General features: G+C 59.0%; 53 protein-coding genes (1 of these 53 cut by a window edge). 25 read left to right on the top strand and 28 right to left on the bottom strand.

Annotated elements, in window-relative coordinates; translation table 11 throughout:
- Positions 1-651, bottom strand: partial view of a glycine oxidase ThiO gene (gene thiO, locus ACRER8_RS05185; protein WP_431745279.1) — the 5' portion only. It extends 447 nt beyond the left edge of the window; the window shows 651 of its 1,098 coding nt (coding positions 1-651); it begins with the start codon at positions 649-651; the stop codon falls past the left edge of the window.
- A gap of 191 nt (positions 652-842) precedes the next feature.
- Here thiO and ACRER8_RS05180 point away from each other — a divergent pair, with 191 nt between their 5' ends.
- Genes ACRER8_RS05180 through ACRER8_RS05155 form a run of 6 tightly spaced genes read left to right on the top strand, consistent with a single transcriptional unit; the run spans position 843 to position 8,114 of the window.
- Positions 843-1,376, top strand: coding sequence for a GspH/FimT family pseudopilin (locus ACRER8_RS05180; protein WP_431745278.1), 534 nt, complete (start codon positions 843-845; stop codon positions 1,374-1,376).
- On the top strand, positions 1,370-1,921 hold the full coding sequence (gene pilV / locus ACRER8_RS05175) for a type IV pilus modification protein PilV (RefSeq protein WP_431745277.1): 552 nt from the start codon (positions 1,370-1,372) through the stop codon (positions 1,919-1,921). The genes ACRER8_RS05180 and pilV (ACRER8_RS05175) overlap by 7 nt, the downstream gene beginning before the upstream one ends.
- The gene (locus ACRER8_RS05170; protein ID WP_431745276.1) at positions 1,918-2,715 is read left to right on the top strand and encodes a PilW family protein; all 798 of its coding nucleotides are present in this window, start codon (positions 1,918-1,920) and stop codon (positions 2,713-2,715) included. The genes pilV (ACRER8_RS05175) and ACRER8_RS05170 overlap by 4 nt, the downstream gene beginning before the upstream one ends.
- Positions 2,712-3,263, top strand: coding sequence for a pilus assembly PilX family protein (locus tag ACRER8_RS05165; protein ID WP_431745275.1), 552 nt, complete (start codon positions 2,712-2,714; stop codon positions 3,261-3,263). The genes ACRER8_RS05170 and ACRER8_RS05165 overlap by 4 nt, the downstream gene beginning before the upstream one ends.
- Before the next feature lie 26 nt (positions 3,264-3,289).
- Positions 3,290-7,696, top strand: coding sequence for a pilus assembly protein (locus tag ACRER8_RS05160; RefSeq protein ID WP_431745274.1), 4,407 nt, complete (start codon positions 3,290-3,292; stop codon positions 7,694-7,696).
- A gap of 22 nt (positions 7,697-7,718) precedes the next feature.
- Positions 7,719-8,114, top strand: a complete 396-nt coding sequence (locus ACRER8_RS05155) for a type IV pilin protein (RefSeq protein ID WP_431745273.1) — start codon at positions 7,719-7,721, stop codon at positions 8,112-8,114.
- Positions 8,115-8,119: 5 nt separating this feature from the next.
- Here ACRER8_RS05155 and ACRER8_RS05150 read toward each other — a convergent pair whose 3' ends face one another.
- Genes ACRER8_RS05150 through pilV (ACRER8_RS05135) form a run of 4 tightly spaced genes read right to left on the bottom strand, consistent with a single transcriptional unit; the run spans position 8,120 to position 10,200 of the window.
- Positions 8,120-8,536 (bottom strand): type IV pilin protein, encoded by a 417-nt coding sequence (locus ACRER8_RS05150; protein ID WP_431745272.1) that lies wholly within the window; start codon positions 8,534-8,536, stop codon positions 8,120-8,122.
- An 11-nt stretch (positions 8,537-8,547) separates the two neighbouring features.
- The gene (locus ACRER8_RS05145) at positions 8,548-9,036 is read right to left on the bottom strand and encodes a pilus assembly PilX family protein (RefSeq protein ID WP_431745271.1); all 489 of its coding nucleotides are present in this window, start codon (positions 9,034-9,036) and stop codon (positions 8,548-8,550) included.
- 10 nt (positions 9,037-9,046) lie between these two features.
- Positions 9,047-9,709, bottom strand: a complete 663-nt coding sequence (locus ACRER8_RS05140) for a PilW family protein (protein WP_431745325.1) — start codon at positions 9,707-9,709, stop codon at positions 9,047-9,049.
- Positions 9,710-9,744: 35 nt separating this feature from the next.
- A complete protein-coding gene (pilV, locus tag ACRER8_RS05135; RefSeq protein ID WP_431745270.1) occupies positions 9,745-10,200 on the bottom strand; it encodes a type IV pilus modification protein PilV in 456 nt (151 codons plus the stop codon).
- 169 nt (positions 10,201-10,369) lie between these two features.
- Between pilV (ACRER8_RS05135) and ACRER8_RS05130 the strand changes: the two genes are divergently transcribed.
- A complete protein-coding gene (locus tag ACRER8_RS05130; protein WP_431745269.1) occupies positions 10,370-10,873 on the top strand; it encodes a GspH/FimT family pseudopilin in 504 nt (167 codons plus the stop codon).
- 19 nt (positions 10,874-10,892) lie between these two features.
- Here the strand turns inward: ACRER8_RS05130 and ispH are convergent, their stop codons facing one another.
- From ispH to murJ, 6 genes are all read right to left on the bottom strand, one after another.
- Positions 10,893-11,840, bottom strand: coding sequence for a 4-hydroxy-3-methylbut-2-enyl diphosphate reductase (gene ispH, locus ACRER8_RS05125; protein ID WP_431745268.1), 948 nt, complete (start codon positions 11,838-11,840; stop codon positions 10,893-10,895).
- Between the two features lie 82 nt (positions 11,841-11,922).
- Positions 11,923-12,375, bottom strand: coding sequence for an FKBP-type peptidyl-prolyl cis-trans isomerase (locus ACRER8_RS05120; protein WP_431745267.1), 453 nt, complete (start codon positions 12,373-12,375; stop codon positions 11,923-11,925).
- On the bottom strand, positions 12,368-12,883 hold the full coding sequence (lspA, locus tag ACRER8_RS05115; RefSeq protein WP_431745266.1) for a signal peptidase II: 516 nt from the start codon (positions 12,881-12,883) through the stop codon (positions 12,368-12,370). Before lspA ends, ACRER8_RS05120 begins: the two co-directional genes overlap by 8 nt.
- Positions 12,876-15,707: an isoleucine--tRNA ligase gene (gene ileS / locus ACRER8_RS05110; protein ID WP_431745265.1), complete on the bottom strand. Its 2,832-nt coding sequence runs from the start codon at positions 15,705-15,707 to the stop codon at positions 12,876-12,878. The genes lspA and ileS overlap by 8 nt, the downstream gene beginning before the upstream one ends.
- A gap of 13 nt (positions 15,708-15,720) precedes the next feature.
- A complete protein-coding gene (gene ribF, locus ACRER8_RS05105) occupies positions 15,721-16,656 on the bottom strand; it encodes a bifunctional riboflavin kinase/FAD synthetase (protein ID WP_431745264.1) in 936 nt (311 codons plus the stop codon).
- A 118-nt stretch (positions 16,657-16,774) separates the two neighbouring features.
- The gene (murJ, locus tag ACRER8_RS05100) at positions 16,775-18,319 is read right to left on the bottom strand and encodes a murein biosynthesis integral membrane protein MurJ (protein WP_431745263.1); all 1,545 of its coding nucleotides are present in this window, start codon (positions 18,317-18,319) and stop codon (positions 16,775-16,777) included.
- A gap of 250 nt (positions 18,320-18,569) precedes the next feature.
- On the opposite strand from murJ, the gene rpsT reads away from it, so the two are divergent.
- Complete coding sequence (gene rpsT / locus ACRER8_RS05095; RefSeq protein ID WP_007924739.1) at positions 18,570-18,848, top strand: 30S ribosomal protein S20; 279 nt, start codon at positions 18,570-18,572, stop codon at positions 18,846-18,848.
- 256 nt (positions 18,849-19,104) lie between these two features.
- Here rpsT and ACRER8_RS05090 read toward each other — a convergent pair whose 3' ends face one another.
- The 5 genes from ACRER8_RS05090 to rplU form a co-directional block, all read right to left on the bottom strand.
- Positions 19,105-19,581 carry a CreA family protein gene (locus ACRER8_RS05090; RefSeq protein WP_431745262.1) on the bottom strand — a complete coding sequence of 159 codons (477 nt, stop codon included), beginning with the start codon at positions 19,579-19,581 and terminating at the stop codon, positions 19,105-19,107.
- Between the two features lie 28 nt (positions 19,582-19,609).
- Positions 19,610-20,728 (bottom strand): glutamate 5-kinase, encoded by a 1,119-nt coding sequence (gene proB, locus ACRER8_RS05085; RefSeq protein ID WP_431745261.1) that lies wholly within the window; start codon positions 20,726-20,728, stop codon positions 19,610-19,612.
- 84 nt (positions 20,729-20,812) lie between these two features.
- Positions 20,813-22,036, bottom strand: coding sequence for an Obg family GTPase CgtA (cgtA, locus tag ACRER8_RS05080; protein WP_431745260.1), 1,224 nt, complete (start codon positions 22,034-22,036; stop codon positions 20,813-20,815).
- A gap of 351 nt (positions 22,037-22,387) precedes the next feature.
- Entirely contained in the window at positions 22,388-22,660 is a 273-nt protein-coding gene (gene rpmA, locus ACRER8_RS05075; RefSeq protein ID WP_062378791.1) for a 50S ribosomal protein L27, read from the bottom strand.
- 36 nt (positions 22,661-22,696) lie between these two features.
- Positions 22,697-23,011, bottom strand: a complete 315-nt coding sequence (gene rplU / locus ACRER8_RS05070; RefSeq protein ID WP_110946962.1) for a 50S ribosomal protein L21 — start codon at positions 23,009-23,011, stop codon at positions 22,697-22,699.
- Between the two features lie 241 nt (positions 23,012-23,252).
- Between rplU and ACRER8_RS05065 the strand changes: the two genes are divergently transcribed.
- Both ACRER8_RS05065 and ACRER8_RS05060 read left to right on the top strand, forming a co-directional pair.
- On the top strand, positions 23,253-24,221 hold the full coding sequence (locus ACRER8_RS05065) for a polyprenyl synthetase family protein (protein ID WP_431745259.1): 969 nt from the start codon (positions 23,253-23,255) through the stop codon (positions 24,219-24,221).
- 321 nt (positions 24,222-24,542) lie between these two features.
- Positions 24,543-24,785, top strand: coding sequence for a PA4570 family protein (locus tag ACRER8_RS05060; RefSeq protein ID WP_166598370.1), 243 nt, complete (start codon positions 24,543-24,545; stop codon positions 24,783-24,785).
- 93 nt (positions 24,786-24,878) lie between these two features.
- Here the strand turns inward: ACRER8_RS05060 and ACRER8_RS05055 are convergent, their stop codons facing one another.
- The 4 genes from ACRER8_RS05055 to ACRER8_RS05040 all read right to left on the bottom strand — a co-directional run bounded on the left by ACRER8_RS05055 (position 24,879) and on the right by ACRER8_RS05040 (position 29,356).
- Positions 24,879-25,496 carry an FKBP-type peptidyl-prolyl cis-trans isomerase gene (locus ACRER8_RS05055; RefSeq protein ID WP_431745258.1) on the bottom strand — a complete coding sequence of 206 codons (618 nt, stop codon included), beginning with the start codon at positions 25,494-25,496 and terminating at the stop codon, positions 24,879-24,881.
- A gap of 237 nt (positions 25,497-25,733) precedes the next feature.
- Positions 25,734-26,222 (bottom strand): TIGR00645 family protein, encoded by a 489-nt coding sequence (locus ACRER8_RS05050; protein WP_037015447.1) that lies wholly within the window; start codon positions 26,220-26,222, stop codon positions 25,734-25,736.
- Positions 26,223-26,405: 183 nt separating this feature from the next.
- Entirely contained in the window at positions 26,406-26,738 is a 333-nt protein-coding gene (locus tag ACRER8_RS05045; RefSeq protein WP_431745324.1) for a hypothetical protein, read from the bottom strand.
- 185 nt (positions 26,739-26,923) lie between these two features.
- Positions 26,924-29,356, bottom strand: a complete 2,433-nt coding sequence (locus ACRER8_RS05040; RefSeq protein ID WP_431745257.1) for a Lon protease family protein — start codon at positions 29,354-29,356, stop codon at positions 26,924-26,926.
- Positions 29,357-29,638: 282 nt separating this feature from the next.
- Between ACRER8_RS05040 and ACRER8_RS05035 the strand changes: the two genes are divergently transcribed.
- Both ACRER8_RS05035 and ACRER8_RS05030 read left to right on the top strand, forming a co-directional pair.
- Positions 29,639-30,127: a DUF3015 domain-containing protein gene (locus ACRER8_RS05035; RefSeq protein WP_110946501.1), complete on the top strand. Its 489-nt coding sequence runs from the start codon at positions 29,639-29,641 to the stop codon at positions 30,125-30,127.
- A 91-nt stretch (positions 30,128-30,218) separates the two neighbouring features.
- Complete coding sequence (locus ACRER8_RS05030) at positions 30,219-32,078, top strand: DUF4105 domain-containing protein (RefSeq protein WP_431745256.1); 1,860 nt, start codon at positions 30,219-30,221, stop codon at positions 32,076-32,078.
- A 156-nt stretch (positions 32,079-32,234) separates the two neighbouring features.
- On the opposite strand, the gene ACRER8_RS05025 is transcribed toward ACRER8_RS05030, so the two are convergent.
- Complete coding sequence (locus ACRER8_RS05025; RefSeq protein ID WP_431745255.1) at positions 32,235-32,432, bottom strand: heavy-metal-associated domain-containing protein; 198 nt, start codon at positions 32,430-32,432, stop codon at positions 32,235-32,237.
- A gap of 169 nt (positions 32,433-32,601) precedes the next feature.
- Between ACRER8_RS05025 and ACRER8_RS05020 the strand changes: the two genes are divergently transcribed.
- The 4 genes from ACRER8_RS05020 (at position 32,602) to cueR (ending at position 36,280) form a co-directional block, all read left to right on the top strand.
- On the top strand, positions 32,602-32,982 hold the full coding sequence (locus ACRER8_RS05020) for a hypothetical protein (RefSeq protein WP_431745254.1): 381 nt from the start codon (positions 32,602-32,604) through the stop codon (positions 32,980-32,982).
- A gap of 354 nt (positions 32,983-33,336) precedes the next feature.
- On the top strand, positions 33,337-33,579 hold the full coding sequence (locus tag ACRER8_RS05015) for a hypothetical protein (RefSeq protein ID WP_431745253.1): 243 nt from the start codon (positions 33,337-33,339) through the stop codon (positions 33,577-33,579).
- Between the two features lie 104 nt (positions 33,580-33,683).
- Positions 33,684-35,882 carry a heavy metal translocating P-type ATPase gene (locus tag ACRER8_RS05010; protein WP_431745252.1) on the top strand — a complete coding sequence of 733 codons (2,199 nt, stop codon included), beginning with the start codon at positions 33,684-33,686 and terminating at the stop codon, positions 35,880-35,882.
- On the top strand, positions 35,879-36,280 hold the full coding sequence (gene cueR, locus ACRER8_RS05005; protein ID WP_431745251.1) for a Cu(I)-responsive transcriptional regulator: 402 nt from the start codon (positions 35,879-35,881) through the stop codon (positions 36,278-36,280). The genes ACRER8_RS05010 and cueR overlap by 4 nt, the downstream gene beginning before the upstream one ends.
- 254 nt (positions 36,281-36,534) lie before the next feature.
- Here cueR and ACRER8_RS05000 read toward each other — a convergent pair whose 3' ends face one another.
- Complete coding sequence (locus ACRER8_RS05000) at positions 36,535-36,879, bottom strand: hypothetical protein (protein WP_431745250.1); 345 nt, start codon at positions 36,877-36,879, stop codon at positions 36,535-36,537.
- A gap of 367 nt (positions 36,880-37,246) precedes the next feature.
- Positions 37,247-38,395: a halovibrin HvnA gene (locus ACRER8_RS04995; RefSeq protein WP_431745249.1), complete on the bottom strand. Its 1,149-nt coding sequence runs from the start codon at positions 38,393-38,395 to the stop codon at positions 37,247-37,249.
- A 267-nt stretch (positions 38,396-38,662) separates the two neighbouring features.
- Here ACRER8_RS04995 and ACRER8_RS04990 point away from each other — a divergent pair, with 267 nt between their 5' ends.
- Both ACRER8_RS04990 and ACRER8_RS04985 read left to right on the top strand, forming a co-directional pair.
- Complete coding sequence (locus tag ACRER8_RS04990; RefSeq protein WP_431745248.1) at positions 38,663-39,106, top strand: DUF2599 domain-containing protein; 444 nt, start codon at positions 38,663-38,665, stop codon at positions 39,104-39,106.
- A 71-nt stretch (positions 39,107-39,177) separates the two neighbouring features.
- The gene (locus ACRER8_RS04985) at positions 39,178-40,023 is read left to right on the top strand and encodes a hypothetical protein (RefSeq protein WP_431745247.1); all 846 of its coding nucleotides are present in this window, start codon (positions 39,178-39,180) and stop codon (positions 40,021-40,023) included.
- Positions 40,024-40,068: 45 nt separating this feature from the next.
- Here the strand turns inward: ACRER8_RS04985 and ACRER8_RS04980 are convergent, their stop codons facing one another.
- The 3 genes from ACRER8_RS04980 to ACRER8_RS04970 all read right to left on the bottom strand — a co-directional run bounded on the left by ACRER8_RS04980 (position 40,069) and on the right by ACRER8_RS04970 (position 43,767).
- Positions 40,069-40,962 (bottom strand): PA4780 family RIO1-like protein kinase, encoded by an 894-nt coding sequence (locus ACRER8_RS04980; protein ID WP_431745246.1) that lies wholly within the window; start codon positions 40,960-40,962, stop codon positions 40,069-40,071.
- 402 nt (positions 40,963-41,364) lie between these two features.
- Positions 41,365-42,204, bottom strand: a complete 840-nt coding sequence (locus ACRER8_RS04975) for an AraC family transcriptional regulator (RefSeq protein ID WP_431745245.1) — start codon at positions 42,202-42,204, stop codon at positions 41,365-41,367.
- 285 nt (positions 42,205-42,489) lie between these two features.
- Complete coding sequence (locus tag ACRER8_RS04970) at positions 42,490-43,767, bottom strand: acetyl-CoA C-acetyltransferase (RefSeq protein WP_431745244.1); 1,278 nt, start codon at positions 43,765-43,767, stop codon at positions 42,490-42,492.
- 104 nt (positions 43,768-43,871) lie between these two features.
- Between ACRER8_RS04970 and ACRER8_RS04965 the strand changes: the two genes are divergently transcribed.
- The 6 genes from ACRER8_RS04965 (at position 43,872) to ACRER8_RS04940 (ending at position 48,700) form a co-directional block, all read left to right on the top strand.
- Complete coding sequence (locus tag ACRER8_RS04965; RefSeq protein ID WP_431745243.1) at positions 43,872-45,227, top strand: 3-oxoacyl-ACP reductase; 1,356 nt, start codon at positions 43,872-43,874, stop codon at positions 45,225-45,227.
- Positions 45,228-45,328: 101 nt separating this feature from the next.
- Positions 45,329-46,186 (top strand): MaoC/PaaZ C-terminal domain-containing protein, encoded by an 858-nt coding sequence (locus ACRER8_RS04960; protein ID WP_431745242.1) that lies wholly within the window; start codon positions 45,329-45,331, stop codon positions 46,184-46,186.
- 213 nt (positions 46,187-46,399) lie between these two features.
- On the top strand, positions 46,400-46,705 hold the full coding sequence (locus tag ACRER8_RS04955) for a nucleotide pyrophosphohydrolase (RefSeq protein WP_431745241.1): 306 nt from the start codon (positions 46,400-46,402) through the stop codon (positions 46,703-46,705).
- Positions 46,702-47,451 carry a methyltransferase domain-containing protein gene (locus ACRER8_RS04950; protein WP_431745240.1) on the top strand — a complete coding sequence of 250 codons (750 nt, stop codon included), beginning with the start codon at positions 46,702-46,704 and terminating at the stop codon, positions 47,449-47,451. The genes ACRER8_RS04955 and ACRER8_RS04950 overlap by 4 nt, the downstream gene beginning before the upstream one ends.
- 20 nt (positions 47,452-47,471) lie before the next feature.
- A complete protein-coding gene (locus ACRER8_RS04945) occupies positions 47,472-48,101 on the top strand; it encodes a DUF4136 domain-containing protein (RefSeq protein WP_431745239.1) in 630 nt (209 codons plus the stop codon).
- Between the two features lie 32 nt (positions 48,102-48,133).
- A complete protein-coding gene (locus ACRER8_RS04940) occupies positions 48,134-48,700 on the top strand; it encodes a DUF4136 domain-containing protein (protein ID WP_431745238.1) in 567 nt (188 codons plus the stop codon).
- Position 48,701: 1 nt separating this feature from the next.
- On the opposite strand, the gene pbpC is transcribed toward ACRER8_RS04940, so the two are convergent.
- Entirely contained in the window at positions 48,702-51,056 is a 2,355-nt protein-coding gene (gene pbpC, locus ACRER8_RS04935; RefSeq protein WP_431745237.1) for a peptidoglycan glycosyltransferase PbpC, read from the bottom strand.
- Between the two features lie 98 nt (positions 51,057-51,154).
- On the opposite strand from pbpC, the gene ACRER8_RS04930 reads away from it, so the two are divergent.
- Positions 51,155-51,448 carry a hypothetical protein gene (locus ACRER8_RS04930; RefSeq protein ID WP_431745236.1) on the top strand — a complete coding sequence of 98 codons (294 nt, stop codon included), beginning with the start codon at positions 51,155-51,157 and terminating at the stop codon, positions 51,446-51,448.
- 879 nt (positions 51,449-52,327) lie between these two features.
- On the opposite strand, the gene ACRER8_RS04925 is transcribed toward ACRER8_RS04930, so the two are convergent.
- On the bottom strand, positions 52,328-57,250 hold the full coding sequence (locus ACRER8_RS04925) for an alpha-2-macroglobulin family protein (protein WP_431745235.1): 4,923 nt from the start codon (positions 57,248-57,250) through the stop codon (positions 52,328-52,330).
- Between the last annotated feature and the right edge of the window lie 150 nt (positions 57,251-57,400).

Below are 57,400 nucleotides of genomic sequence, written 5' to 3'. Positions count from 1 at the left end.
TTCCAGTCCCAGTTTGCCAAGCAGATCGCCACTCCAGGCCCCCGCAGCCAACACCACGCTGTCCCCGAGAATATCGCCAGCCGAAGTGGTCACGCCGATGACCCGATGCTCATCACGCACGAAATCAGTGACTTCACACTGCTCATGAATCGTGACATTCGGCATCGCCAGCAAGGCGGCCTTCAGCGACTTCACCAGTCGCGGGTTCCGCACGTTGGCGATATCAGCCATATGCACCGCGCGCGAATACCCACTGCCCATCACAGGCACCGCGTCATACACATCCGAGATATCCACCGAGCGCAATGGCCGGTCCAGCCGCGCCGCCCACTCTAGCGCTTGCTTCTCGTCATCCAGATCCAGCCAGTACAAACCGGTCTTGTGCACTTGCGGATCGATACCCGTGGCGTCGAGCAGGCGCTCCGCCAACTGTGGATAAAAGTCCTGCGACCAATGCGCCAGCGCCGTCACAGCCGGGCTGTAGCGCCATGGATAAAGTGGCGAAACGATGCCTCCGCCCGCCCACGAAGCCTCCTGCCCGACGCCTGAGCGCTCAAGCAACACCACGCTCTGGACCTTTGCCGCAAGATTGAAGGCGGTCAACAGACCGATGACGCCACCACCGATGATTACCACGTGTTGCCTGGACATGCAGATCCCGATCATCAATAGAAAAATCAACGCCGGTTCGCGTTCCGCAGGTTGCAGATAAACCGACTCCACAAAGGCTCGAAAACCTCGCCATGCCACTGGTCCGGCGAATATCCCCGAACATCCACTACATAGCGACTTCGAACCTGAGTAGTATCACCATATTTCAAACGAAAAATGGAATTTCCTCGATGGATTTCAGCTCTGGCATTACGCGCCCGCATTCGCGTCGCAGCTGGCAAAGTCCGCCTGGGGGCAATAGCGGCGGGTTTACCTTGATCGAATTGATGGTGGTCGTAGTGATCATGGGAATTTTTGCGGCGATCGCTATGCCGAGCTTTTCCAGCCTGATTCATCGAAACAGTGTCAGGGCCGCTGCGAACGAATTCTACGATTTGCTCCAGTACGCGCGAGCCGAGGCAGTGACCCGTGGCACCGTCGTGAACATCAAGGCCGACGACGGTACCACCGACATTGTCGTGGCCCTTGGTGCAAACGGCACCGGTACCCAGCTCAGACAAGTCGGTTCCGACGGCTTGCAGGCCGGCGTCGCGATCAACTCCACGGTCAACAACGTGAACTTCACAGCCACAGGCACTGCGTCAGCAAGCGCTTGCTTCGAGATCCTCTACCCGACCGACACGTCCATCGCCGCACAGTATGTTTCGTTGCTCAGCAGTGGCCGCGTAACTGCGCCCGCCACAGCCAAGCCGAGTGGATGCTGATGAATATTTCTGTGCGATATCGAAGCGCTGGATTCAGCATGATTGAAGTGCTGGTGAGCCTGCTGATCATAGTCATCGGCGTACTCGGTATGGTCGCGCTGCAAAGCAAAGCCATTCCGTATACCCAGGACTCGGTGCAACGGAACACGGCCATCATGCTGGCGGATGACTTGGTGGAGATAATCCGTACGGCAGGCAGCTGCACAGCGTCCAACAGTTGCCTCAAACCACCGGGTACGGCCTTTCCGGACACCCCGTCCAGTTGCGTTCCGACGCCCGCTGCCCTTGCTCAGCAACTGGGTTGCTGGAAAGCTCAGGCTGCCAAGGCGCTGCCGGGCGGAGCCGACCTTCTGACTGGTTCGTTTTACATTTGCCGCAGCGTCAAACCGGGCGATGTGGGAACTGCGGCCTGTGGTACACAAAGCACCCTTGGTACCGAAATAGAGATACAGATTGCCTGGTCCGTCAAAAACAACGCGGATTGCATGGACGCCAACGCCAAAGACTCGATATGCACTTACCGAATCAGGACACGCCTGCCATGAGAGCCGCTGCCATGAAGTACCGGTCTGCGACCAGACAACGCGGCCTTTCCCTGATAGAACTCATGGTCGCGATGGTCATCGGCAGCTTCCTGATTCTGGGCGTTACTCAGATTTTCATCAGCAATCAGAAAAGCTACCTGTTCCAGCAAGGGCAAGTAGGCAACCAGGAAAATGGCCGTTTCGCGCTGGCGATCCTCACCCAGGAGTTGACCAAGGCGGGATATCGCAGCGATCCCTCTACCGTGTTTGCCAATGGGTCTGGTCAAAACTGTACATTCCCAAGCGGCACATCGGTTATCGCGGTGTCCTCGACGGCATTGTGCATCCGTTATCAGGCGAGCAATCGATCCGACGTCACCTGCCAGGGTGCAGCGTTGTCCGAAACCTCCAAGGCAAGCATCACTACGCCCTACGATCACACGAAGACGAATCCGATTCTTGTCGAGAAAATCGCTTACGACGCGGACTCAAAGTCGATTACCTGCACCTCCGGCGGCACGACTCAAGCGCTGGTGACCGGCGTTGCAGGACTGCGCTTCGAATACGGCGCAGGTTCGGGTGCGCTCAAGACGGTGTCGACTTATAGCACCAGCACCAACCCGGCCGACGTCATTGGCGCGGTGCGTTTTGCGGTTCTCATGCAGAGCCCGGCGACGGCGTCCATTCGTGACACGACGGCAAAGTCACCTGCGCTCGATGAATGGAACACCCGCTACGGCGCCAACGTGGCTGACAGCAAACAGATTTATCAGCTGGTACAGGGAACGGTGATGATCAGGAACCAAATGCAATGATCTCCTTGTCGAGGCAGACACATCGAAGCCAGGCAGGAGCCACGCTTATGGTGGCAATCATGATGCTATTGGTCATCACCTTGCTTGCACTGTCGAGCATGCGCGGCGTGTCACTTGAATCACGCATCACCGGCAATCTCAGGCTGCAAAAAACCCTCAGCAACGCGGCGGAAGGTGGGCTGCGCATTGCTGAGAACAGTATCAGTACCAGCCAGGCCCCTACCGTGCTGAAAGTCTGCACTCCTGCGGTATGCATGCCCTGGCTGAAGTCCGAGGTACCTGTAACGGCTGACGTGGACACCAAAGTCCTGTTCACATCTGCTTACGCGACCAACGTTGCCAACGCCACCACCAACTACGATGTGAAGGTTCAATGGTACGTGGTCGATCTGGGGAATCTAATCGGTTCCAGCCAGAACAATTGCGCTCTGACAGGCTGCGGGCCGCACTACTACGAGATCAACGCCTGCGCTTCCACCGTTGCTTGCACCAGCGACACCGCCACTCAACGCGTCATATTGCGCAGCGTCATTGCTCGGTATTACTAATGAACATACGCCAGTACTGGACAGCCATGAACATGTCCAATGCAGTCACTGTAGTTGCAACGCTGATCTCCACGTTTACGCTTTCGATGCCCCAGGCCCAGGCAGCGGTCAGTCAGGTTCCGGCGCAAATCCCGCTGTTCGTCAGCGATTCGGTGCCTCCGTTGAACATGCTGGTCGTGGGCCGGGATCACAAACTGTTCTTCCCTGCCTATAACGATGCGTCCGATCTGGACGGCGATGGTTCGATCGATATCCGCTACAAGACATCGCCTGCCTTCAAGTACCTGGGCTATTTCGATTCCGACAGCTGTTACACGTATGGCAGCGGATACTTTTCAGTCAGCAGCACCACAACTGACAAGAAATGTGGCGGCAGCTGGAGCGGCGATTATCTCAATTACCTGACGACGTCCCGAGCCGATGCGTTGCGCAAGGTGTTGTACGGCGGCTACCGAAGCACTGACACCACCAGCCAGACCATCCTTGAACGTGCCTACATTCCGCAGGATGCACACACATGGGGCAAGGAGTACACCAGCCAGGCGGTTGATGGCTATAACTTGTTGGATTACACGCCATACGCCAGCCCTAGCACGGGCAACCGTGCACTTTTTGCCAATACCAGTCCGAGCGCGACCGGTGCACCGCTGCTTCGTGTACTGCCGAACATCGCAAACGTGCGCATCTTCGGCTGGGTCTCCCGTGAAACGACGCAGGGCGGAACCGAAGCCACTGACACTTCCTTCAAGAAAGTTGATGTCGTACCGAAAGACTTCAACGTTCGTGTCGAAGTATGTAAAACCGGTGCGGAATCCAACTGCAAGCTTTACCCCAACGGAAAATACAAGCCAACCGGGATCCTTCACGACTACGGTGAAGGCAATCAGATGTACTTCGGCCTGATGACCGGCACCTACCAGAACAACCTCCAGGGCGGCGTAGTCCGCAAAGCCATCAGCAGTTTCGCTGGAGAAGTCGAGACCTCTACTGGAATCTTTGGCACTAAATCAGGCAACACCTATACCAAGGGCGGGATCATCGGCACGCTTGATGGTTTGAAACTGGGCACGACCGCGGGCTGTACCAGCGCCGCACTTACCGGCAACACGATCACCAACTCGACCTGTCAGAACTGGGGCAATCCGCTGGCCGAGATGATGTTTGAAACGATGCGCTATTTCAGCGGCGCTAAAGCAAGCCCTACCAGCTCCTACGCATCCGGTTCTGGCGATTCGGCACTGGGGCTCAGCGGGCTGACTTCGTGGTCAGACCCCTACTCCAGCACGCCGAACGCTGAGGCATCTCCGCCATCATTCCCAAGCTGTTCAAAACCTTTTGAAACGTTATTCAGCGACGTCAACCCGACCTACGATACCGAAGTGCCAAATGGGGCATTTTCCCCAAACAACACACCTGACGTTCCAAAGGTCCTCGAAGATTTTCGGCCGCAAACGCTGGGCCAGACGATCTGGAACACCGATGTAGGGAACGGAAACAAGAACATCAATATCGGGCAGACGTCAGGCACGACAGGGGTCAATGACGGCGCACCGACTGCAAAAGTGGCCTCCAGCCTTGGAAATATCCGTGGTCTTCCCGAAGAGCCCACCAAGGAAGGCACCTATAACTCCGCAGCGGTGGCTTACTACGCCAATACCCATCCGATCACGTCCCTAGGCAGTCAAAAGGTCCAGACGTTCTCCATTGCGCTGTCCTCTACCTTGCCCCGCATTCAGATGCCGGTTGGTACCGGCACCGTGACGCTGCTGCCGTTTGGCAAGGTCACCAGCGGCGTCACCGAGCAGATCACCGGCTTTTACATCGACTCGCTTTACAACATGCCCGGCCAGCCGACAGACACGTCAGTCAACGGCGGCCGCGCCCAAGCGGTATTCCGCGTTGTATTCGACGACTGCGGCCAAGGCTGCGACTACGACATGGATGCCATCGTGCTCTATACCGTGTCGGTGATCGGCACCGGCGCCACGGCCACGCTGAATGTGAGGCTGGAAACAGTCTATTCACAAGCCGGCAACGAATCGCACATGGGTTACACCATTTCCGGGACGGACCGTGACGGTATCTATCTGGAAGTGACCGGTGGCGGTAACGGTAGCCAGCATTACGTGCTGGACACGCCAGGCACCCAAGCTCCCGGATCCTGCAGCTCGGGTTGTACGGGCGCCAACACACTTCTGCCGGGGATGAAATCAGGCAGCATAGTGGTCAACGGCGCCACCTACAAAAATCGTGTCTTCACCCCTTCCTCCGCGCGATCCGTCACCAACCTGCGCGATCCCCTTTGGTATGCGGCAAAGTGGGGCGGCTTCGGTGACAAGGACAACACGGCGACCAGCATGCCCGTTGCGGGCCAGTGGGACTCCAACGTATCCGGCACGCCGAACAACTACTTCCTGGTCAGCAGTGCTTCGACGCTAAAGGCCCAACTCAATACCGCCTTCAGCCAGATCATGCAGAAGAATACGTCTGTGGCGCCGGCAGCGGCCGTTCCTCCGTCGCCTACCGCCTCCAACTCCACGACGACGTATACCGACAGCTTCAACGTGACCCTCTGGAGCGGGGATCTGATAAAGACTACGGCAAGCTACAACACCACAACTGGAGTGACCTCCAGCACGCAAGACTGGAGCGCCGCGACGCTGATTCCTGCAGCGAACAAGCGAATCATCAAAATGGCTACCTCTGCGGGCAATGCACTGCAAGATTTTACGTATACGAATCTGGCAAATCGGCCGTACAACAACACCACCTTGCAAAGCACCATGACATCCGAGCAGGCAGACTTCGTCAGGGGCGTGAGAACCCTGGAGGGGGCTACCAGTGGCACATCGTTCCGCAGACGCGCCTCGCTGTTGGGTGACATCGTCAACTCACAACCCGCGGTGGTCGGGTCCACCACATTTATCCCGTCCATTGCAGACACGCTCAACGGCACCGCTGGCGACTACGCGAAGTTTCAGAGCCAGGTCAGCGGACGCCTGCCGCAGGTCTACGTCGGCGCCAACGATGGCATGCTGCACGCCTTCGATGCCGCGACCGGTATCGAGAAGTTCGCGTTCGTCCCCTCCGCTGTCATCCCCAGCCTGAGCACGTTGAGCAGCCCGACTTACAATACGGACTCGTCACAGCACCGCTTCTATGTCGATGGCTCGCCGGTGGTGTCGGATGTTTACTTCAACAAAGCATGGCATACCGTGTTGGTAGGGACTCTCGGTGCTGGCGGACGCGAAATCTTCGCACTGGACGTCACTGACCCGGGCAATATCAAACTGCTCTGGGAGTTCACCTCGGCAAACGACACGGCTTTGGGTTCTACGCTCTCTACGCCGGTGATCGCGAAGCTGCACTCCGGTGAATGGGGAGTCATCGTCGGCAACGGCTACAACGGCGATGGTTCGACCGCGACTCTCTTCGTACTGAACGTCGAAACCGGCGCCCAAATCGCAAAACTGACCGTTCCGGAGAGCAAGCCCAGCAAGCTGGACAACGGGCTTTCTTCTCCAGTGGTGCTGGATGCGAACTCTGACGGCATCGCCGACTATGTGTACGCAGGCGATTTGCTGGGCAATCTCTGGCGCTTTGATCTCATCGGCACCACAGGCTCGCTGACAGCCAATGCAACGGCTAGTAACTATAAGGTGTCTTTCAGCAATACACCGCTGTTCACGGCAATCGCACCTGCAACCGGTACAACGGCAGCGGCCGCCCAATCCATCACCGCCCCGCCTGTTGTTTATCCGCACCCTACTGGGACAGGCACTCTGGTCCTCATCGGCACTGGGCGCTACTTCGCCTCGGCTGACAAAACAACGAAGGACCTTCAATCCCTCTACGGCATCTGGGATCCCTCCACGGCGGGCCAGGTGTCCCCATCCAACAAAGGCCCTGCCCGAACGGACCTGCAATCCCAGACCATGAGTGCCATCAACGAAACCGTCGGCGGTGCGACGGGGCTACGAGCGGTCACCACCAACGCAGTGGATTGGACCAGCAAATTTGGCTGGTACCTGGACTTGAAGATCGGTAATGCCCTCACAGGCGAGCGAATGGTCGACGTGATGGACATCACCGGGAGTGTGTTGACCGTCGCAACCCGAACGCCTATCACCGACGTCTGTGACGCGGGTATTCAAGGCAAGCGCCTTGGGCTGGACCCAACCACTGGCGGAGCGACCAGCTTTGCCGTGTTTGACTTCACCCGCAACGGAATCATCAACTCGGAGGACATGACAAAGAGCGGCGGGATTATCAGCGGCTTCGACTCCAGCGCAGGTGGCGTGAGCGTCGTTTCCGGGAATGGGCCAAACGGGCTGTCCACGTTGTACAACAGCGACGCCAGCACACCTACCAACATGTACACCGGCCTTAGATACAACGGCCGCCAAACCTGGCGCGTGATTCCTTCACCTTGAGAGATCGACGGAAATGCATTACATGAAAAAACACCAGCGCGGCTTCACCTTGATCGAGCTGATGATCACCGTCGTTATCGTCGCGATTCTGGCTGCGATCGCATATCCGTCCTACACCCGATACGTGCAACGTGGGTATCGTTCTGAGGGGATCGCGTTATTGAACGATGCCACCGCACGCATCGAGCGTTATTACGCCCAGAACAATAGCTATGACATAGGGACAGATCTCAGCAAAATCGGACTCGCCGCAGCTTCGGCTACTGGCAAATATTCGCTGTCGGTTACCAGCTCGGCAACGTCATACGCCTTTTCTGTGGCGCCCCAAGGGAGCCAAGCGAACGATACGTGCGGGACATTAACGATCGACCAGGCTGGCAACAAAAAATCGACCGCTGGCACTGACTGCTTCAGGTAACGACCTCATCGCCCCCAACACCGCTGCACACTGGCATCGCCCGATATCCCCGCATTGTCGCGCCTGCCAGTGTGCTCCAGCACGAACTCGCCACACCTGTCCCCGCTCATCAATGTGCCGCCAATCGCCATGGCTTTGAGTACAAACCTCTGCTCCGAACGTTCGCTTTCAACCACATAAAACCCGTTTCCCCTGGAGACTTCATGCGCCCGAGCAGGTGGCCCGGCAGCATCCGAATATTGCCCTGTCCGAGAATAAAACCGCTCGAGCTTGTGCGCCTCTTCGACCAGTAATGCCGCGATTTCCGAGCGGCGGGTCTTGCGGGTGTGCTCGGTGTAGGTCGGGTAAGCGACCGCAGCGAGGACTGCGACGACGGCGACCGCTACCAGTAATTCGATCAGGGTGAATCCTCGTTCCGCCATCCGCACTACCCTCATTGCCGTTGCCGCCACATGATCCGGCGCTCCTCGGTGTGAATGCTCTCCAGTACCGTACGCGACGTACCGTGGATGCCGACGGCGGTAACCCGATACAACCTTTGTGGCTGCAGGTTTCCGCCCGCGCCGGCGGGGTCTTCGGCCTCGCCGAGATGTTGAATACCAAAGAATCCGCCGCTGCCTGTCATCCAGCGCACGCCGGATGCGCCACCCGCGCCACCGCCAGACAGCGTCAGCGCTTCCGCGGGCGGCAGGCACGTCAGCGGCGTGAAACATTCGGCCTGTGAAAACCCAGGGGTGAGGATCCTTGCTTCTGCCGTTCGCAATACGGCTTCGGCCAACTGAAAAGAGGCATCACGCAGTGCCAGGCCGCCCGCTACTTTTTCCTGAAGCGTGGCGTTCTGCATGGATGAGGTCGCCAGCAGCGTCAGGAGCATGAGGAACACCAGGCTGACAATCAGCACCGCTCCGCGCTGAGTCTTCATCTGCCGCTCCTTAACCGACACGATTACGAAGGGTGGCGACGACGTTGAAGGACTGCTCTTGCGTGCGGTCTGCCGGATCGAACAGGGTCAACGTCAGGCGCACGCTTCTAATCAGCTTCGGCTCGGGTCGGGCGGTGTAGCGCGCGACACCCGACGCATCCGCTGAATCGGCAACGCCGAATAGCAAACTGAATTCTCGGACGTTGCTCAGCAACGGCTGGCCATCGAGCGTCAGCTCACCTCGTTGCTCATTGAATCGATAGACAAGGCGCTGAACAGGCAACGCAAATTCGCCGGCGTCCAGTCGTGGTGCACGACCTCGGGACCAGGCCGTGGCCGATGACGCGCAATCGGTGTGCACGACCCAGTCATGCCAGGACCTGTCCGTGCCAACCGGCGCGGTGACCAGGGTCAGGGATTTCAGTCCGGAATCCCATTGCACCGGCGCCAGGAAAGCACTGGAAAACCCTCCCCCGAGACTGGCGTCACGGACGCTGCCCAGGCAACCAAACATACCCACAAGGCGAATTTCCTGGACCATCTTGGCGAGTACGAAGCGCGCATCTTCCTGCAGGCTGGCGGACGATGTCTGACTCAACCAGGTGCTTTTGGACGTGATGAAAATCTGCGTCAGCGCCAGGGACATCACCAGGCCGAGAACCAGCGCCAGCATGATTTCGACGAGCCCAAAGCCTCGGTTCACGATAATCACGGTTGCGTGCCTCGTTCAGCCCTTGTCAGGCTGCTCAGGGTCATTGTCTGCCTCGACGCCGCTTCGCCCTGTGCCCGTGCATCGTTCCAGTCCAGCGTGACAGTCACCTTGGCTCCGATTACCGCGACGGACGCCTGCACATCGTCGCCCATCACTCGCCGCAACTGATCGGCAAAATCGAAAAGGTCCTGATCACGGGGAATCTCAGGATTGCCGGAGGTAGGCGCCTGATTCAGAGAAGCCATAGCGTAGTTCGCGTCCGGGTTGGCGCGAATGCGCTCCAGCAGGTCATGGGCGATGAAGCTGACCTGAGTGCTGCGCAGGGCGCTGTCGGTGTGTTTCAAAGCATTGAGTTGCAACATCGCGACGCCCAGGACGCCGACGGAGAACACCAATACAGCCACCAGCACCTCGATCAATGTCACCCCTGTCTGCGCTGATCCCATGCTCATCGGACACCCCTGCTGACCCCGTTCAGAGAACATTGAAGCTGATGAACCGCAGCCTGCCCGACGGGTGTGTAACCGCAGCTTGCGGACATATCGGCTGACAATCGACGACCTTGTCGGCGTGGCTGAATGGGCGTTTGCTAGGGCGCGCTGTAGTCAGGGAGATACAAAAGTGAGGCAGACGGGACTGACACTGGTAGAACTGCTGGCCGGGCTGGTGTTGATCGGCATTGTTGCGACGTTGGGGGTACCTGCCTTCGCGGCGCTGGTGGATTCGCAGCGCCGTCAGGACACCGCCCAACAATTGGCCAGCGGCCTGCGTCTGGCGCGTGTCGAGGCAATTCTGCGCAGCCAGCCAGTGATCATGCAGGCGCAGGAAGGCAATTGGAGTGACGGCTGGCGCGTGTTCGTCGATACCAACCGCAACCAGTTTCGAGATGACGACGAAACAATATTGGCCGAACGCAGCGGGCATCGCAGCGTGAAGGTGGTCGGCAATGGTCGGGTGGCAATGCGCATCGGCTTCGATAACACCGGGAGGTTGCTCAATAACGCGAACGGCACACTGGCGGTTTGCCTGAAAGACTCACCCGCCAGCCACTACCAGATAGCGATCGCCGTGACGGGTCGAGTGACCCTTCGCAGCAAAGGCTTCACTACCGAGCCATGCTCATGACGCAGGTACTCGAAGCGGTTTACAGGATCGACTTGACGCGTAATTCCTTGGGCATCGAGAAAGTAATGTTTTCTTCACGGCCGGCCAGCTCGTCAGCCCCGGTTGCACCCCAGGCCTGCAACTGCTCGATGACGCCACGCACCAGCACCTCGGGAGCCGATGCGCCCGCGGTAATGCCTATGCGCTCAACACCGTCAAACCAACTGCGTTGCATGTCTTCGGCACCGTCGATCAGGTACGCCGGAGTCGCCATGCGCTCGGCCAGCTCGCGCAAGCGGTTGGAATTGGAGCTGTTCGGGCTGCCGACCACCAGCACCACATCGCACTCATCGGCCAGTTGCTTGACCGCATCCTGACGGTTTTGCGTGGCGTAGCAGATGTCGTCCTTGCGCGGCCCACCGATCGCCGGAAAACGCGAGCGCAGGGCATCGATCACGCGGCTGGTGTCATCCATCGATAGGGTGGTCTGGGTCACGAATGCCAGTTTTTCGGGGTTCTGCACCTGCAGATTGGCAACGTCCTGTTCATCCTCGACCAGATAGATAGCGCCGCCATTGCTGGCGTCGTACTGACCCATCGTACCTTCAACCTCCGGGTGCCCTTCGTGACCGATGAGGATGCACTCACGACCATCGCGGCTGTAGCGTGCGACCTCGATATGAACCTTGGTCACCAGCGGGCAGGTCGCGTCGAATACCTTCAAGCCCCGGCCTGCAGCCTCGGTACGCACCGCCTGAGAAACGCCATGTGCACTGAAGATGACAATGACGTCGTCCGGCACCTGATCCAGCTCTTCGACAAAGATCGCGCCACGGCTGCGCAGGTCTTCGACGACGAATTTGTTATGAACCACTTCATGGCGCACGTAGATCGGCGGGCCAAACACTTCCAGCGCTCGATTGACGATTTCGATCGCACGGTCCACTCCGGCGCAGAAGCCACGTGGGTTGGCGAGTTTGATTTGCATGATGTGCCTCGTGTCTACGCGCAATGAAACATAAAAACGAAAAGGCCCCGAGCAGTGCCGGGGCCGATCAGACGCCAGACAATCAGAGCGCCTTCACCTCGAAGATTTCCACTTCGAAGGTCAACGTCTTACCGGACAGCGGGTGATTGAAGTCAACGGTCACCTGATCGTCATCGAACGCCTTCACTACGCCCGGCAGCTCAGTATTGGCCGCATCATTGAAGATCACCAGCAAGCCTTCGGCCAGCTCCATGTTCTGGAACTGCGAACGCGGCATGATCTGCACGTTTTGCGGATTGGGCTGACCAAAGGCGTTTTCCGGCGGCACTTCGATTCTGCGCTTGTCGCCAGCCTTGAAGCCGAAAATCAGCGCCTCGAAACCCGGCAACAGACTGCCGTCGCCGACCTTGAACGTGGCCGGAGCTTTGTCGAAGGTGCTGTCGACGGTATCGCCGTTTTCCAGGTACAGAGCGAAATGCAGGGTAACTTCCGTGTTCTGACCGATGCGTGTTTCTTGAGTGGCGTGTTCAGTCATGAACGGGCTCTCCGGTTTTCTTGCTCTTGAACATGTCCAGAGCAAGCATGATCGCGCCTACAGTGATCGCACTGTCGGCAAAATTGAAGGCTGGGAAACGCCAGCGATAGTCCCAATGGACCAGCACGAAGTCGATGACGTGGCCAATCGCGATACGGTCGTACAGGTTACCCAGCGCGCCGCCCAGCACGAGTGCCAAGGCAATCGCCAGCCAGGTCTCGTTACGTCCCAAGCGCTTGAGCCAGACCACCAGCACCGCGCTGACCACGACGGCGATCAGTGCGAACAGCCAGCGCTGCCAGCCGGAGCTGTCAGCCAGAAAACTGAACGCAGCGCCGGTGTTGTAGGCCAATGTCCAGCTGAAGTAGCTGGGTATGACTACGATTTCCTGATAAAGGCTCAGATTGGTTTCGAAGTAAAGCTTGCTGGCCTGATCGATGATCACAACCAGCACACTCAACCACAGCCAGCTTAGACGGCCCATGCGGCCAGCCGACGCATTAGGCATAGTGACGAACCTCGCCCACACCGCTGATGTTGTCGACACAACGACCGCAGATTTCCGGATGCTCGGCGTGCACGCCGACGTCTTCGCGGAAGTGCCAGCAACGTGCGCACTTGGTGTAACCGGACTTGACCACTTTCAGCTTCAGGCCCGCCACTTCGGTGACCACGGCATCGGCCGGGGCATTGGCGAATGGCGCCATGCTGGCCTTGGAGGTGATCAGCACGAAACGCAGTTCGTCGCCCAGCTTGTTCAGATCGCCAGTCAGGTCATCTTCGGCGTAGAGGGTTACTTCGGCCTGCAGGTTACCGCCGATGGCTTTCGCCGCACGCTGGTTTTCCAGTTCCTTGTTGACCGCAGTCTTGACCGCCATGATCCGCTCCCAGTAGGCGCGGTCCAGCTCGATGCCTTCCGGCAGCTCGCTCAGGCCTTCATACCAGGTGTTGAGCATGACCGAGTCGTTTCGCTCGCCCGGCATGTACTGCCACAGCTCGTCGGCGGTGAACGCCAGGATCGGGGCAATCCAGCGAACCAGCGCTTCGGAGATGTGGAACAGCGCGGTCTGGCAGGAACGACGGGCTTTGCTGTTGGCACCCGTGGTGTACTGCCGGTCCTTGATGATGTCCAGATAAAAACCGCCCAACTCCTGCACGCAGAAATTGTGCACTTTCGAATAGACATTCCAGAACCGATATTCGCCGTAGTGCTCTTCCAGCTCGCGTTGCAGCAGCAGGGCGCGATCGACGGCCCAACGGTCCAGTGCCAGCATTTCTTCGGCAGGCAGGATGTCGGTCGCCGGGTTGAACCCGCTCAGGTTGGAAAGCAGGAAGCGCGCGGTGTTGCGAATGCGACGGTAAGCGTCGGCGCTGCGCTGCAGGATGGTTTCCGAAACGGCCATTTCGCCTGAGTAGTCGGTAGCCGAAACCCACAAACGCATGATGTCGGCGCCCAGAGTATCGTTGACCTTCTGCGGCGCGATGACGTTACCCAGCGACTTCGACATCTTGCGGCCGTTCTCGTCCACGGTGAAACCGTGAGTCAACAGCTCGCGGTACGGCGCGTGATTGTCGATGGCGCAACCGGTCAGCAGCGACGAGTGGAACCAGCCGCGGTGCTGGTCGGAACCTTCCAGGTACAGGTCGGCGCGCGGACCGCTTTCGTGGCCCATTGGGTGCGAACCGCGCAGGACATGCCAGTGCGTGGTGCCCGAATCGAACCAGACGTCCAGAGTGTCGGAGATCTTGTCGTACTGCGGCGCTTCATCGCCCAGCAGTTCGGCAGCATCCATCTTGAACCAGGCTTCGATGCCTTCGTTCTCGACGCGCTTGGCGACTTCTTCCATCAGCTCGACAGTGCGTGGATGCAGCTCGCCACTCTCCTTGTTCAAGAAGAACGGGATCGGCACGCCCCAGTTACGCTGACGGGAGATGCACCAGTCAGGACGGTTGGCGATCATCGAATGCAGACGCGCCTGGCCCCAGGCTGGTACGAACTTGGTATCTTCGATGGCCTTGACGGCACGGTTGCGCAGGGTATCGCCCGACACCGGCTCTTTGTCCATGCCGACGAACCACTGCGCCGTAGCGCGGTAGATCAGCGGGGTTTTGTGGCGCCAGCAGTGCATGTAGCTGTGTGAGATGGTTTCGGTGTGTAGCAGCGCACCGACTTCCTGCAGCTTGTCGACGATGGCTGGATTGGCCTTCCAGATGAACTGGCCGCCAAAGAATTCCAGCGACTGCGCGTAAACGCCGTTGCTCTGAACCGGGGTCAGGATATCGTCGTTGACCATGCCATACGCCTTGCAGGTCACGAAGTCGTCCACGCCATAGGCCGGAGCCGAGTGAACCACACCGGTGCCAGCGCCCAGTTCGACGTACTCGGCCAGATAAACCGGCGACAGGCGCTCATAGAAGGGATGGCGGAAGTTGATCAGCTCCAGAGCGGTACCTGGAGCGGTGGCCAGTACCGAACCTTCAAGATTCCAGCGTTTGAGACAGGCTTCGACCAGCTCTTCGGCCAGCACCAGCAGCTTGTCGCCAACGTCGACCAGCGCATAGTTGAATTCAGGGTGAACGTTGAGCGCCTGGTTGGCCGGGATGGTCCACGGGGTAGTGGTCCAGATCACGATGGCGGCAGGTTTGCTCAGGCTCGACAGGCCAAAAGCAGCGGCGAGTTTGTCTGCGTCGGCAACCGGGAAGGCAACGTCGATGGTCGACGACTTCTTGTCTTGGTATTCGACTTCCGCTTCAGCCAGGGCCGAGCCGCAATCGAAGCACCAGTTCACAGGCTTGAGGCCCTTGAACACGAAACCGTTCTTGACCATTTCCGCCAGCGCACGGATTTCCCCGGCTTCGTTGACGAAGTCCATGGTGCGATACGGGTTGGCCCAATCGCCCAGCACGCCCAGGCGAATGAACTCGGCCTTCTGGCCTTCGATCTGCTCGGCGGCATACGCACGGCACAGTTCGCGGGTCTTGTCCGCAGGCAGGTTTTTGCCATGGGTGACTTCGACCTTGTGCTCGATTGGCAGACCGTGGCAGTCCCAGCCCGGAACATAAGGCGCGTCGAAGCCCGACAGGGTCTTCGAGCGGACGATCATGTCCTTGAGAATCTTGTTGACCGCATGACCGATGTGGATGTTGCCGTTGGCGTACGGAGGACCGTCGTGCAGAACGAACTTCGGACGATCCTTGCCAATTTCGCGCAGCTTCTGGTACAGGCCAATGCTGTCCCAGCGCTGCAGAGTTTGCGGCTCGCGCTGGGGCAGGCCGGCCTTCATCGGGAAGGCGGTGTCCGGAAGATTAAGCGTGGCTTTATAGTCGGTCATTTCAGGCTCTAAATTAGCGGTTGACCATGCCCCAATGGGCACGGGCGGCAGCGACATCCGCATCGATCGCCGTCTTAAGCGCCTCAAGCGAGGCGAAACGCTGCTCATCACGCAGCTTTTGGTGGAAGACCACCGTCAGGCGCCGGCCATAGATATCACCGGCAAAGTCCAGAAGATGTATTTCAAGGTGGGGACGTCCATCCCCTGCCACCGTCGGTCGCACGCCAATGTTGGCGACACCCGGCCAGACCTTGCCGTCGATTTCGGCACTGACCAGATACACCCCGGTCAACGGCACGCGACGGCGTTTGAGCTGCACGTTGGCAGTGGGCGTACCCAGCTGACGCGCAAGCTTCTGGCCATGCAGGACACGGCCGGAAATCTCGAAGGGCCGGCCCAGCAGTTGCTCGGCCAGGGCAAAATCACCGGCGGCCAAGGCGTTACGCACCTGGGTGCTGCTGACGCGTACGCCGTCGATTTCCACGGTTTGCGCGGCTTCAACGGTGAAGCCTTTTTCGGCGCCGACCTTTTGCAGGAAATCGAAATCCCCTATCCGGTCACAGCCAAAACGGAAGTCGTCACCGACCTCCAGATGTTTCACATGCAGGCCGTCGATCAAAACGGTGTCGACGAACTCTGCCGCGCTCAGCTTGCTCAAGCGCTGATTGAACGCCAGGCAGAGCACCATATCGACGCCCTCGGCAGCCAGCAGATCGAGCTTGTCGCGCAGACGTGCCAGGCGCGCAGGCGCGGTTTCCGGCGCAAAGAACTCCCGCGGCTGCGGTTCGAAAATCACGACGCAACTGGGCAGGTCCAATTCGACGGCACGCTCGCGCAGTCGCGCCAGGATAGCCTGGTGACCACGATGAACGCCGTCGAAATTGCCAATGGTGGCGACGCAGCCCCGATGCTGGGGGCGCAGATTGTGAAGGCCTCGAACCAGCTGCATAACGCGCTTCTTGCTCATAAAGTGGCCGATTATAACCACACACCGCCCTCAACGACAGGCGACACATTCAGCCAGACAGCAACAATCGGCATTAACCGGCAAAAACCGACGATTGATCCTACATGATCGCCTTGCGGGCGAAATCTTTCAGACGAAAGCCCAACAGCAACAACATGCCGAAATACGCCACCACACCCGCAGCCACCAGTCCACCCAACCGGATGAAACGCTCGAGCATCTGCCCGTCGGACCAGGATGGCATCACGTACATGAGGCCCAGCAGCACGGCGGACATCACCGAAACCGCCACCACCAGCTTGACCAGAAATACCGGCCAGCCCGGTTGCGGCTGGTAGAGATCCTGGCGGCGCAACTGCCAGAACAGCAGCAAGGCATTCAGACAGGCGCCCATGCTGATCGCCAGTGCCAGCCCCGCATGGGCCAGATGCACACCGTAAACGAAAAGCACGTTGAACAGCTGAGTCACTATGAGGGTGAAGATGGCGATTTTCACCGGGGTGCGAATATTTTGTTGGGCATAGAAGCCCGGCGCCAGCACCTTGATCACGATGATGCCCAACAAGCCCACGGCATAGCCGATCAACGCGCGCTGGGTCATCGCGGCATCGACAGCATCGAACTTGCCGTACTGAAACAGTGAAACGGTCAATGGCTCAGCCAGCAGCCCCAGAGCCAGCGTGCAGGGCAGGACCAGCACGAAACATAGACGCAGCCCCCAATCGAGAATCCGCGAATACTCGTGGCGATCCCTGCTGGCGTAGGTCTTGGACAGAATCGGCAGCAGAATCGTCCCCAATGCCACGCCCAACACGCCCGAAGGCAACTCCATCAGACGGTCGGCGTAGTACATCCAGGACACCGAACCGGCCACAAGAAAGGAGGCAAAAATCGTGTTGATGATCAGCGAAATCTGACTTACCGAGACGCCGAGCATCGCCGGCAGCATCTGTTTCATCACGCGCCAGACGCCGGTATCCCGCAGATTCAGCCGAGGCAAGACCAGCATGCCGATCTTCTTTAGATGCGGCAGTTGATACAGCAATTGCAGCAAACCACCCGCCAGCACCGCCCAACCCAACGCCATGACCGGCGGATGGAAATATGGGGTGAGGAACAGCGCGAAGAAGATCATCGCGAGGTTAAGCAGCGTCGGCACGAACGCCGGCACCGAAAAACGGTTCCAGGTATTGAGGATCGCCCCGGCCAGCGAAGACAGCGAGATCAGCAATATATAAGGAAAGGTCACGCGCAGCAGATCGGACGTCAGCTGGAATTTTTCCGGCGTGTCGGCAAAGCCCGGCGCCGTGGCCCAGATCACCCAAGGCGCAAAGAGGATGCCCAGCACCGTTACCAACGCCAGCGCCAGGGTCAGAAGACCTGTGACATAAGCGACAAAGGTGCGGGTAGCCTCCTCTCCCTGCTGGCTTTTATATTCGGCAAGAATCGGCACGAAAGCCTGAGAGAACGCGCCCTCGGCAAAAATTCGCCGCAGTAGATTCGGCAATTTGAAGGCAATGAAGAAGGCATCTGTCGCCATCCCTGCCCCGAATGCCCGGGCGATGATGGTGTCTCGGATAAAACCCAGAACCCGCGAAAGCATTGTGATAGAGCTGACGGCGGCAAGCGATTTGAGGAGATTCATCTAAAGGTTATGCGCCCGACCAAAGGAAGCGCCAAAGCGCGTTCCATTTATGCGATACTCCGCGCCGCAAAACAGCACTGAGCCAAAACCCGCGAGTTTACAGGTCGTACGCCGGAAAGAAATATCCTCGGCATCACACGCCGACCACTCAGCGGAACGCATCAACTGCCCTTGACAAGCATCAAACTCATCGGCATGATTCGCGGCCTATTTTGTTAGCTATTTCCCAAGTCTTTCGAGGAGCTCGACGGTGGCCAACTCACCTTCCGCCAAAAAACGTGCAAAACAGGCTGAGAAGCGTCGCAGCCACAACGCCAGCCTGCGTTCCATGGTTCGTACCTACATCAAGAACGTAGTCAAAGCCATCGACGCAAAAGACGCTGAAAAAGCGCAAGCTGCTTATGTTCTGGCTGTGCCAGTTATCGACCGTATGGCCGATAAAGGCATCATCCACAAGAACAAAGCTGCTCGCCATAAAGGTCGCCTGAATGGCCACATCAAGGCTCTGAACCTTGCTGCTGCTGCCTAAGCGATCCGCTTGTTAAAAAACCGACCTCAGGGTCGGTTTTTTATTGCCTGGAATTTACCATCGCCCAAACCTGCAGGAGCCGGCTTGCTGGCGAATGCGAAGTAACAGACAACTCATCCGAGGCTGACCCGACGCGCTCGCCAGCAAGCCGGCTCCTTCAGGCTTGCGGCGCTTGAGAGTTTTGCGTACACACGCTCCGCTGTAGCGGTCAGGCCTCCCGGCGGCAGCGATCCTACGGACGCTACCATCCCAGGAATTACGGACCGGGAGCAGGCGCTGGCGCCCACGGCAGGATTGGAATCGCCGTCACCGCATTCTGCGGACTGCCTTCGATGATCCGGTCGCTGTAGACCAGGTACACCAGCGTGTTCCGCTTCTTGTCGAGGAAGCGCACAACCTGCATGGTCTTGAACACCAGCGACGTGCGCTCCTTGAACACCTCGTCGCCATCCTTGAGCTCCTCCTTGAAATGGATCGGCCCAACCTGGCGACAAGCGATAGATGCCTCAGCGCGATCTTCCGCCAGCCCCAGCCCACCCTTCACGCCGCCAGTCTTGGCACGAGACAGATAGCAGGTCACACCATCAACCTTTGGATCGTCGAACGCCTCGACCACGATCCGGTCGTTAGGGCCGACGAACTTGAACACCGTCGACACCTGCCCGATCTCTTCCGCTGATGCCAGCAAGGGCAGCACCAGCAGCGCACCCAGTATTCCCCTCACGACTCGCATTGCAGCTTCCTTATCAAGAGAGTCCGATTCAAACCAGAATCAGGTTGTCACGATGAACCAGCTCTGGCTCAGCCATATAACCCAACTCCTTGACGATGGCGTCGGATGGCTGACCAATGATCTTCTGCGCTTCGAGCGCGCTGTAATTACTGAGGCCACGGGCGATCTCGCGGCCATTCGCGGCGACACACACCACCATTTCGCCGCGACGAAAGCTGCCCTGAACCAGCTTCACACCTACCGGCAACAGGCTTTTGTTGCTATCGGTGAGCGCCTTGACCGCGCCATCGTCCAGCACCAGCGTGCCGCGAGTCTGCAGGTGGCCAGCCAACCACTGCTTGCGAGCCGCCAGCATGCCGCGCTCCGGCGACAGCAGCGTACCCAGCTGTTCACCGGCCTTGAGACGCGCCAGCACGCGCTCGATGCGACCACCGACGATCACCGTGTGCGCGCCCGAACGCGCAGCCAGACGCGCCGCACGCAGCTTGGTCTGCATACCGCCACGCCCCAGCGCGCCGCCCGTACCACCAGCAACAGCATCCAGCGCGGGGTCGTCGGCGCGAGCTTCGTAGATCAACTGAGCTTCAGGGTTGTTGCGCGGATCAGCATCGAACATGCCGTCGCGGTCAGTGAGGATGACCAGCAGATCGGCCTCGACCAGATTCGCCACCAGTGCAGCCAGCGTGTCGTTGTCGCCAAAACGAATCTCGTCGGTGACGACGGTATCGTTTTCGTTGATCACCGGCACGACACCCAACTCCACCAGCGTACGCAGCGTACTTCGGGCATTCAGGTAACGCTTGCGGTCGGACAGGTCGTCATGGGTCAGCAGAATCTGTGCGGTGTGGCGGTCGTGCTCGGCAAAGCTGGATTCCCAGGCCTGCACTAGGCCCATTTGACCTATCGCCGCAGCCGCTTGAAGCTCATGCATGGCACTCGGTCGTGCAGTCCAGCCCAGGCGACTCATTCCGGCAGCCACTGCGCCGGACGAAACCAGGACCAGTTCGACGCCTGCCTCATGCAGCGCCACCATCTGCCCGACCCAAACACCCATCGCGTTGCGGTCAAGACCCTTGCCGTCCGCTGTCAGCAGCGCACTTCCGATCTTCACAACCCAACGCTGGGCACCTGTCACCTTGCTCCGCATGATCTTTCAACCTTAAGCCAGAGAGTACGAATTCGACATACTAAAACGCCGCTATTAAGCGGCGTTGTAGTTTACTTCACTGAGTCACTCACGGACGTAAATGATTTCCGGACCGTCTTCATCGTCCACATCTTCTTCATCCCAATCGTCGTCGCCGATGTCATGCACACTCTTCACGCCGCTACGGCGCAGAGCACGCTGATCATCCAGTGCCTGCAACTGGGCACGCGCCTCGTCTTCGATACGCTGATCCAGCTCGGCCAGCTCTTCGGCATAAGCCGGGTCATTGGCCAGACGATCGGCGCGATCTTCGAGATAACGCATGATGTCGTGACTCAGGCGATCGGTGCCTTCTTTGGCAATGGCCGAGATCACGTAAACAGGCCCCGTCCAGCCAAGCCGATCGATGATCTCCTGCTTGCGCTCTTCATGCTCTTCTTCGAGGATCTGATCGCACTTGTTAAGCACCAGCCAACGATCACGATCCGCCAGCGCAGGGCTGAACTTGATCAGTTCATTGACGATGACTTCCGCGGCATCCGGCGCGCTGCTTTCATCCAGCGGCGCCATGTCGACGAGATGCAGCAACAGCCGGGTACGCGCCAGGTGCTTGAGGAAGCGGATACCAAGACCGGCGCCGTCCGATGCACCCTCGATCAGACCCGGGATGTCGGCGATGACGAAACTCTTCCAGCGATCGACGCTAACCACACCCAGGTTCGGTACCAGCGTGGTGAACGGGTAGTCGGCGACCTTCGGCTTGGCGGCCGAAACGGAACGGATGAACGTGCTTTTGCCAGCATTCGGCAAACCGAGCAGACCCACGTCAGCCAGCACTTTGAGTTCCAGCTTCAGATCACGCTGTTCGCCTGGTTTGCCAGGCGTGGTTTGACGTGGCGCGCGGTTGGTGCTGGATTTGAAACGGGTATTGCCCAGACCGTGCCAACCGCCCTGCACCACCAGCAGGCGCTGACCGGCTTTGGTCAGGTCGCCGATGATTTCCTGGGTACTGGCGTCGATCACAGTGGTACCGACCGGAACGCGCAGAACCAGATCTTCACCCTTACGACCGGTGCAATCGGTGCTGCCGCCATTGGAGCCACGCTCGGCGTCAAAGTGACGGGTGTAGCGGTAGTCGACCAGCGTGTTGAGGTTTTCGTCAGCGATCATGTAGATCGAGCCGCCGTCACCACCATCACCGCCGTTGGGACCACCGTTTTCGATGAATTTTTCGCGACGGAAACTCATGCAACCGTTGCCGCCGTCACCGGCCTTCACTCGAATGGATACTTCATCAACAAATTTCATAACGCACGCCTCCCGTCACAAAGACGAGCAAACAACATAAATTCATAAGGCTCTTGCAAAGATGAGCGTTGCGATACCGATCAAAAACCAGCGACTTCACACCACAACGGCCCACACAAACAGCTTTGCAAGAGACTCACCAAAACCAAACCTTTTACAAACGAAAAAGCCCTGTCGTCGACAGGGCTTTTCAGCTCAGACACCTTGAAAGCTACTGCGCTCGACAATACTGCGTTAAAAACAGGATCGGAATGAGGGCCAAAGTTGAACGCAACCCCGGCCATTCCTCGCCTGTTTTTGCCTTGTCTTGCCTTCGCTCGTAACGCTTTCAAAAAGCCTAAGACTGCAAGATCACGCCGCGACTTCTGCTTTCGGCACGATGCTTACATAGCGACGACCGAAGGCGCCTTTAACCTGGAACTTGATCACGCCTTCGACTTTAGCGAACAGGGTGTGATCCTTGCCCATGCCAACGCCGTAGCCAGCGTGGAATTGGGTACCGCGCTGACGCACGATGATGTTGCCCGGAACGATTACCTGGCCGCCGTACATCTTGACGCCAAGGCGTTTGGCTTCTGAGTCGCGACCGTTACGGGTACTACCACCAGCTTTTTTGTGTGCCATGAGTTCAATACTCCTATTAGGGTATCAGGCTGAAATTCAGGCCTGGATACCGGTGATTTTGATCTCGGTGAACCACTGGCGGTGGCCCATACGCTTCATGTGGTGCTTACGACGACGGAACTTGATGATGCGGACTTTATCGTGACGACCCTGGGAGATCACTTCAGCCACAACGGTAGCGCCTGCAACAACTGGAGCGCCGATATTGACGTCGTCGCCGTTGGCAACGAGCAATACGCGGTCAAAAGTAACGGATTCGCCAGTGGCGACTTCCAGTTTTTCGATTTTCAGGTATTCACCTGGGGCGACTTTGTACTGCTTGCCACCGGTAACGATTACTGCGTACGACATGGTATTTCTCCGAAAATCCTGCTCACCCAGCGCTTTATAAGAAGAGTGTCGGCTGGCATGGCTGCATGAAGCTGGAAAGGCTCGACATGCAATTGCGTAAGGCAGGTGCTGCCCAGGAAAGTTAGGGTGCGCGATTGTACGCAAGCCGCGAGCGCCTTGCAAGCGGCCGTACGTCACGCCTTGACAGGGTGGGGCCTGCAACCTAGCATGCCGCGCAACCCTTCTGGAGCACGTCTCGCTGATGCAACCCCAAGCCTTCTACCGCGCTGTGGCGGACGACTTTACAGCCGTCGACCACATTATCAAGAAGCAGCTGACATCGCGCGTGCCGCTGGTCTCGAAAATCGGCGACTACATTACCTCCGCTGGCGGCAAACGCCTGCGCCCACTGCTGGTGCTCCTGTGCGGCAAGGCACTGGGCAGCGGCGGTGATGATCTGCGCCTGCTGGCGGCCACCATCGAATTCCTGCACACCGCGACCCTGCTGCACGACGACGTCGTCGATATGTCCGGCATGCGTCGTGGGCGTTCGACCGCAAACGCCATGTGGGGCAACGCGCCAAGCGTTCTGGTCGGTGACTTCCTTTATTCGCGCTCTTTCGAAATGATGGTCGAGCTGGGTTCGATGCCGGTGATGCAGATTCTCTCCAAGGCGACTCGCGTCATCGCCGAGGGTGAAGTGCTTCAGCTATCGAAGGTCCGTGACGCCAGCACCACCGAAGAAACGTACATGGAAGTGATTCGCGGCAAGACAGCCATGCTGTTCGAAGCCTCGACCCACAGCGCTGCGGCCCTCGCCAACGCAAACCATGACCAGAGCGAAGCCCTGCGCACATTCGGCGATCACCTGGGCATCGCATTCCAGCTGGTCGACGATCTGCTCGACTATCGCGGCGATGCCGAGACCATGGGCAAGAACATCGGTGACGACCTTGCCGAAGGCAAGCCGACCCTGCCGCTGATCTACACCATGCGCGAAGGCACGCCAGAACAGGCCGCTTTGGTGCGCAAGGCTATCCAGAAAGGTGGCCTGGAAGATCTCGAAAGCATCCGTGAAGCGGTCGAGAACTCTGGCTCGCTGGATTACACAGCCAAGCTGGCCCGTGACTATGCGGCCCGTGCCATCGCCTGCCTGGACGTGCTGCCGGCCAGCGAGTACCGCGATGCACTGATCGAGTTGAGCGAGTTTGCGGTAGCCCGTACGCACTGATCAGCATCCCGCTCACCGAAAAGCCCGTTCATGTGACGGGCTTTTTTGTGACTGGCGTTTGACCCGGACCTCCGGTCCCCCGAGATCAACCGTAGGAGCAGGCTTGCTGGCGAAGGCGGCGCGTCAGACACGCAACTTTCTGCTGACACGACGCCTTCGCCAGCAAGCTGGCTCCTACAGGGTTTGCGGTACTTGGCGATTCAGAAAGATCCGTATGACCCAGATCAACCTCACCACCAAAATGCGAATTAATCTCAAATAGATCCTTGCTATTCCACAGATAAGAATTATTCTCATTGAAATCTTTCAAGGAGAACGAACATGACGTATCTGATCGACGCCTGGCTGGATCGACCACACCCTTACCTGCGAATCCTGCACCGCGAAACCGGCGAGGTCTGCGCCGTGTTGGAAGAAGACGCTCTGGACGAGTTGCGGGATCAGGGGGATCTGGACGTGAACAGCCTCAGTTCATGCGAACCGGGGATTCAAAAGGAGATGGTGCGCAGCCTGTTTCTGTTCTGCTATGCCCGAGCCTTGCGCCCGGCGTGTGAGCTTCACTAATGCGGTCATTGAAAACAACGTTGCCGAGTGAACAGCGACAGTCCACCCGGCAACGATCTGCTTGGAGCTTAAAACTTACCGCTTATAGCTGCATCACAGAACGTCGAGCAGCTCGACGTCGAACACCAGAACGCTGTGCGGCGGGATGCTACCCACGCCTTGAGCGCCGTAGGCCAGTTCGCTAGGAACGTACAGGCGCCATTTACTGCCGGCCTTCATCAGTTGCAGGGCTTCAGTCCAGCCAGCGATCACGCCACCGACCGGGAATTCAGCAGGCTCACCACGATCGTAGGAGCTGTCGAATACAGTGCCGTCGATCAGCATGCCGTGGTAGTGAGTACGCACGTTGCTTTCGCGGGTTGGCTGAGCGCCTTCGCCTGCGGTGATGACCTCGAATTGCAGACCCGATTCCAGCGTGGTCACGCCTTCACGCTTGGCGTTCTTGGCCAGATATTCCTTGCCAGCGCCAGCAGCAGCTTCTGCTTTGGCAGCTGCTTCGGCTTGCATGATGTCGCGGATGACTTTGAAGCTGGCCGCCATTTCTTCCTGGCTGACGCGGCTCGGCGTGCCGCCGAAAGCGTCGGTCAGACCGGCCAGAATGGCGTCCAGGCTGATACCCGGCGGAGGATTGTCACGCAATTGGTCGCCCAACTGACGGCCAATGCCGTAGCTGACGCGCGTTTCGTCGGTGGACAGATTGACTTCGGACATGATGCTGCTCCGCTTATAGAGCGTCCTGGGACGCCCTGAACCAAAAGGCCGAGCAGCCTAGCACATCTGCCCCCACCACCCTAGGCAGGCAACCCGTCCTGCTCAAACGGGCGTGCGCATCAGCGCGGTCATTGGTGTATCTGTCCCCTATTGCACGTCGCTTACTGTTGGAACCTGCTTGCTGGCTCCTACAAGGATTCCGTTAAACGCAGCAGAATCCTCGCAACAACAGCCGGATCAATGCTTGGTCAGCTTATCCAGATACCCCATCGCAAACGCCGACACCACGAAGGTCATGTGGATGATCACGTACCACATCAGGTATTGGGGTTCGATGTTCTTGGCGTCCATGAACACCCGCAGCAGGTGAATGGAAGAGATGGCGACGATGGACGCGGCGACTTTCATCTTCAACGACGAAGAATCCATCTTGCCAAGCCAGTTGAGCTTTTCCTTGTCTTCGTCTATGTCCAGCTGCGAAACGAAGTTCTCGTAGCCCGAGATCATCACCATGACCAGCAGTCCACCGACCAGCGCCATGTCAATCAGCGATAGCAGCACCAGAATCAAGTCGGACTCGGCCAGCGAAAACACATTGGGGATGACGTGAAATATTTCCTGGAAGAACTTAAGCGCCAGCGCCAGCAATCCCAGAGACAAACCAAAGTAGATCGGCGCCAGCAACCAGCGCGACGCGTACATGGCATTTTCGATAAAACGTTCCATTGAAACTCACAGATAATTGAAAGCCCGCGAGTATAGGGTCAAGACGGATGGGCACAAGCCATTACGACAAAACCTGAAACAATTGACTGACGCGGAGCACGGCTGAGTGCTATCGACGAATTCCGCGCGACAACCCTGAGCAACGGGAAAACCACGCGGCGCTCGTCGATGCGTTACAGCGTGTCAGTTGACCGGGGAGGTTCGCTGACCGTGACACGCGTCAGCATTGATCCTTCGCAACTCACCTTGCAGATGAAGGCTCCAGATCGGTATTTCTTCCGCTGTCTGATATCCATGAAGGAGCAGACTCTCGGCGATTGCATCCAGAACGGACTCCGCTGCGACCGGACCATGAAACGGCCCCTGAGCTTTTAATGCGGAAGGTTGCTCTCCGGACATTCCGGCGGCAAACAGCAAGGTCCACATCCCGCTGTCGCCGGACAGTGGGCGAATCACACATTCGATACGGGTCACCAGACCCAGGCATTGGCGAGTAAGACAGAGGCTGCGCGGCATGGCGAGCTCCTCATTGATTGCAGTATTCATTCCCTTGAAACGGCGAAGGAAACGCGTCAGTCCTTTTGACAACTGCTGCAGCTCGACAATATCGAAGAAATACCCCACAGGAAAAGCGTAAAAACAAAAAGGGCGCCGAATGGTCATTTTGCCATCAAGCGCCCTGTTTCATTGACGTCAAACGGTTAACTTTTCAGTTCTGGCTGTAATTGTGGCGCCTCTTTTTCGAGCTCTTTGAGGTCTTCTTCGCTGAGCATTTCAGCGATATCGCGCAGACGGTCCACCACTCGGCCGTTTACCGAGTTTTCCGGGAATTGGCCGTCTTCATCTGCCTCACCGACAGCCTCACCCACCAGCAGGCTCAAGGCCTCATCCACCTGCCGAACGGCATAGACGTGGAATTGCCCGGCGCGCACGGCTTGCAACACACGTTCATCGAGCATCAACGTGGCGACGTTGGCTTGTGGAATGATCGCGCCCTGATCACCTGTAAGACCTCGCGCTTCACAGAGCCGGAAAAAGCCCTCGATCTTCTCGTTCACCCCACCGACAGCCTGCACTTCACCGAACTGGTTGATGGAGCCGGTGATGGCGAAGCACTGCTTGAGCGGGGTTTTCGACAGCGCGGAAATCAGCGTACAGACCTCACCGAGCGATGCGCTGTCGCCGTCCACATAACCGTAGGACTGCTCCAGTGCGATGCTCGCTGAAATAGCCAACGGGAATTCCTGCGCGTAGCGACTGCCCAGATAACCGGTGAGGATCATCACACCCTTGGAGTGGATCGGCTGACCGAGATTGACCTCACGCTCGATGTCGACGATGCCGCTGCCTCCCGGATACACCGTGGCGGAAATCCGCGCGGGCACACCGAAGGCCGAATCGCCGACTTCCAGCACCGTCAGCCCGTTGCACTTGCCAACCGCCGCGCCTGCGGTGTCGATGAGGATGATACCGGCGAGCATGTCGTCGAGAATCCGTGCCGACACCCGACCGGTGCGCGTGGCCTTGGCCTTGAGCGCGCGCTCGATATGACCTGCATCGGTACGCTCGTCATTGGCCAGGCTGCGAATGAAATCCGCCTCGCTGACCAGCTGAAACAGATCGCCGATACGCGCCGACAAGCGCCCCTGATGTTCGGCCAGACGGGCGCTGTAAGTTGCCAGACGCGCCACGGCATCGGCAGTCAACGGCGCCATGCCCTCTTCCGAAGTGCGAGTCTTGAGCAACTGGGCGAACTGCTCCAGGCTCTCGTCTACCATTGGAATGTCTTCGTCGAAGTCCACCAGCACCCGGAACATCTCCTGGAAGTCCGGATCAAGGTCCTGCAGCGTGTAATACAGCGAACGAGCGCCGATGATGATGACCTTGACCTGCAACGCAATGGTCTGCGGGGTCAGCGTCACAGTGGCGATGCGGCCTAGCTCGCCCAGCGGCGACTCCATCTTCAGCTTGCGCGATTGAAGGGAGCGCTTGAGGGCGTCCCACACGAACGGCTCGCTGAGCATCTTCTCGGCTTCCAGAATCAGGAAGCCGCCGTTGGCGCGATGAAACGCGCCCGGACGCAGCTGACGATAAGTGGTGTAAAGCGCGCCCTGATCGGTGCTGTACTCGATGCGCCCGAAGAGGTTGTCGTAGGTCGGATGCGGCTCGAACACCACAGGCGCCCCGCCGCTGGCAGAGTGACCGACCACCAGGCTCGGGCAGTATTGCTCTTCCAGCAGTTTGCGCGCCTGGGCGTCGGTCTTGCTGTCGTCGACCAGTTGCTCGACCACGGTTTTCAGCAGATTGACCTGCATGGCCTGCAAATAGGCACACACAGCGGCGTTCTCGGCGTACTGCTCGGATAACGGCGCCAGCAACGGTTGCAATGCCAGAATGATGGTTTCTTCATTCAACTGGCGCATTTGGTTATTAGACTCGCGCTTCCACTGCGGCAGGCTGGCGAGCTCCTCGTTGAGACGTTCTTCCAGTGCCGAAATATCGGTGTGGAAACGCTCGCGTTCGGCGTCCGGCAATTGTGAAAACTCGGCCTCGTCCAACGCCTTGCCTTCCAGCATCGGGGTGAACGCGATGTTGGTGCTGTCGCGGTAAAGGGCGATGTCTTTTTCCAACGCCAGACGCTCGATCACATCCAGGGCACGGTCGTAGCGCTGGTTGAATGCACGGTCGATGGAGCTTTTCTTTTGCTGGTAGGACGGATGCTCGAACACTGCAGGAAAAGTCGACAGCAAGTTGTCGATCAGTCCGTTTATGTCCGCGATGAACGAGCTGGCGCTGCCTGGGGGCAATTCTACTGCGCGAGGCTCACGTGATTCGTCGAAATTATTGACGTAGACCCAGTCCGACGGGGTCTGCATGCGCTTGCCCTCGGCCTTGAGGTAGCGCTTGACGAAGGAGAAGCGGCCAGTGCCAGGCTCTCCCATGACGAACACGTTGTAGCCGGGGCGCGGCATGGCGACCCCGAACTGTAAGGCCTCGACCGCTCGTTCCTGACCGAGCACGCCGCGAAAGGGTTCCAGATCGTTGGTTGTCGTGAAGCTGAACTGTTCAGCGGAAAAGGGACGGGTAAGCGCCTCAGGCGCAAGTCGCAAGCTGGCAGCAACAGGATCGGGCATCGGACATCCTTACATCACGCGGGGCAGATGGGGGCATTCTGGCGCTCGCCGCACCAGACTGGCAAGGCAAGAACCACCGGAATGTTTTTCTGCCTGACGAAGCCTCCGACGGTTCCAATGTGCGGTGCCCTACATTGAATAAACAGTAATTACCTACGGAACATTCAGATCGTGCCTAAACTCCAAGCTGCGCGGTCGGTAACAATTTAAATAACCGGCCCGTCCTGACGCCTGTACTGGTCAGGAATCCGACCCTTGGTTGAAACAACAGAGACTAAAGCTATGAAACGGATTCTTCTTGGTACTCTCCTCGCCGCTGCATCCCTGAATGCCATGGCTCAAGCTCCTGGCGGTCCAGATTGCGGCTGGGGCAACTTGCTGTTCGAAGGGCAACGCGGCACTCCAGCACACTTCCTCGCATCCACCACCAACGGTACTTCCGGTAATGCCACATTCGGCATGACCTCGGGCACCAACGGTTGCTCCACCAATAGCGCGCTGACCTACGGCGGCAAGTCCTGGTTTGCCATGAACGGCATGATGGACGAGCTTTCCAAAGACATGGCCATGGGCCAAGGCGAAGCACTGACCACCTATGCGGTCGTGCTGGGCGTTGCACCGGAAGACCGTGCGCATTTCGCCGCAGTCACCCACGAGCACTATCAGCAGATCTTCAACAAGGCGGACGCCACGGCTGAAGACGTTCATACCAACACCATCGACGTACTGAAGAACGATCCGGCTCTGGCCAAATACGCAACTCAAGCCTAAAGTCGTGCCACCTGCCTCCCTCCCGGGAGGCAGGATTTCAATGCTTCCTCTACTTGAATACTTCCGTCTACTTTTGATTAGTTGCCACTCTATGCTCAAACGCCTTGCCTGGCTGGCGCTCTGTGTCTGCGCCCCGCTGTATGCCGCGCCTCACGTCGATAACAGTCGTTTGCAGCAACTGGCCGATTCCAGGTTCTGGATCTCCATCGGCCACTACGAATCCGGCAAGCTCGGCGGCTGGCGCAGCTATGTCGACGATCCGAAATTCTTCCTCGCCGTAGATGGCGCCCACGACCCGAAAGCCGAACTCGCAGCAACGCTCGAAGCGATCTATCGTCCGGTGGTTCAGGGCAAGGAAGACCAGCATCCGCAGTGTGTCTACCCTTCTCGCACGCGTTTTTTGCGCGACGAGTTGAAGCTCACCGACCTGCCTGCAGTGGACTGCAAGGAATTCAACAAATGGTTCTCTGATGTGGCGCCGGACAGCACCGTGCTGATCTTTCCCGCCGCGTACCTCAACAGCCCATCATCGATGTTCGGACACACGTTGCTGCGAATCGACCAGGCTGACGTGCAGGCCAACAAGACAGCCCTGCTCAGCTACGCCATCAACTTCGGCGCCTATATCGAAGGCTCCGACAACAGCATTCTTTACGCCTGGAAGGGCCTGATGGGCGGCTACCCCGGCCTCTTCGCGCTGGTGCCGTATCAGGAAAAACTTTCCGAGTACCGTAGTCTCGAGAACCGCGACCTGTGGGAATACCGGCTGAATCTCACGACGGAAGAAACCCGGCGCATGGTCGAGCACGTGTGGGAACTCAAACAGATCCGCTTCGGTTATTTCTTCTTCGACGAAAACTGCTCCTACCGCTTGCTGGAGCTGTTGCAGGTCGCGCGTCCGAGCCTGAATCTGACACCTCAGTTTCGTCTGACCGCGATCCCCACCGACACCGTGCGCGCGGTAAAAGACGCAGGGCTAGTGGAGAAGATCGACTATCGCCCATCCAAGGAGCGTGAATTGCTGAGTCGCGCCGAGCCGCTGAGCCATGACGAGAAGCAATGGGTGCTCAAGGTCAGCGCCGATCAGCAGCAGATGCAGAGCCCCGAGTATCTGGCTGTGCCTAAGGATCGTCGCGCGTTGATTCAGGATGCCGCGTACCGGCTTGAACGGTACCGCGCCAATGGCGAAGAACGTGATCCAGTGCGTTCGCAACGCAGTTACGATTTGCTGCGGGCGATCAGCACCAATCCGCCTCCCGCGCTGGAGATTGAGCGTCCGGGCCTGACGGAAGACGGTCACGAGTCGCGCACATGGCAGTTGGGCGCCGGCACCCGCGATGACAAGGCATTCGCTGAATATGGCCTGCGCATGGCCTATCACGATCTGAACGACAACGCTTATGGCTTCCCGCTGGGCGCGCAGATCGAGATTCTGCAACTGAAGCTGCGCCAGTATGAGAACAACAAATGGCAAGTGCAGCGTCTGGATCTGGCCACCATTCGCTCCCTGACTCCGCGTAACGAACTGCTGCAACCCTGGTCGTGGCAAGTGGCCGGCGGGCTTGAGCGCGTGCTGGGCAAGCATGGCGACGAGAATCTGGTCAGCCATGTCAATGGCGGCGCGGGCGGGACCTGGAAGCTGGGCGACGATGTACTGGGCTTCGCGCTGGGTACCGTGCGTATCGAACACAACAATGACTTCGACGCGCTGGTTTCACCGGCTGCAGGCTTCAATACCGGGGTTCTGTGGAGTAATCCGCTGGGCAACCTGAGTCTTGAGACCAAGGGCGATTACTTCACCAATGGCGAAGTGCGGCGCAACATCAGTCTGAATCAGCAGTGGGAGTTGTCGCGAAATCTGGGCCTGCGATTGAGTGCACAGCGTGAGTTCAGTCAACTGACCTCGCCAGTGAATGAGGTGATGCTGGAATTGAAGTGGTATCACTATTGAGGCGATGTGCGTTGCGCATCATCTGTAGCAGCACGGCTTGCCGGCGCGGGATCCCTGTAGGAGCGAATTCATTCGCGAGACGTCGGCATGACCGACAGATTCATGTCGGACGTACGGCCCTCTCTCGCATGAATTCGCCCACAGGTCCTTTTTCAATCACGCCACCTTCGCGCTATAGCCCTCTTCCTCGATCAGCCCAATCACCTGCTCGGCGGCCAACTGGCTCTGCACCGACACCTCCCCCTTGGCCAGATCGATCTGCACATTCGCTGCCGGATCTTTACCCTTGATCGCGTTGGTGACCGCTTTAACGCAGTGCCCGCAGGTCATGCCTTGAACGTTGAATAGTTGCATGTCGTGACTCCTCGGTTGAGTAGCTGCCCACGGGGGTGAGACAGCAGGTTGTCGCAATCTTCGACCTTCCCCCCGTGACAAGGTCAAGTTTTCGTTGAATCTGCCGGGCTGGTATTCGTCGAGGCTCTGAGCCAAAGTGTTTCATCAACGAACATCAGGAGAGTCGGCCATGGGCTGGTCTGCCTTTCGCATCGCAGGTTTTCTTGGCCTGCTGGCTTCCGCATCCTGGGCTCAGGCCGATCAGGATTATGGCGTGCTTATCATTTCTCGCGAACGGCTGGAGGTCGCTACGCCGTGCGAGATTGGCATCTTCCTGCAGGATCAACTGGTAGGGCGTCTGTTCCAAGAGGAATCAGCCTCCTTCAATCTCCCGGCTGGCGATCAATCCGTGCGTCTGCGGGTGCTGCCTTCGCAAATGCCCGGCTGCTCGCCGGGCATCGAGGCGCAAAACAACACGCGTCTGCACATCAATGCCGGAGACATCCTCAAATACCGTATCGCTTCCGGGCCTAATGGCATGTACCTCAAGCGCGCTGATCTGAATTACTGAAATAGTGTGGCGTCGCGAAACCTGTGGCTCACCGCGCGCCGCTGTAGGAGCCGGCTTGCTGGCGAACACGCTGGGTCAGGCGAACCTACCGCGTTCGCTCTAGGCTGCGTCGGTCGCTGAGTGTCAGCGGTCGGGTTTAGCAGCCTGATTTCTTACAAGCACTGCGATAGCGCCGTTATGGTCGCTTTGCGCGGGCACCTTCGGGTGCGCCGGGTGCTTGTGACCGGTCTGCTAACCCGCTGCCAAAGCCCCCACCTTCTTTCGTTTAGCAGCGACTGGAGGTGGGCCATCCTCACAAGAGATAGAAAATGAAAAATCACCCCCGACCGAGCCAACAAGTTCCTTGAAGAATCCTTGGCCGATGTCGCCGGCCTGTTGCGTTGTGCCACGGCGACGGCCTGTGAAAGCGCCGAAAACCTGACCGGCGTCAAACGCGACCTCGTCCACCTGCTCGACATGGCCAGAGCTGTCGTCGACCGGTCGCTGGATCAGATGGGGTCCGCTGACAGCACCACCCACCGTAGGAATGAGTTGCTCGCGATGGGGCAGTTGTCATGCCTGAATCGACGCCTATCGCGAGAAAGCTCAGTCCTATAGTCAGATGTCCCCAACCATCGGGCATCGGCTAAAAACCGAGACTTGACCTTACCAACGTGGCAAGGTTGATCCTTGTCGGCAATCGCTTACAAGGAGTGCCCGGAATGTCCCGTCCCGAAACGTTCGATCTACCGATCACCGGCATGACTTGCGCCAGTTGCGCGGGTCGCGTCGAGCGTGCTTTGCGAAAAGTCCCGGGCGTAAAGAACGCCACTGTCAACCTCGCCAATGAACGCGCGCATGTGGAAGTCCTTGAGCACATTGATCCGGCCAGCCTGCTAGCCGCGGTCGATAAAGCAGGCTATGGCGCCAGCCTGCAGCAGGACCCTGCCGTTCAGGAGTCTAACCAGCTCAAACGCCACGACAGCGAACGCTGGCATCTCATTCTCGCCATCGTGCTGGCGTCGCCACTGATCCTGCCGATGCTCCTGCAACCCCTGGGCGTGCACTGGATGCTGCCTGCGTGGGTGCAATTTTTGCTGGCGACGCCAGTGCAATTCCTCCTTGGCGCGCGCTTCTATGTGGCCGCCTTCAAGGCCGTGCGCGCAGGGGCCGGGAACATGGATTTACTGGTCGCGCTAGGCACCAGTGCAGGGTATGGCTTGAGCATCTATCAATGGCTCGCCACCCCGTCCGGAAGCATGCCGCATCTTTACTTCGAAGCCTCTGCCGTCGTCATCGCCCTGGTTTTACTGGGCAAATACCTTGAAAGCAGCGCCAAACGCCAGACCGCCAGCGCGATTCGGGCGCTACAGGCATTGCGTCCGGAGCGGGCGATTCAGGTCATTGAAGGTCAAGAAAGGGATGTCGCGATCAACGCGCTGAAAGTCGGCGATCTGGTAGTGGTCAAACCCGGCGAGCGTTTTCCGGTGGACGGCGAGGTTATCGAAGGCCGGAGCCACGCCGATGAGGCGTTGATCAGCGGTGAAAGCTTGCCGATCGCCAAACAACCCGGCGACAGGGTCACGGGCGGGGCCATCAATGGCGAAGGCCGTTTATTAGTGCAGACCCAGGCGCTGGGCGCAGAGACGGTGCTGGCGCGCATCATCCGGCTCGTGGAGGACGCGCAGTCTGCCAAGGCACCGATTCAGAAGCTTGTGGATAAGGTCAGCCAAGTATTTGTACCTGTCGTCCTGCTGCTGGCGATTGCGACGCTGATTGGTTGGCTACTGACAGGCGTGTCGCAGGAAACCGCGTTGATCAATGCCGTCGCCGTACTGGTCATTGCTTGCCCCTGCGCATTGGGCTTGGCCACCCCCACCGCCATCATGGCCGGCACTGGCGTCGCGGCGCGTTACGGGATTTTGATCAAGGACGCCGAAGCTCTGGAACGCGCTCATGAGGTCAGCGCCGTAGTGTTCGACAAAACCGGTACGCTGACATCCGGTACGCCGCGCATCGCGCATCTGATCGCGTTAAACAACGACGATGACACTCTGCTGCAAATGGCGGGCGCGCTGCAGCGGGGCAGTGAGCACTCATTGGCCAAGGCGGTGCTGGACATGGTCAATGAACGCAGCTTGAAACTTGAAGATGTGACCAACAGCCGCTCGCTGGCTGGACGCGGCATCGCCGGTACATTGCAAGGCCGCGAACTGGCGCTGGGCAATCATCGCCTGCTGGAAGAAAGCGGCCTGACCCCTGACGCCCTCGCCGAAACGGCGCAACAGTGGGAAGCCGAAGGTCGCACCCTGTCCTGGCTGATCGAACTGAGCCCGCAACGGCAGGTGCTCGGCCTGTTCGCCTTTGGTGACACGCTCAAGCCCGGCGCTGCGCAAGCCGTCGAGCAACTGATCGCGCGACACATCAGCACCCACCTGCTGACAGGCGATAACCGCGGCAGCGCCAGGGTCGTGGCGCAGGCGTTGGGCATCGACGACGTACACGCCGAAGTCCTGCCTGCCGACAAGGCGGCCACGGTGGTAGCGCTGAAAAAAAACGCGGTGGTAGCGATGGTCGGCGACGGCATCAACGACGCCCCGGCCCTCGCCGCTGCCGATATTGGCATTGCCATGGGCGGCGGCACCGACGTCGCCATGCACGCCTCGGGCATCACCCTGATGCGGGGCGACCCACGGCTGATCCCCGCTGCGCTGGACATCAGCCGCAAGACCTACGCCAAGATCCGCCAGAACCTGTTCTGGGCGTTCGTCTATAACCTGATCGGCATCCCGCTCGCCGCGTTCGGGCTGCTCAACCCGGTGCTGGCAGGCGCGGCAATGGCACTGTCCAGCGTCAGTGTCGTAAGCAATGCCTTGCTGCTGAAAACCTGGAAACCGAAGGACACGGGAGACACGCCATGAACATCGGCCAAGCCGCCAAAAGCAGCGGCCTCAGCGCGAAGATGATCCGCTACTACGAATCCATCGGCCTGCTCCACGCAGCCCACCGCACTGACAGCGGTTATCGGCTGTACGGCAAGGACGACCTGCACACCCTCGCCTTCATCAAACGCTCGCGGGATCTGGGGTTTTCGCTGGAAGAGGTCAGCAAGTTGCTGACCTTGTGGCGGGACAAAGGGCGAGCGAGCGCCGATGTCAGAGCCCTCGCGCGTCAGCATATTAATGAGTTGAATCAGAAGATCGCCGAACTCGCGGGCCTGCGGGATACGTTGCAGGATCTGGTGGAACATTGTCAGGGGGATGATCGGCCGGACTGCCCGATTCTCAAGGATTTGGAATCGGGCGGATGTTGCCTGTGAATGAACTCAATCACGGGCGCGCCGGAGGTAACGTCACCGCTTGGTCGCCGGCTAGATACTTGAAAGTCGCTTGCGCGCTTGTAGTGCTGGGCAACCGAACGCTGATAACCGGGATCACTACGCCATCGGTGTCCCTCAAATCTTTCTGGTTGCGTTGAGCATCGGTTTTTCCTTGAATGGAGCCATCCAGGTAGAAAAAAGCTTCCATTGGGAGCGTTTTTCCGAGGCCGTCATTCCAAGCGGCCAGAATGAGTTCATTCTGAGTCCCTGAACGATTCAGTCCCCATCTTTGTCATGGCCGCGATCCCAGTGGCAAATGCAACCGCACCGGCTTCATTACGGCCATCAGACACATCAAACCCGCACGGCCAGGAATGGCGGCTTTCCGAATGAGCGTTGTAATGCCGCCACCACTGGTCCAACGTGACGACACCATTCAAATGGCATGGGCCACTCCCTGGAAATTGCGATCCCTGATAAGAAAAGGCACCGCAACCTTTGTCGCCTCTGTAGACACTGCCCGCATCGATCGAAAAGAAGCAGAGCACTTGGGGTTTAAACTTATCAGAAGCAAAAGAATATGCCGTCATGATAGCCATTGGTATAACCGTACGCAAAAGTCTTAAACTTTGAATCTGCACGTAGATAAGAGAATGAAACACCTCCTTTTTGCTTGGACGCTGGACTGTTGTTCCATACATGATATGTCGGATTATTCCCCGCACCTCTTATCATCACGCCATTGCATATAAATGCGGGGCCGATGCACTTCCGCAATTAGCAGCCTTATTGTCGTAACGCTCCGCAAGGTGCCGGGCCACCTGCTCACCCAAGTTCTCATTCGTGGTAGGCGATTGCGCCTGGGGCGGCGACGGCGCGGATGGCTCAACGGGTATATGATCTGTGGTCGTGCAGCTCGCCAATAGGGTTAACAGGATATACAGCAACGGCTTCAGCCAAACGCTTCTAGCTTTCATGGTCTAACTCCTTGACGTCAGTAAGATGCGACTCAGTTGGGTCACGTCGTGCGGGCGGCATGGGCTCGGTTTGATCTTCAGGTCGGTAATAAAAGGTCACTCGGCTAGGGTCTGCACTTAGCCGAACACTGATCACGGGTATGAGAATGCCATCGGTGCTTTTCAAGTCCTTCTGATTCCGCTGAGCCACTGATTTTCCCGTACTCTCGTATATGTAAAAGAACGCCTCCAAGGGCAAGGTCTTTCCTAAGTTATCCGCCCAGGCCTTGACGATGATTTCGTTATTTTGATTAGCCTCGCCACCGCTCAAATATGACCGGCCTTGAACGCTGGCATAAAACGCCGGGCCAGCCAACGCGTTGCGCGAATCCCTCACATCAAACCCGCATTGTTGTTGGTATCGGTTGGTGGGACGCGAGTTGTACGCTGCCCACCATTGTGCAGCAGTAGTGATTCCGACTACATCGCACGGACGACTGGATGAATAGGTTGTATGTTGCCCACACCCGGCGGCTGATCGCGCATCGGTGTAGCCGTCGATTGGAAATGCACACAATACTTCAGGGTGCAGTTTTGCGGGGACATGACTGTATGACTGAAAGATGAAGCCGTTGGTGTAGTTATAGGGCATGCGACCGAATGTTGCATCGGCCCGAAGGTAGGCAAATGAAACGCCTCCCTTTGCCTTTGAAGCGGCGCTGTTGTTCCAGACGTGATAGTTCGGGTTGGACGAGGTCCCTCTGATCATGATTCCGCTGCATAAAAATGCAGGCCTCGAAGGTGCTTCACAATTCACCGTTTTATTTTCGTAGCGGATGCCGAGATGACGTGCAACTTGCTGACCCAAGTCTTCGGCCATCGGTGCCTGAATGGGGATTTGTTCCTGCGGCGGTGATGGAGGCGTGGGCTCCACGCTAGCACAACTTGCCAGTGCAATAGTGAAAGCAACGAGCGCAAGTTTCCATCCTTGAAAAATATTCTTCATGGTCTCTAAGTCCCTGATTGATTCGCAAGTAGCGTCTAGAACGTTCAGCCCGCTCATGGGCGGAATACGCTCAGCCACTGACTTAACCGCAATAAACATTACCGCAATAAACATTGCGGCGTCGGTCCTGCCTTCAACATCAGCCGACGCCATAACGGGTTCCAAGTTCGCCAACGGCGTTCAACTCATAGCGATCTTCTGCACAGCGTCACACGTTCATCTTTCACGTAAACAACAGCGCTCACAACTGTCAGAAATGACAGCTTTCTAGCATTTCTTGAAATAACGATTCCCATTTTTATCGCGACTGAACCAGTTACCCTGATAAGACTTTTAGCGACTTGACGCCCTGCTAACGGCCTTCTATACCTCGGTAATGCTAATCAGAACTTCGCCGTCAGGGATGAACGTATCATGCGCATGGAACGTCTGATCTTCACTTTAGTGTCCGTAATGTTCGCACTGCACCTAACCACCGCAATTGCTACGAGCGACGTGCGCGAAAAAGATGATTTTGGGACATACAGCCCTAAATGCAGCGGCGATCAGGAATACATTCAAAAAGGCGAATGGGTTTATCGCTATAACGAATGGACCTTGTCACTCACCCCCACCACGTGTGGGCGGCAAATCAACGCCACTCAGACACCTAATATGTTCTACGAGATCGCCAAAAAATTCGCAGGGAGTCCGTATTGGGCTAATACGCGCGGCATGATTAATCAACTCACCTGCCACTTGGTCATTGCCCGAAACAAGCCCGAGTGGAATCTGGATCCGTGGCGCCCTTATGTAGGCCACGACCGGTCAGTCGCTGAGGGCTGCAACGCCACCACACCCGATCCGGACAGTGTTTTCCATTAATCAATTCCACACGACCCGTGCTCTCGCGGAGATATGGGTTATTAGATGAAATGTTCAAAGGAGCAGGCGTCATGTCCGAAAAAACTGAAACAGTGCCCGCACTTTCCACGGTAGAAATACGGGATAACGGAGTTCTCATAGACAATGCACCAGTGGACGACAATGGCCAATGGACTTTCAACGCAATCGGATTAGCGCCAGGGTCTCATAGGCTCACGGCACATCTGGGGAACGAGGCCTCGGATCAATGGACGCTGACCGTTGAACAAGCGTTGGCACTCACCGAGCCTTATGTGGACCACAGTTCGGTCAGACCTCCCGTGGCGGGCAGGCAAACATTGGCCTATTACTCCGTTAATTCAGATATCGATATCGTGGTTCCGGACTACGGAATGCGAGCGGGCGACATGGTCAGGGTGTACTGGGCGGGCAGAAATACGACCTATAGTTCGGAAATACAGACCGTCACCAGCCTTGGACCGTTGAGGTTCGAGATTTCAAAGTACGAAGTGATCGATTGCATTGGCTACAGCAGCACCCGAGTGCATTACACAGTTATTCGCGGTGCGGCAGCGCCCATTCCTTCGCATATTCTGAGCCTTGACGTAACCGGGTATGCCGGTGAAGCGGTCTACCCAGCCCCGACCCTAAACGACGCGCGCAATAACATTCGAGTTCAGAAATCAGGCAACGTCAGTACGGAGACGACCGCTGAAGTTCGCGGGTTGGGTTCCTCAGAGTGGCAAAGCAGCACGCAAACATTCGGTGATGCGAACTATTTGAATTTTCCGGTAAGTCCAGCATGGCTGTCAGCCAACAAGGGTAAAGCGGTGCGATTCAATTACAGCCTGCGTCTGAAGCCTTCAGACGGAAACAGCTATCGATTTTCACAACTTCTGCGTATCAACCCGCTTTGAAAATACGACAAAAAAACCGGCCTAAGCCGGTTTTTTGTTCAACATTCACTGCATCCAGGGCGGAGGTGGTTCTTCGGTCTTGCCCGGTGGCGCATCGTCCGCCGTCTTCGCCGCTTGACGCCGTGCCTCGTCACGTTGTGCCGCTTCGATTTCACGCAGCACGCTGTTCACATCCGCCACATCATCGATATCAGCAAACTCGCCGGTCAGCACGGTCGCTGGCGACAGGGTGCCAGCTTCGTAATAGGCCCACATCTCCTTGGCGAAACGGGTTTTCTTCAGCTCCGGCGCGAAGCGGCCAAAGTAGGAAGCCATATTGCCGACGTCGCGCTCCAGCATGCTGAAGGCGTGGTTATTGCCTGCCGCATCCACCGCCTGAGGCAGGTCGATGATGACGGGGCCGTCCGGTGACAGCAGCACGTTGAATTCGGACAGGTCGCCGTGCACCAATCCGGTACACAACATCAGCACGATCTGTTGAATCAGAAACGCGTGATACTCGCGGGCCTGATCCGGTTCGAGGGTGACGTCGTTCAGACGCGGCGCCGCATCGCCGTACTCGTCCGAGACCATTTCCATCAGCAGCACGCCTTCGAGGAAATCGTATGGCTTGGGCACTCTGACGCCAGCATTGGCGAGGCGAAACAAGGCCGCCACTTCCGCATTCTGCCAGGCGTCCTCGGTTTCTTTGCGCCCGAACTTGGAGCCTTTGGCCATGGCCCGGGCCTGACGGCTGTTGCGGACCTTGCGGCCCTCCTGATACTCCGCAGCCTGACGGAAACTACGTTTGTTGGCCTCCTTGTAAACCTTCGCACACCGCAGCTCTTTGCCACAGCGCACCACATAAACAGCTGCCTCTTTGCCGCTCATGAGCGGGCGCAGCACCTCGTCTACCAGACCGTCTTCGATCAGGGGTTCAATGCGTTTTGGAGTCTTCATCAGCTTTTATTCTGGGTCCTTCGTAGCCAAACACGCGATTGTTGCTCGTTATACGGCAATCCTCTGCCAGCGAGTAGGGGCATGTGGATTGAGTCATGGATTGTGTTGCGAACCATACGTTCCCTGAATAGGGCCAAGCACCTTTCATGCCGGGGCGCAGCATAGTGCAATCCTGGTGATGGCGGGCGCGCCAGCTGTAAGTGAATATATCGACAACGGCATGCGATCAGGTAATGGCAGGGCGTTCGCCACGCAAAAAAAGAGGCCTGTTAGTGCCCCCTGCATGCTGCCCTGGTTGGTGATCGTGGCGTTGCCATTGAAGAGCGCAACCTCGATACCGCGGTTGAGAATCCTTCGGTGGAAAACATACGATGGTCTTGATGGATAGCTCGGCCTCGGATGCTACGCATGTATCCGCAATGGGGATCCAGGTTGTTTACCCCGAAATAACTCCCCCGGCGTGAATCCGAATAATGCTCGGAACGCCGCGATGAACGCCGAGGTCGAGTCGTAACCACAATTGAGGGCAGTGCTGGTCACGCTGTCGCCGTCCTCCAATGCGGTGAGCGATGCCAGCAGCCGCGCACGCTGCCGCCAGCCCCTGAAACTCAAGCCTGTTTCACGCTGGAACAGGCGCATCAAGGTCTTTTCGGACATGTTCAGGCGTGAGGCCCAATCGGTCAGGGTGATGTTCTGGCTGGGCTCTTCGACCAATTCGTTGCACAGCGCCAGCAATCGAGGATGGCGTGGCAGTGGCAGGGAAAAGCCGACTTCCGGCAGGCTCGCCAGCTGATCGAACAAAACCTGGACCAGCCGCGCTTCGCGGCTGTCGTGCTGCGGGTAATCGGCGGGGAGCAGGCAGAAGGACTTGATCAGTTCGCGGGCCAGCGGGGTCACCTCAAGCACTCGGCAGCGATCCGGTGCCCAGAGAGAATCCTGAGTGCGGATGTACAGGCTGCGCATTTCGGCGCGGGTCGAGGTGACGACTTCATGGTCGAGCCCTGCAGGAATCCACACGCCCCATTGCGGTGGCGCGTAGAAGCTGCCTTGGTCCGTGTGCACCCCGAGCACGCCGCTGATGGCGTAGGAAAACTGCACCCAATCGTGACGGTGTGTTGGTGTCCAGGAGCCAGCGCTCAAACTTTCAGCTCGGGCGTAGAGCGGGCGCGGCAGCTCTGTGAGCGCGGGGATCAGTCGTCGGGTGACCGGGTTGCGAGATGAGGAATGTCCGTTTGTCGGCATGGGTGGGCCTTGGTCGGGGGAAGGCAGTTTACGGCGTTGTTTTAAGCCTATGCCAGTCGCGGATCAGGGCCGAGCATAGTCCTGTGGGAGCGAATTCATTCGCGAAATGCGTCAGACACTAGAGCCGTATCGATTGTACGGGCCTATCGCGAATGAATTCGCTCCCACAGTGGTCTTGCGTACCGACAGAAGCTGCTGTGCCGGATGCAGGCCTGTGGGAGTGAGCTTGTTCACGAAGAGGGTCTTACAATCAGCGCATCTTCACCGCTCGTACGCAGCCATATTTCAACGCTCCAGAATCGCCGTCACACCTTGCCCACCCGCCGCACAGATCGAGATCAGCCCTCTCCCCTGCCCCGCCACACTCAGCAACTTGGCCAGGTTGGCGACGATACGTCCACCGGTTGCCGCGAACGGATGCCCCGCCGCCAAGGAGCTGCCTTTGACGTTGAGTTTGCTGCGGTCGATCGAACCCAGCGGCGCGTCGAGACCCAGGCGGGTTCTGCAATATTCAGGATCTTCCCAGGCCTTGAGCGTGCATAGCACCTGCGCGGCGAAAGCCTCATGAATTTCGTAATAGTCGAAGTCCTGCAGAGTCAGACCGTTGCGCGCCAGCAAGCGGGGCACGGCGTACACCGGGGCCATCAGCAAGCCCTCTTCGCCGCGTACGAAATCCACCGCGGCCGCTTCGCCATCGCGCCAATACGCTAACACCGGCAACCCGCGCTCCCTGGCCCAATCCTCGCTGGCCAGCAGCACCAGCGAGGCGCCGTCGGTCAGTGGGGTGGAATTGCCCGCCGTCAACGTCCCTTTGGCGCTGCGCTCGTATGCAGATTTGAGCGATGCGAGCTTCTCCAGGCTGGCATCGACCCGCAGGTTGTTGTCCCGCGTCAGGCCGCTGAACGGCGTGAGCAAATCGTCCTGCCAGCCCGATGCATAGGCCGCCGCCATTTTCTGATGACTCTCCAGCGCCAGTTGATCCTGCGCATCGCGAGGGATCTGCCAGGTCTGGGCCATCAGTTCGCAATGCTGCCCCATCGATAATCCCGTGCGCGGTTCGCCATTGCGTGGCAGCTCAGGCTTGAGATTGCGCGGACGAAGTTGGGTCAGCACCTTGAGCTTGTCGCCCGCACTTTTGCTGCGATTGACCTGTAACAGGATCTGACGCAGGTCTTCATTCACCCCAATCGGCGCATCGGACGTGGTATCGACGCCGCCCGCAATGCCGCATTCGATCTGCCCCAGCGCGATCTTGTTGGCCACCAGCAACGCCGCTTCAAGTCCGGTGCCGCAGGCCTGCTGAATGTCGTAAGCCGGAGTCTGGGGCGACAGGCGCGAACCCAGCACACACTCGCGCGTCAGATTGAAATCCCGCGAATGCTTGAGCACAGCACCCGCAACCACTTCGCCCATGCGCAGCCCGTGCAGGTTGAAGCGCTCGATCAGGCCTTCCAGTGCGGCGGTCAGCATGTCCTGATTACTGGCGTTGGCATACGCACCGTTGGAACGGGCAAACGGAATCCGGTTACCTCCGACGATGGCGACGCGGCGTGTCTGACTCATTGAAATCTCCCTTTCTTGTATGAATTCATCAGTTCGAAAGCGTAGGACTTATTGGCGGCCAGTGCGGTCCATTTCTTTGAACCCCGACTCAAGGAGAGTGTTCCATGGCATCTGATCGCTACATTGACTTCGCCAATTCGGACATCGGTCGCCGACTGGTAGGAGCCGTGGGGCTACCTGCGCCAGCACGCCTGGAACGCTGGCAGGCTGGACGTCTACGCCCGGTTGAAGGGGCACTGCTTTTGAGCGCGGGGCCATTGGCTGAGCGGGTTGGCGGTTTCGCGCCGCGCATGACCGACCTGCTGTTCAGTTTTGGTGTCCAGGTCGGTGATGCACACCCCTGGACCAGCGATCAGGGCTCGAAAATCAAGGCCGTGGTGTTCGATGCCAGTACCCTGCTGCACACCTCGCAATTGGCTCAGCTGCGTGAGTTCTTCCACCCGGTCCTGCGCCATCTGGAACACAGCGCGCACATCGTGATCCTGGCCCGTGCGCCTGATACCCAAACTGACCCTCTGGCGGCCAGCACTCAGCAGGCCATTGAAGGCTTCAGTCGTTCGCTGGCCAAGGAAATGCGTAACGGCGGCACGGTTCAGTTGCTGCAGGTTGAAGAAGGCGCGGAGGATCAGCTCGAGGGTGCGCTGCGATTCTTTCTCTCGCCGAAAAGCGCGTTCATTTCCGGGCAAGTGATTCGCTTGAGCGCCTGTGCCGCCAAGGTCCAGGACTGGAGCCGCCCATTGGCCGGACGCAAGGCGCTGGTGACCGGTGCTGCGCGCGGGATCGGCGCAGCGATTGCCGAAACCCTGGCCCGAGATGGCGCGGAGGTCGTGCTGCTCGATGTGCCTCAGGCCAAATCCGACCTTGAGGCGCTGGCCGCGCGTCTTGGCGGCCAGCCTTTGTTGCTGGATATCTGCGCGCCGGATGCCGCTACCCAACTGATCGAGCACCTTCCCGGCGGCCTCGACATCGTGGTGCACAACGCAGGCATCACCCGCGACAAGACCTTGGCGAACATGACGCCTGACTTCTGGGATTCGGTGCTCAACGTCAACCTCAATGCGCCGCAGGTGCTGACCCAGGCGCTGATCGACGCCGGCGCGCTGCACGACAACGGCAGTGTGATCCTGATGGCGTCGATCAGCGGGCTGGCGGGCAACCGCGGGCAAACCAACTACACCACCAGTAAAGCCGGGCTGATCGGGCTGGCAAGGGCGTTGGCGCCGTCACTCAAAGAGCGCGGCATCAGCATCAATGCAGTCGCGCCGGGCTTTATCGAAACCAGCATGACCGCGCATATGCCGTTCGCGTTGCGTGAAGGCGGTCGCCGCATGAGTTCGCTCGGCCAGGGCGGTATGCCGCAGGATGTGGCCGAAGCGGTGGCGTGGTTGAGTCAGCCAGGCACCGGGTCGGTCAGCGGACAGGTACTCAGAGTCTGCGGGCAAAGCGTTATCGGCGCTTGAGTTCAGGTGCTGGGCGGGACGGCGATCTCAAAGACGCCACCGCCAGCAAGCCGTGCTGCTGCAGGGGTGAGGGATATGAGAACAAGAACGGGAGAAGCTCGATGAGTGCACACTGGCGCTATCTGGACACCCCACCTGCGCTGCCGGGGCTGTTCATGCAGGCGGCGTTGCGGCGCAAGGTCAGCGGCACGCAACTGCCCGATCAGGGCCTGCGCTGCTGGGTATCGGTGGATCCTGACAAGGTCAATGCCTTTGCCAAGGTCTGTGGATTTATCCCCGGCAGCCTGTTGCCGCCGACCTATCCACACGTATTGGCATTCCCGCTGCAGATGAAGCTGCTCACCGACAAGGACTTCCCGTTTCCGCTGCTGGGGCTGGTGCATGTGCAGAACCGTATCAGCATTCGTCGGCCGCTCGGCAGTGTGATCAAAGCACAGGTCAGCGTGCGCGTTGCCGATCTGCGGCCCCACGCCAAGGGCGCGACGTTCAGCCTGATCACGCAATTCGAAGATGCGCTCGGCCTGCTCTGGGAAGAGCACAGCACCATGCTCTGTCGCGGCGTGAAGATCGACGGCGAAGTCGAAGGCGCTTACGAGCCGGCGCCTCTGCCAATGACCGAACTGGCGACCTGGTATGCGCCTTCGGATATTGGTCGGCAGTACGCCAGGGTCAGCGGCGATTACAACCCTATTCATCTGAGCAACGCCAGCGCCAAGCTGTTCGGCTTCCCCACCGCAATCGCTCATGGCCTGTGGATAAAAAGCCGGACCCTCGCCGCATTGGACGATCACTTGCCAGCGTCGAATCTGGATATTTCGGTGGAGTTTCAGAAGCCCGTGCGATTGCCAAGCGAGGTGACGTTATCGGCCAGCGCGGCAGGGTCTCATGGGCAGTTGAAGGTCCAAGGGCGCGAAGGGATCGTGCACATGATCGGGACGTGGCAGCCGGCGTCGGAATAAGGTTAGAGCGCGCCTCGGTAGACGGCGCGGCACCTTGTGGGAGCGAATTCATTCGCGACACGACACAGCCGGTGCATCTCAATCGGCTGTACCCATTTTCGCGAATGAATTCGCTCCCACAGTCAATCCGGTGATGGACCAGATAATCCTTCGCCTTCACTTGATTCCATCCCTCATCCCCCTGAAGCTACGCACCTTCAGGAGACCTGCCCCATGAACCTCGACGAACTCACCCAACGCCTGCATCGCATCCGCGATAACAATGACTGGCGGCAATTTCACAGCCCGAAAAACCTGGCCATGGCCGCCAGCGTGGAAATGGCCGAGCTGGTGGAAATCTTCCAGTGGAAGACCGAGGACCAGTCCCGTCAGTTGCCAGCCGACGAACTGGCCCATGCCGGTCAGGAAGTGGGTGACATCGTGCTTTATCTGCTGCTGATGTGCAGCGAACTGGGCCTGGACATGGACGAAGTGGTACGCGCGAAACTGGCCGACAGCGAGCGGCGGTTCAGCAAATGAGCGATCGTCATTTCGACCAGTTGGCGACGCGCTTTGCCGAAAAAATCTATGGCGGCGCCAAAGGCGCGATTCGCCTGGCGGTGCTGCAGGCCGATCTGCAGGAAGCGCTTCCCGATCGCCCCTTGCGTGTGCTCGACATCGGCGCGGGCCTGGGCCACATGTCGTTGTGGCTGGCCGAACGAGGACATGAGGTCACACTGGCCGAACCCGCCGAGCCGATGCTGGAAGGCGCCCGTCAGCGTTTCGTTGAGGCCGGGCAAGCGGCGACCTTCATTCAGGCGCCGTGGCAGGAGCTTCTCGGGTACGTCAGCGAACCATACGATCTGGTTCTCTGCCACGCAGTGCTGGAATGGCTTGCAGAACCCCACGCGATCCTCCCCGTGCTGCATCGACTGACAAGGGCCGATGGCTGGCTGTCACTGGCTTTTTACAACCGTGATGCGCTGATTTATCGCAATCTGCTCAAAGGCCATTTCCGCAAGATGCGCCGAAATACCATGGCCGGTGAAAAACAGAGCCTGACCCCGCAACAACCTCTTGATCCACGCGAATTAGCGGCGCAACTTGAGGGTCTGTGGCGAGTCGAAACCCAGAGTGGCGTCCGGGTTTTTCACGATTACATGCCAGTCGAGTTTCAGGCCAAGGCCGAACTCGCGGATTTGCTGGAGATGGAGCTTGCCCATCGGCGCCACCCGAGTTTCGCCGGACTGGGACGTTATCTGCACTGGATGTGCCGACCTGTTTGAGGCTTTTTGCGGAGACCATCATGAAACGCCGTCTCGCTTTGCTTGCCCTTTGCCTGGGCCTTGCCGCCTGCCAGAGCCCGAACCCCTACACCGCCGTTTCCGCCGCGGTCCCGCCTGCCCCGCCGCAAGCTGCCAACGTGATCGACATGAGCGCCTACCCGGCCCCGTCTCGCGATTTCGGGCGTTACCGCAACTGGACCTGGCTTAACGGCCAACTGCCGCCCGGAACCCAGTGGGCAGATTCGGCGCAAGTGGCTGAAGCGGTAAGCAACGGCCTGGATCAGCGCGGTTTGCGTCCATCGCAGAATCCTCAGGCGGCAGACTTGCGCGTGGCCGCCGACACGCGGATGGAAACCCGACTGCGTCAGGTGCGCGAGGATTATTACGATCCGTACTATGGCGGCGCGGGGGCCGGCTACTATGGCGGCAATGGCTATCGCCACGGCTACGGCGGTTACGCCAGCGTGCCGATCGTGCGGACCTATCAAGAGCAAGTAGTCGTGGTGCGCATCAGCCTGTTCGATGCGCGCAGCGGCCAGCCGGTGTGGAGCGCCAGTGCCGAAACCGGCAGCGGCGGCGATCAGTCGGATCGCGCCAGAGCGTTGCGTCAGGCCGTGCAGCGCGCTTTGACCACCTATCCACCTTCATAAGATCTCCCCCACGTCATTCCTGGAGAATCATCATGTTGCGCTGTATCGCTGTCGTGTGTGTTGCCCTGCTGCTCGCCGCGTGTCAGACCGATCGGGTCAATCGTGACTTCGACGCGCAACGCGACTTCGGTGGGTACAGGACCTGGGCCTGGAAAGAACCGGGCCTGCAATATCAACCCAATGATCCACGGATCAAGAGTGATCTGACCGAGCAACGCATTCGCCAGTCAGTCGGTGAGCAACTCGATCAGCGCGGCCTGCGCATGGCCGCGCCGGGGGCCAAGGCTGATGTACAGGTGCAGGCCTGGCTGATCGTCGAAAATCGTCAGCAGATGGTCACCACCAATTACGGCGGTGGCGGTTATTGGGGCAATCCTTGGGGCGGCTATTGGGGCGGCCCGATGGGCACCGAGACGCGTAATGTGGATTACAAGGTTTCGACCCTGCAGATAGACCTGCTCGACGGCAAGGACGGCAAACTGGTATGGCGCGGCAGTACCGAGCAAGTCGTGAACGACGGCAATGCGAACCCTGCGGCGCGAGAGGTGGCGTTGCGCCAGACAGTGCAGAAGATCCTGCAGCAGTATCCGCCGCGCTGACCTAGTCGACCACGCTGAACTGCACCCGCGCGGTCTGTCCGCTCTCGTCCAGCACGCTCAGTTGATAGCGACCCAGGCGGCTGAAAGTGTGGGTGTAGTTTTCCTGATTCGCGGTATCACCGACTGGCGCGCCGTCGATAAACCACCAGCGCCTGCCGTTACCCCCCAAAGCCGACAGCTTCAGCCGCAACTGCTGTTGACTGCCGGTCGGCAAGCGCAGTTGATCACCTTCGCGCACGCCAACGATCGATATCGGCGCGGCCAGACTCAGCCCCTGCGGCGGGCAAGCCGGGTCGAAGGCAGGCAAACGCGCTTCACGACGTTCAGCCTTGGGCAGCCAAGGCTCCAGCGGCGCCGGCCAAAGCGCGATATCGCGAGGCTGAGCCTGTGGACAACCGGCACCGACGCGCAGCCCCTTGTCATTGATCCAGATCTTCTCCAGCAGTCCTAACCCCAATGGCTGATCGCTGGCCTGCAAGGTCGGCGGCGTGGTGCCATCCAGCGTCCAGGCAAAGCGCTGCCGCCGACAGTTGGGATCGCTCTTGCTCATGGGCTGCCCCAGCGGCCAGCAGATCGCCGCGACACCCACGTTCAACGGGACCGCCGACACAGGTGGCAGGATGTTGCGCTGCGCATCGCGGTTAACCAGCAGGTCATGAACCTGCAGCATCAGCGGCGCCGCCGAGGCCAGGCCGAATTGACCTGGCACTGGCGTGCCGTCTGGTCGCCCGATCCACACGCCAATCAAAAATCGTGGCCCGACACCGATCGACCACGCATCCCGAAAGCCATAGCTGGTGCCGGTTTTCCAGGCCAGCTGCGGCCGTTGTACCAGCTCGGCGTGAGGGTCCAGATCGGGTCGCGACTGGCCGCTGAGAATACGCCGGATAATCCATGCCGCGCCCGGCGACATCATCGGCCTGTCGCGCAAACGGTCGTCTGGCTGCAAGCGAATATCGGCACTGCGCCCGCCCCGGGCGAACGCGCTGTAGCCGCCGACCAAATCTTCCAGACGACTGCCCGCACCGCCCAGAATCAACGCCAGATTCGGCTCGGCCAGCGGCGGTAAGGTCAGCGGCACTCCGCCGTTGCGCAGTTCGGCGGCGAAGCGTTTGGGCCCGAAGGCTTCGAGCAGTTGCACGGCTGGCAGGTTGAGCGACATCGACAGTGCCGAACTGGCCGCCACCGCGCCGTTGAACCCGGACGAGAAGTTGCCGGGACGATAATCGCCATAACGCCGTGGCACGTCCTGCATCAGCGATTCGGAATGAATCAACCCGGCATCCATTGCCTTGCCGTAGAGAAACGGCTTGAGGGTCGAGCCCGGAGAACGCAGCGCGCTGATCATGTCGACGTGCCCGAAACGCTTGGCGTCGCCGATGTCCACGGAACCCACATAAGCGCGCACGGCCATGTTCTCGGCCTCCACCACCAGAATCGCCGCCGACGTGCGTTCAGGAAGACGCGCGCGCCAGCCCAGCAAGAGGTCTTCCAGACGACGCTGCAATCCGGCGTCCAGCGTGGTGCGGATCAGCGGCGGGCTGTTCGGTCGATTCAGGCGTCGAGCCAGCAGTGGCGCGAGGCTTGGCTCCTGACGCGGCGCCAGCAACAGTGGCTCTTCCAATGCTTCGTTCACCGCCTGCTGCGGCCACTCGCCGAACTCGGCCAGACGTCGCAGCACCTTGTCGCGGGCGGCTTGGGCGCGCTGTGGATGACGATCGGGACGCAGTCGGCTCGGCGCCTGGGGCAGCACCGCAAGCAGTGCGGCATCGGCACGCGTGAGTTGCTGCGGGGATTTGCCCAGATACGCCCAACTGGCGGCCGCAACGCCTTGCAAGGTTCCGCCGAACGGCGCTCGATTGAGGTACAGGCCGAGGATCTCCTGCTTCGACAGGTGCCACTCCAGTTGCGCGGTACGCCAGAGCTGACGCAGCTTGCCAGGCAACGTGCGCGAGTGCGGATCAAGCAACCGGGCGACCTGCATCGACAACGTGCTGCCCCCGGACACCACATGCCCGCCACTGAGGTTTTGCCAGGTCGCGCGCACCAGCGCCATCGGGTTTACGCCGGGGTGGTGATAGAACCAGCGGTCTTCGTAGGTCAACAGCGCCTGGAGGTAATACGGCGACACCTGATCGACCGTCACCGGATAACGCCACACGCCATTGGCATCGGCAAAGCGCCAGAGCGGCGTGCCGTCTTCGGCCAGCACCACACGCGCCAGATCATCCTTGGGCAACGGTAGCGGCCAGAGACGGTCGGCGAGCCAGAGCAGCAGGCAGAGCAGCAGGCAGAGCAATAAAAAGCTGCTCAACAACCAGCGCAGGATGCGTAAACCAGGAAATCCGCCCTTCATGCCAAAGAGCCTTTATGCTTCAGGGAACTCGCCCAGCCAATCGGTAGCCAAAGCGAACAATCCCATTTCGGTTTCATCCCCTTCATCAGGAAGCAGACATGCAGGTAGAAAGCGTTTTCGAATGGCTCGGCCAGGTAATCGGGGCCGTGATCCGCTTCGTCGTCGACGGGTTAAGCTGGTTGTTCAACATGTTCACTCATGCCGGTGGCAATTTCGTCGACGGATTGTCGCGCACGCTGGGGATGGACACTTCTCTGATCAGCATCGCCGCCCTGATCATCGGCCTGATGCTGCTGTACGCGGCGATCCGGGCCTTCATGCGCGCCTCGATCATCATGGGCATCATCTGGCTGTTTCTGGGGTTATGGCTGTTGAGCTGGATTATTCATTGATCGCGGTGAACATGCACACCGCATAACCCTCGTGAGGGTGTTCCGCCTGTACGTCACCTGACATGCTGCAAACTCTCCGTGGGAGTGATCCGCATGTACGTCACCTGACGCATTGCAAGTCCTCTGTGGGAGCGAATTCATTCGCGAGGGGCCCGTACATGCGATACATAGTCGGCGCCTGAAGAACCGTATCGCGAATGAATTCGCTCCCGCAGGTGAAACGTATTCCAGTCGCAAACGCGTGCGAACGATCAATTTTCAACTGAACCACTCCCACGAGTAGAAAGTGCTCCACATGTGCTTCACCTGACACACCACAAGTCCTCTGTGGGAGTGTTCCACATGTACGTCACCTGACACACTGCAAGCCCCCTGTGGGAGTGATCCGCATGTACGTCGCCTGACGCATTGCAAGCCCTCTGTGGGAGCGAATTCATTCGCGAGGGGCCTATACATGCGATACACAGTCGCGCCTGAAGAACCGTATCGCGAATGAATTCGCTCCCACAGGTAAAACGTATTCCAGTCGCAAACGCGTGCGAACGATCAATTTTCAACTGACCCACTCCCACAAGTAGAAAGTGCTCCACATGTGCTTCACCTGACACACCACAAGCCCTCTGTGGGAGTGTTCCACATGTACGTCACCTGACACACTGCAAGCCCCCTGTGGGAGTGATCCGCATGTACGTCGCCTGACGCATTGCAAGTCCTCTGTGGGAGCGAATTCATTCGCGAGGGGCCCGTATATGCGATACATAGTCGGCGCCTGAAGAACCGTATCGCGAATGAATTCGCTCCCACAGGGGTAAAACGTATTCCAGTTGATCGCTCCCGCAGATAGAACCGCGCTCTCTCTCGAAAACGCGGCCTTGCTGTCTATTTCTTCCCTTTCACCACCAACTGCGCAGGCGCGTCGCCCAGGGCCTGCCAGTTCGGTCGGTACATCGACTCAACCTGCGGCGGCGGCACGCGGTAGGTGCCCGGTGTCACCGCCCGCGCCAAATACAGCAAGTGAACAGTGTTGAAACCCTGCAGATCCACCGCCGCAACATACCGGTCACCGCGGAATTCCTGGTGTTTCAGCCCGGCGTTTTCCATCGACTCGCGCCACTGTTTCACCGACTCGCTGGCATCTTCCAGACTGGCTGCGCTCTGCGCCAGATTCTGGTTTTCGATTTCAAGACCGGCCGGCAACAAATCCACCACCAGCGCATCCGGGACCCGCTCCTTGGACTTGAGCTCCAAATGCACCAGCACCAGCTCGCCGCTCTTCAGCGCGTTGAGGTTCAGCGCCTGGCCATCCATCCCCAGATATTCGCGACGAATCGCCAGGTTCTCGCCACCGGCTACAGGTGGCTGCGACGGATAACCCGAAATCGTCATCTGCTGATACAGCGTGTCGCGCCCAGTGTTCTGCACGGTCAGCGGCGAAGCCAGCACCGAGCTATCGAGCTTCGCGCCCGGCTGTTCGTTGCTCAGCTCACGGTTGTCGCTGCCACTGTTCAACGTCGCAGTCCATTTACCTTCCGGCTGGCCGAGCAGGTCGCGTCCGGCGAGAAACAGCGAGTTGCGCTCCTGCGTCGACAGATACCGGCTGGCCGCAACCTGATCGGACAGCGCAAACAGGCGCTCCTCGACCTTATCCGACGCCAGTTTGTTCTCCTCAAGTAGCGACAGAATCAGCGCCTGATCGCGCAACGGGCTGCCGTAGTCGGCGAGCCAGTCGTTGGCCTTGCGACCCGCTGCCAGACCTGCCAGCAGTGCCTGCTCGGCACGGGGTTTGTCGCCCATTTTTTCCAGCGCGATGGACAGCTGAACCAGCGGCAGCCCTGAACGCGCATCGCTACGACGGTCGAACAGACTGCGCAACGCACCCAACGGCGCCTGCTGACTGCGCGACAACACCAGCCCCGCATAAGCCTGCACGGCAAAGCGGGTGTGATCGGCGTTTTCGCTGTAGTTGACCTCGATCTGATTGCGTTCCTGCAGGTAGCGCAGCAGACGCTCGTTGGCTTTCTTCAGTGCATCCGGCGGCACGGCGAACCCCTGATCGCGGGCGCGCAGCAAGAAGTCGGTGACGTAAGCGGTCAGCCAGTACTCTTCCTCGCCATCGGCGCCCCACAGACCGAAGCTGCCGTTGTAACGCTGCATGCCAAGCAGACGCTCGATACCGATTTCGATCTTGCGTTTGCGCTCTGCATCGGACTCACCTTCCAGCCCCAGTCGCTTGAGGATCGCGGCATCGGCGTACAGCGACGGGTACAGCCCGCTCACGGTTTGTTCCAGGCAACCATACGGATACGCCTTGAGTGCGCGAATCTGCTCTCCAAGGTTCAGTGGCGGACGGCTTGATACCGACAGCAGCGCCTCACGTCCAGCCAGCTCGAACGCGTCCAGCGCACCTTCAGGCAGGCTCCATGCCTGATCTTTGAGCACCGCGCGATACTGCCGGAGCATCGCTGGGTAGGCTGGACGCACGCCGATGGTCCATTCGCGGCTGAACGCCGGCAGGTTCTCGCCCGGCAGATCCAGGCCGTTGACCGTGATCTTGATCACGCCTTGACCGAATCCGCCCTGCGCCTTCACCGGAATCTGCAGCGTGGTGCGCTGGCCTTGATTGAGGCTGACGGCTTTCGTAGCGTCACCTTCAGCCAGGCTCAGTTGCCCAAGCGCCGTGACCTGCACGTCGAGCTTCTGCGCCTTGCCGGACAGATTCGTCAGGTCCAGCGCCACTTTGGTCTGGTCGCCACCGGCCAGGAAGCGCGGTGCCGACAGTTCGGCAATCAACGGTGCGGCGACCACGGTTTTGGCTTCAGCCATGCCATAGCGCTCGTCGGTCCAGGCCTGAGCCATGATTCGCAGTTCGCCGTTGAAGTCAGGAATGTCGACGCTGACCTCAGCATCGCCCTGCTCATTCAGCGTCACCAGCGCGCTTTGCAGGGCGACGATGGTGACGCTGGTCTCCGGACGTTTGCCGCCCTTGGCCAGCGCCGCATCACCGCCGAACGCCAGACTCGCCAGACGATTGCGCCCGGCTTCGATCAATTGGCCATAAATGTCGAGCTGATCGGCGCCATACTCCTTGCGCCCGAACAGGCTGGCGAACGGATCCGGCGTGGCGTACTCGGTGATGTTGAGAATCCCGACGTCCACCGCTGCCACCAGCACATGCACATCTTTCGGAATCGAGCCATCGGCGTTTTTGGCGTTGACCTTGAGTTTGAGCGGCTGCTTCGGACGCATCTTTTCAGGCGCGGTAACCGTCAGTGCCAGTTTGCGTTGCGAGCGATCCAGCGGCAGATGCAGCACGCCCACCGCACGTTTCGGCGTGACGTTGGCCTTGCGCTCGCCCGGGCGAATCACCAGCGCGCTCACGTACAGATCGTGGCGCGCCCACTTCTTGTCCACCGGCACGTCGAAGGTCTTGCCCTCGGCCGGTACGTCGATCTCTTGCCACCACAACGGGCCTTCGCTGGATTCCACCAGCAGATAACCCTTGCCCGCGGACGGCGGCGTGACCGTAACCTTGGCCATGTCGCCATCGGCATAGGCCGGTTTGTCCAGCGCCAGCTTGACCTGATCGGGACGCACGGCGCCGCCTTCGGCGTTGTCCTGCCAACGATAACCAGCCCAGAAACGCACGCTGCTGACGATACCGGTGGCCGGGTCTTCGACCTCGACGCGATATGGGCCCCACTCCACCGGGAAGCTGATCTTCGCCGTGGAGTCCTTCTTCACACTGAGGGTTTCTTCGGAAAGGTTGAGGAATTTTTCGTTGTAGTGATAGCTCCAGCCGTCGCTGTCGGAGTAATTCCAGTAGTAATCGCGACGCTCGCGTATCAGCCGCACCTTGAGGTTGTCGGCGGCCAGTTTGTGGCCTTGGGCATCAGCCATCAGCACTTCAAATTCCACCGGGCCATCGCCGTCAGTGGCTTCGCCATCGAACAGCCCACGCAAACCGGGCAGGCTTTCAGCGGGCCATACCGGTTGCGTCAGACGCCGTGTAATGGGTCGTCCACCAGACTCTTGCAGACTGGCTTGCAGCACCAGCTCCAGCGGCGAGCGCGCTTTGACCCATTGGCTGTCGATACTCAAGTCCAGCTGGCCATTGGCATCGAGGGTGCTGTCTTCGATGTCCAGATCCTGCTTGAGATCCTCTTCGGTCACCGAGCCAAACTGATAACCCGGCAGCCCCGGCACCGCTTCACGCAACGGGCGCACGTAGAGTTGGCCGGTCAAGCGATTGCCCGACGCAGGCGCGCCATAGAGGTAGCGGCCATTGATGGAGATATCGAATGGCGCATCAGGCGCCAGTGGTGTGTCGCTGCCCTTGAGTTCCAGGGCCATGCGTTCCGGCAAAAAATCCTCGACCTGGAATTCATACAGCTGCGGCTTGCCATCGCCCAGATCGAAGACCAACTGCCAGCGCCCGGTCGGGGCTTCGTCTGACAGTTGCAGTTGATACTGGTAAAGACCGGTGGCGTCAGCGTCCCACACGAATTTGCGACTGACCTGATCATCCGGGCGGCGTACTTCCACGGTGATCGGTTGCGGTTTCACGCTCTTGCCGTCGTTGTCGCGCAGTAGGCCGTTGAGCAGCACCACTTCGCCCGGGCGATACAGATCACGCGGGCCGAAGATGAAGAACTGCAACGGATGAGCCTGGGGGCCGGTGATGTCGAATTCGGCCAGATCCAGCGCCGAACTGTTCAGGCGCAGCATGCTGGTCTGCTCGCCTTGGTGTGCCAACAACACTTGCGCCTTGGCCGACAGAGACAATTCAGCGTGGCCGGCGTTGTCGGTCTTGCCCTGGCCCACCACGCGGCCCTTGTCGTCATACAGTTCGAGGTCGATGCCGCTCAGCGCCTTGCCACCTTCGAGGGCCTGGGTGAAGACATCCAGACGGTTGCTGTAGCGATGCGCGGACAGGCCGATGTCGCTAAGGGTGAACAGCGTCGCGGGCTGCGAATAGTTGTAGGTGCCCGAAGCGCGCATCACCGCCAGATACACACCCGGTTGTTGCAGAGGCTTGAGCCCGGCAATCGGCAGCAGCACGGTTTCCCGGGTATTGCGCGCGGGGTTCAGGTCGAAACGACCGCCATAGACCAGATCGGCCATAGGCAGCAGTTCCTTGGATTCATAGCTTTGCAGACTGGATGAGCCTTCCCACGAGCTGAGAAATGCCGAAAGCGAGTCGGGCTTGATGCGGAAGAATTCGACATCGACTTTGTCGACGTTCAGCGCGATCACCGGCAGACCTTCGGCCAGACGGGTCGGCAACAAGCTGCCGCGACTGGCGAAACCGACCGTCGCTTGCAGGTCGGAGGTTTCAAGACGCGCCGAATATTCCGCCGCCAGGGTGTTGTTGTTGACCGCCACCAGACCTGGATCGACGGTCAGTACCAGTTTGCGCTTGGGCTCCAGGTGACGCAGACGCAGCTCCATGAGGTTGTCCGACAGCTCCCATGCGCCATCGACCTTGCCGTTAACGCTGTCGACCAGATGCACTTTCTCGGCGAACTTTTGATCCGGGTTCAGCGGCACGGAAAAACTCAGCGAAAGCGTGCTGGCGCCGTCGAGCTGGATTTCCGAGACGTCGACCACGCTCAACTCACGCCCGGCGTAACGCTTGCTCAGCGCGGGAATATCGATGGCGGGCTTGGGTTTGGCAGTGTCTATCGCCGCGGCTTGAGGCGCGGCAGGCTGTGCGGGGGCAGGTGCAGGCTTATCGGAGGTAGAGGAATCACAAGCACTGAGCAGTGCCAGCGCGCAAGCCAGAAACAATCCTTTGTTAAGCATGAGGCACTCATTGGCGGCAGTTGTTATGAGGAGCAGCAGTTATAGCACCGCAATCACGATCGTAAAGCGCGGCGCGCAGATAGACCGTGGGTTTGTGCGTTTGTTCGCAGGGTGGGCTGCTCACTCACGGCTTGAGCCGTGCACAACTCC

Source organism: Pseudomonas sp. (genome assembly GCF_050739935.1).
Lineage (GTDB): Bacteria > Pseudomonadota > Gammaproteobacteria > Pseudomonadales > Pseudomonadaceae > Aquipseudomonas.
Note: the sequence above shows the minus strand (reverse complement) of the source record. Positions and strands in the feature narration are given on the sequence as shown.

Bases quoted from the DNA above. Each gene is read 5' to 3' on its own strand.
- ACRER8_RS05155 (WP_431745273.1), top strand. From the start codon at position 7,719: ATGAAAAAACACCAGCGCGGCTTCACCTTGATCGAGCTGATGATCACC.
- cueR (WP_431745251.1), top strand. From the start codon at position 35,879: ATGAACATCGGCCAAGCCGCCAAAAGCAGCGGCCTCAGCGCGAAGATG.
- ACRER8_RS04965 (WP_431745243.1), top strand. From the start codon at position 43,872: ATGGCATCTGATCGCTACATTGACTTCGCCAATTCGGACATCGGTCGC.
- ribF (WP_431745264.1), bottom strand. From the start codon at position 16,656: ATGCAGCTGGTTCGAGGCCTTCACAATCTGCGCCCCCAGCATCGGGGC.
- ACRER8_RS05150 (WP_431745272.1), bottom strand. From the start codon at position 8,536: ATGGCGGAACGAGGATTCACCCTGATCGAATTACTGGTAGCGGTCGCC.
- ACRER8_RS04990 (WP_431745248.1), top strand. From the start codon at position 38,663: ATGGAACGTCTGATCTTCACTTTAGTGTCCGTAATGTTCGCACTGCAC.
- ACRER8_RS04970 (WP_431745244.1), bottom strand. From the start codon at position 43,767: ATGAGTCAGACACGCCGCGTCGCCATCGTCGGAGGTAACCGGATTCCG.
- ACRER8_RS04985 (WP_431745247.1), top strand. From the start codon at position 39,178: ATGTCCGAAAAAACTGAAACAGTGCCCGCACTTTCCACGGTAGAAATA.
- ACRER8_RS05090 (WP_431745262.1), bottom strand. From the start codon at position 19,581: ATGCGAGTCGTGAGGGGAATACTGGGTGCGCTGCTGGTGCTGCCCTTG.
- ACRER8_RS05000 (WP_431745250.1), bottom strand. From the start codon at position 36,879: ATGGCTATCATGACGGCATATTCTTTTGCTTCTGATAAGTTTAAACCC.
- pbpC (WP_431745237.1), bottom strand. From the start codon at position 51,056: ATGAAGGGCGGATTTCCTGGTTTACGCATCCTGCGCTGGTTGTTGAGC.
- ACRER8_RS05170 (WP_431745276.1), top strand. From the start codon at position 1,918: ATGAGAGCCGCTGCCATGAAGTACCGGTCTGCGACCAGACAACGCGGC.
- ACRER8_RS05040 (WP_431745257.1), bottom strand. From the start codon at position 29,356: ATGCCCGATCCTGTTGCTGCCAGCTTGCGACTTGCGCCTGAGGCGCTT.
- ACRER8_RS05055 (WP_431745258.1), bottom strand. From the start codon at position 25,496: ATGTCCGAAGTCAATCTGTCCACCGACGAAACGCGCGTCAGCTACGGC.
- ACRER8_RS05025 (WP_431745255.1), bottom strand. From the start codon at position 32,432: ATGCAACTATTCAACGTTCAAGGCATGACCTGCGGGCACTGCGTTAAA.
- ACRER8_RS05030 (WP_431745256.1), top strand. From the start codon at position 30,219: ATGCTCAAACGCCTTGCCTGGCTGGCGCTCTGTGTCTGCGCCCCGCTG.
- ACRER8_RS05010 (WP_431745252.1), top strand. From the start codon at position 33,684: ATGTCCCGTCCCGAAACGTTCGATCTACCGATCACCGGCATGACTTGC.
- ACRER8_RS05035 (WP_110946501.1), top strand. From the start codon at position 29,639: ATGAAACGGATTCTTCTTGGTACTCTCCTCGCCGCTGCATCCCTGAAT.
- ACRER8_RS05145 (WP_431745271.1), bottom strand. From the start codon at position 9,036: ATGAAGACTCAGCGCGGAGCGGTGCTGATTGTCAGCCTGGTGTTCCTC.
- ACRER8_RS04955 (WP_431745241.1), top strand. From the start codon at position 46,400: ATGAACCTCGACGAACTCACCCAACGCCTGCATCGCATCCGCGATAAC.
- rpmA (WP_062378791.1), bottom strand. From the start codon at position 22,660: ATGGCACACAAAAAAGCTGGTGGTAGTACCCGTAACGGTCGCGACTCA.
- ispH (WP_431745268.1), bottom strand. From the start codon at position 11,840: ATGCAAATCAAACTCGCCAACCCACGTGGCTTCTGCGCCGGAGTGGAC.
- rplU (WP_110946962.1), bottom strand. From the start codon at position 23,011: ATGTCGTACGCAGTAATCGTTACCGGTGGCAAGCAGTACAAAGTCGCC.
- ACRER8_RS05045 (WP_431745324.1), bottom strand. From the start codon at position 26,738: ATGCCGCGCAGCCTCTGTCTTACTCGCCAATGCCTGGGTCTGGTGACC.
- ACRER8_RS05060 (WP_166598370.1), top strand. From the start codon at position 24,543: ATGACGTATCTGATCGACGCCTGGCTGGATCGACCACACCCTTACCTG.
- ACRER8_RS04980 (WP_431745246.1), bottom strand. From the start codon at position 40,962: ATGAAGACTCCAAAACGCATTGAACCCCTGATCGAAGACGGTCTGGTA.
- ACRER8_RS05165 (WP_431745275.1), top strand. From the start codon at position 2,712: ATGATCTCCTTGTCGAGGCAGACACATCGAAGCCAGGCAGGAGCCACG.
- cgtA (WP_431745260.1), bottom strand. From the start codon at position 22,036: ATGAAATTTGTTGATGAAGTATCCATTCGAGTGAAGGCCGGTGACGGC.
- murJ (WP_431745263.1), bottom strand. From the start codon at position 18,319: ATGAATCTCCTCAAATCGCTTGCCGCCGTCAGCTCTATCACAATGCTT.
- ACRER8_RS05140 (WP_431745325.1), bottom strand. From the start codon at position 9,709: ATGCTGGCGCTGGTTCTCGGCCTGGTGATGTCCCTGGCGCTGACGCAG.
- ACRER8_RS04925 (WP_431745235.1), bottom strand. From the start codon at position 57,250: ATGCTTAACAAAGGATTGTTTCTGGCTTGCGCGCTGGCACTGCTCAGT.
- proB (WP_431745261.1), bottom strand. From the start codon at position 20,728: ATGCGGAGCAAGGTGACAGGTGCCCAGCGTTGGGTTGTGAAGATCGGA.
- ACRER8_RS04975 (WP_431745245.1), bottom strand. From the start codon at position 42,204: ATGCCGACAAACGGACATTCCTCATCTCGCAACCCGGTCACCCGACGA.
- ACRER8_RS04960 (WP_431745242.1), top strand. From the start codon at position 45,329: ATGAGTGCACACTGGCGCTATCTGGACACCCCACCTGCGCTGCCGGGG.
- lspA (WP_431745266.1), bottom strand. From the start codon at position 12,883: ATGCCTAATGCGTCGGCTGGCCGCATGGGCCGTCTAAGCTGGCTGTGG.
- ACRER8_RS05020 (WP_431745254.1), top strand. From the start codon at position 32,602: ATGGGCTGGTCTGCCTTTCGCATCGCAGGTTTTCTTGGCCTGCTGGCT.
- ACRER8_RS04945 (WP_431745239.1), top strand. From the start codon at position 47,472: ATGAAACGCCGTCTCGCTTTGCTTGCCCTTTGCCTGGGCCTTGCCGCC.
- ACRER8_RS04930 (WP_431745236.1), top strand. From the start codon at position 51,155: ATGCAGGTAGAAAGCGTTTTCGAATGGCTCGGCCAGGTAATCGGGGCC.
- ACRER8_RS05065 (WP_431745259.1), top strand. From the start codon at position 23,253: ATGCAACCCCAAGCCTTCTACCGCGCTGTGGCGGACGACTTTACAGCC.
- ACRER8_RS04940 (WP_431745238.1), top strand. From the start codon at position 48,134: ATGTTGCGCTGTATCGCTGTCGTGTGTGTTGCCCTGCTGCTCGCCGCG.
- ACRER8_RS04995 (WP_431745249.1), bottom strand. From the start codon at position 38,395: ATGGCGTCGGCTGATGTTGAAGGCAGGACCGACGCCGCAATGTTTATT.
- pilV (WP_431745270.1), bottom strand. From the start codon at position 10,200: ATGAGCATGGGATCAGCGCAGACAGGGGTGACATTGATCGAGGTGCTG.
- ACRER8_RS05160 (WP_431745274.1), top strand. From the start codon at position 3,290: ATGAACATGTCCAATGCAGTCACTGTAGTTGCAACGCTGATCTCCACG.
- ACRER8_RS04950 (WP_431745240.1), top strand. From the start codon at position 46,702: ATGAGCGATCGTCATTTCGACCAGTTGGCGACGCGCTTTGCCGAAAAA.
- ileS (WP_431745265.1), bottom strand. From the start codon at position 15,707: ATGACCGACTATAAAGCCACGCTTAATCTTCCGGACACCGCCTTCCCG.
- ACRER8_RS05180 (WP_431745278.1), top strand. From the start codon at position 843: ATGGATTTCAGCTCTGGCATTACGCGCCCGCATTCGCGTCGCAGCTGG.
- pilV (WP_431745277.1), top strand. From the start codon at position 1,370: ATGCTGATGAATATTTCTGTGCGATATCGAAGCGCTGGATTCAGCATG.
- ACRER8_RS05050 (WP_037015447.1), bottom strand. From the start codon at position 26,222: ATGGAACGTTTTATCGAAAATGCCATGTACGCGTCGCGCTGGTTGCTG.
- ACRER8_RS05120 (WP_431745267.1), bottom strand. From the start codon at position 12,375: ATGACTGAACACGCCACTCAAGAAACACGCATCGGTCAGAACACGGAA.